Annotated in this window: 54 protein-coding genes, 4 tRNA genes and 1 riboswitch (1 of these 59 running past the window's edge); of the genes, 27 read left to right on the top strand and 31 right to left on the bottom strand. The window is 60.1% G+C overall.

Features of this window, described 5'->3' with window-relative positions; translation table 11 throughout:
• Positions 1-829, bottom strand: the 5' portion of a protein-coding gene (leuC, locus tag QRN41_RS22845; protein WP_034099176.1) for a 3-isopropylmalate dehydratase large subunit. It extends 590 nt beyond the left edge of the window; only the first 829 of its 1419 coding nucleotides appear in the window; it begins with the start codon at positions 827-829; its stop codon lies beyond the left edge, outside the window.
• Positions 830-977: 148 nt separating this feature from the next.
• Here leuC and QRN41_RS22840 point away from each other — a divergent pair, with 148 nt between their 5' ends.
• A complete protein-coding gene (locus tag QRN41_RS22840) occupies positions 978-1868 on the top strand; it encodes a LysR family transcriptional regulator (RefSeq protein WP_034114436.1) in 891 nt (296 codons plus the stop codon).
• Between the two features lie 70 nt (positions 1869-1938).
• Positions 1939-5217, top strand: coding sequence for a sensor domain-containing protein (locus QRN41_RS22835; RefSeq protein ID WP_167418239.1), 3279 nt, complete (start codon positions 1939-1941; stop codon positions 5215-5217).
• A 34-nt stretch (positions 5218-5251) separates the two neighbouring features.
• On the opposite strand, the gene QRN41_RS22830 is transcribed toward QRN41_RS22835, so the two are convergent.
• The 12 genes from QRN41_RS22830 to uvrB all read right to left on the bottom strand — a co-directional run bounded on the left by QRN41_RS22830 (position 5252) and on the right by uvrB (position 15383).
• Positions 5252-6196, bottom strand: coding sequence for a hypothetical protein (locus tag QRN41_RS22830; RefSeq protein WP_167418240.1), 945 nt, complete (start codon positions 6194-6196; stop codon positions 5252-5254).
• An 87-nt stretch (positions 6197-6283) separates the two neighbouring features.
• Positions 6284-7438, bottom strand: coding sequence for a hypothetical protein (locus QRN41_RS22825; RefSeq protein ID WP_285422158.1), 1155 nt, complete (start codon positions 7436-7438; stop codon positions 6284-6286).
• A 536-nt stretch (positions 7439-7974) separates the two neighbouring features.
• Positions 7975-8940, bottom strand: coding sequence for a tRNA dihydrouridine synthase (locus QRN41_RS22820; protein ID WP_123478976.1), 966 nt, complete (start codon positions 8938-8940; stop codon positions 7975-7977).
• 55 nt (positions 8941-8995) lie between these two features.
• Positions 8996-9430: an acyl-CoA thioesterase gene (locus QRN41_RS22815; protein ID WP_034099188.1), complete on the bottom strand. Its 435-nt coding sequence runs from the start codon at positions 9428-9430 to the stop codon at positions 8996-8998.
• A 41-nt stretch (positions 9431-9471) separates the two neighbouring features.
• Positions 9472-10305 carry an alpha/beta hydrolase gene (locus QRN41_RS22810; protein ID WP_285422157.1) on the bottom strand — a complete coding sequence of 278 codons (834 nt, stop codon included), beginning with the start codon at positions 10303-10305 and terminating at the stop codon, positions 9472-9474.
• Between the two features lie 13 nt (positions 10306-10318).
• Positions 10319-10858, bottom strand: a complete 540-nt coding sequence (locus tag QRN41_RS22805) for a TetR/AcrR family transcriptional regulator (RefSeq protein ID WP_034099190.1) — start codon at positions 10856-10858, stop codon at positions 10319-10321.
• A 182-nt stretch (positions 10859-11040) separates the two neighbouring features.
• A tRNA-Glu gene (locus tag QRN41_RS22800) sits at positions 11041-11116 on the bottom strand.
• Positions 11117-11194: 78 nt separating this feature from the next.
• A tRNA-Ala gene (locus QRN41_RS22795) sits at positions 11195-11270 on the bottom strand.
• 50 nt (positions 11271-11320) lie between these two features.
• A tRNA-Glu gene (locus QRN41_RS22790) sits at positions 11321-11396 on the bottom strand.
• A 78-nt stretch (positions 11397-11474) separates the two neighbouring features.
• A tRNA-Ala gene (locus QRN41_RS22785) sits at positions 11475-11550 on the bottom strand.
• 147 nt (positions 11551-11697) lie between these two features.
• Positions 11698-13179, bottom strand: a complete 1482-nt coding sequence (gene gltX / locus QRN41_RS22780; RefSeq protein WP_034114447.1) for a glutamate--tRNA ligase — start codon at positions 13177-13179, stop codon at positions 11698-11700.
• A 188-nt stretch (positions 13180-13367) separates the two neighbouring features.
• Positions 13368-15383: an excinuclease ABC subunit UvrB gene (gene uvrB / locus QRN41_RS22775; protein ID WP_034099192.1), complete on the bottom strand. Its 2016-nt coding sequence runs from the start codon at positions 15381-15383 to the stop codon at positions 13368-13370.
• Between the two features lie 343 nt (positions 15384-15726).
• Here uvrB and QRN41_RS22770 point away from each other — a divergent pair, with 343 nt between their 5' ends.
• Both QRN41_RS22770 and QRN41_RS22765 read left to right on the top strand, forming a co-directional pair.
• Positions 15727-16923 carry an amino acid aminotransferase gene (locus tag QRN41_RS22770; protein WP_285422156.1) on the top strand — a complete coding sequence of 399 codons (1197 nt, stop codon included), beginning with the start codon at positions 15727-15729 and terminating at the stop codon, positions 16921-16923.
• Between the two features lie 97 nt (positions 16924-17020).
• Positions 17021-17233 (top strand): hypothetical protein, encoded by a 213-nt coding sequence (locus QRN41_RS22765; protein WP_285422155.1) that lies wholly within the window; start codon positions 17021-17023, stop codon positions 17231-17233.
• Positions 17234-17281: 48 nt separating this feature from the next.
• Here the strand turns inward: QRN41_RS22765 and ptrR are convergent, their stop codons facing one another.
• Positions 17282-18154: a putrescine utilization regulator PtrR gene (gene ptrR / locus QRN41_RS22760; RefSeq protein ID WP_123478972.1), complete on the bottom strand. Its 873-nt coding sequence runs from the start codon at positions 18152-18154 to the stop codon at positions 17282-17284.
• A gap of 103 nt (positions 18155-18257) precedes the next feature.
• On the opposite strand from ptrR, the gene QRN41_RS22755 reads away from it, so the two are divergent.
• The 8 genes from QRN41_RS22755 (at position 18258) to QRN41_RS22720 (ending at position 26327) form a co-directional block, all read left to right on the top strand.
• Positions 18258-19649 carry an aldehyde dehydrogenase family protein gene (locus QRN41_RS22755; RefSeq protein WP_285422154.1) on the top strand — a complete coding sequence of 464 codons (1392 nt, stop codon included), beginning with the start codon at positions 18258-18260 and terminating at the stop codon, positions 19647-19649.
• A gap of 73 nt (positions 19650-19722) precedes the next feature.
• A complete protein-coding gene (locus QRN41_RS22750; protein WP_034099199.1) occupies positions 19723-21165 on the top strand; it encodes an ATPase domain-containing protein in 1443 nt (480 codons plus the stop codon).
• A 23-nt stretch (positions 21166-21188) separates the two neighbouring features.
• Positions 21189-21551, top strand: coding sequence for a response regulator (locus QRN41_RS22745; RefSeq protein ID WP_034099201.1), 363 nt, complete (start codon positions 21189-21191; stop codon positions 21549-21551).
• Positions 21552-21647: 96 nt separating this feature from the next.
• Positions 21648-22577, top strand: a complete 930-nt coding sequence (locus tag QRN41_RS22740; RefSeq protein WP_034136856.1) for a DNA/RNA non-specific endonuclease — start codon at positions 21648-21650, stop codon at positions 22575-22577.
• A 36-nt stretch (positions 22578-22613) separates the two neighbouring features.
• Positions 22614-22806: riboswitch (cobalamin riboswitch) on the top strand.
• 118 nt (positions 22807-22924) lie between these two features.
• Complete coding sequence (locus QRN41_RS22735) at positions 22925-23935, top strand: ABC transporter substrate-binding protein (RefSeq protein ID WP_034114455.1); 1011 nt, start codon at positions 22925-22927, stop codon at positions 23933-23935.
• Positions 23932-24948, top strand: a complete 1017-nt coding sequence (locus QRN41_RS22730; protein WP_034099209.1) for a FecCD family ABC transporter permease — start codon at positions 23932-23934, stop codon at positions 24946-24948. Before QRN41_RS22735 ends, QRN41_RS22730 begins: the two co-directional genes overlap by 4 nt.
• Positions 24945-25709, top strand: a complete 765-nt coding sequence (locus tag QRN41_RS22725; protein WP_034136852.1) for an ABC transporter ATP-binding protein — start codon at positions 24945-24947, stop codon at positions 25707-25709. Before QRN41_RS22730 ends, QRN41_RS22725 begins: the two co-directional genes overlap by 4 nt.
• A gap of 114 nt (positions 25710-25823) precedes the next feature.
• A complete protein-coding gene (locus QRN41_RS22720) occupies positions 25824-26327 on the top strand; it encodes a GNAT family N-acetyltransferase (RefSeq protein ID WP_285422165.1) in 504 nt (167 codons plus the stop codon).
• A 447-nt stretch (positions 26328-26774) separates the two neighbouring features.
• Here QRN41_RS22720 and QRN41_RS22715 read toward each other — a convergent pair whose 3' ends face one another.
• Entirely contained in the window at positions 26775-27719 is a 945-nt protein-coding gene (locus QRN41_RS22715) for an alpha/beta hydrolase (protein WP_285422153.1), read from the bottom strand.
• Positions 27719-28159 (bottom strand): tryptophan-rich sensory protein TspO, encoded by a 441-nt coding sequence (tspO, locus tag QRN41_RS22710; RefSeq protein ID WP_034099216.1) that lies wholly within the window; start codon positions 28157-28159, stop codon positions 27719-27721. The genes QRN41_RS22715 and tspO overlap by 1 nt, the downstream gene beginning before the upstream one ends.
• Positions 28160-28345: 186 nt before the next feature.
• Here tspO and chrA point away from each other — a divergent pair, with 186 nt between their 5' ends.
• Positions 28346-29545, top strand: coding sequence for a chromate efflux transporter (gene chrA, locus QRN41_RS22705; RefSeq protein WP_285422152.1), 1200 nt, complete (start codon positions 28346-28348; stop codon positions 29543-29545).
• Here chrA and QRN41_RS22700 read toward each other — a convergent pair.
• Positions 29534-30106: a nucleotidyltransferase family protein gene (locus QRN41_RS22700; RefSeq protein WP_285422151.1), complete on the bottom strand. Its 573-nt coding sequence runs from the start codon at positions 30104-30106 to the stop codon at positions 29534-29536. The two genes, chrA and QRN41_RS22700, sit on opposite strands and share 12 nt — an antisense overlap.
• A 133-nt stretch (positions 30107-30239) precedes the next feature.
• Between QRN41_RS22700 and QRN41_RS22695 the strand changes: the two genes are divergently transcribed.
• The gene (locus tag QRN41_RS22695) at positions 30240-30845 is read left to right on the top strand and encodes an SEN1982 family lipoprotein (RefSeq protein WP_047882081.1); all 606 of its coding nucleotides are present in this window, start codon (positions 30240-30242) and stop codon (positions 30843-30845) included.
• 358 nt (positions 30846-31203) lie between these two features.
• Complete coding sequence (locus QRN41_RS22690) at positions 31204-31443, top strand: DUF6124 family protein (RefSeq protein ID WP_034099222.1); 240 nt, start codon at positions 31204-31206, stop codon at positions 31441-31443.
• On the opposite strand, the gene QRN41_RS22685 is transcribed toward QRN41_RS22690, so the two are convergent.
• Positions 31440-31673 (bottom strand): hypothetical protein, encoded by a 234-nt coding sequence (locus tag QRN41_RS22685; protein WP_285422149.1) that lies wholly within the window; start codon positions 31671-31673, stop codon positions 31440-31442. The two genes, QRN41_RS22690 and QRN41_RS22685, sit on opposite strands and share 4 nt — an antisense overlap.
• A gap of 319 nt (positions 31674-31992) precedes the next feature.
• Between QRN41_RS22685 and QRN41_RS22680 the strand changes: the two genes are divergently transcribed.
• Positions 31993-32715 (top strand): hypothetical protein, encoded by a 723-nt coding sequence (locus QRN41_RS22680; RefSeq protein ID WP_167418251.1) that lies wholly within the window; start codon positions 31993-31995, stop codon positions 32713-32715.
• Between the two features lie 101 nt (positions 32716-32816).
• Here QRN41_RS22680 and QRN41_RS22675 read toward each other — a convergent pair whose 3' ends face one another.
• The 4 genes from QRN41_RS22675 to QRN41_RS22660 form a co-directional block, all read right to left on the bottom strand.
• The gene (locus tag QRN41_RS22675) at positions 32817-33116 is read right to left on the bottom strand and encodes a hypothetical protein (RefSeq protein ID WP_167418252.1); all 300 of its coding nucleotides are present in this window, start codon (positions 33114-33116) and stop codon (positions 32817-32819) included.
• 575 nt (positions 33117-33691) lie between these two features.
• Positions 33692-35125, bottom strand: a complete 1434-nt coding sequence (locus QRN41_RS22670; protein ID WP_285422148.1) for a hypothetical protein — start codon at positions 35123-35125, stop codon at positions 33692-33694.
• Positions 35113-36729, bottom strand: a complete 1617-nt coding sequence (locus tag QRN41_RS22665; protein WP_167418254.1) for a VPA1262 family N-terminal domain-containing protein — start codon at positions 36727-36729, stop codon at positions 35113-35115. The genes QRN41_RS22670 and QRN41_RS22665 overlap by 13 nt, the downstream gene beginning before the upstream one ends.
• A gap of 279 nt (positions 36730-37008) precedes the next feature.
• A complete protein-coding gene (locus tag QRN41_RS22660) occupies positions 37009-37338 on the bottom strand; it encodes a hypothetical protein (protein ID WP_167418255.1) in 330 nt (109 codons plus the stop codon).
• Between the two features lie 361 nt (positions 37339-37699).
• On the opposite strand from QRN41_RS22660, the gene QRN41_RS22655 reads away from it, so the two are divergent.
• Both QRN41_RS22655 and QRN41_RS22650 read left to right on the top strand, forming a co-directional pair.
• A complete protein-coding gene (locus tag QRN41_RS22655; protein WP_167418256.1) occupies positions 37700-38242 on the top strand; it encodes a P-loop NTPase family protein in 543 nt (180 codons plus the stop codon).
• A gap of 103 nt (positions 38243-38345) precedes the next feature.
• A complete protein-coding gene (locus QRN41_RS22650; protein ID WP_167418257.1) occupies positions 38346-39215 on the top strand; it encodes an AraC family transcriptional regulator in 870 nt (289 codons plus the stop codon).
• Positions 39216-39223: 8 nt separating this feature from the next.
• On the opposite strand, the gene QRN41_RS22645 is transcribed toward QRN41_RS22650, so the two are convergent.
• Genes QRN41_RS22645 through QRN41_RS22635 form a run of 3 tightly spaced genes read right to left on the bottom strand, consistent with a single transcriptional unit; the run spans position 39224 to position 41685 of the window.
• Complete coding sequence (locus QRN41_RS22645; protein WP_052448396.1) at positions 39224-39889, bottom strand: hypothetical protein; 666 nt, start codon at positions 39887-39889, stop codon at positions 39224-39226.
• A gap of 2 nt (positions 39890-39891) precedes the next feature.
• Positions 39892-41253: a M48 family metallopeptidase gene (locus QRN41_RS22640; RefSeq protein WP_243269846.1), complete on the bottom strand. Its 1362-nt coding sequence runs from the start codon at positions 41251-41253 to the stop codon at positions 39892-39894.
• Positions 41254-41256: 3 nt separating this feature from the next.
• Positions 41257-41685, bottom strand: coding sequence for a hypothetical protein (locus QRN41_RS22635; protein ID WP_285422147.1), 429 nt, complete (start codon positions 41683-41685; stop codon positions 41257-41259).
• A 173-nt stretch (positions 41686-41858) separates the two neighbouring features.
• Here QRN41_RS22635 and QRN41_RS22630 point away from each other — a divergent pair, with 173 nt between their 5' ends.
• Positions 41859-42806: a helix-turn-helix transcriptional regulator gene (locus tag QRN41_RS22630; RefSeq protein WP_040268908.1), complete on the top strand. Its 948-nt coding sequence runs from the start codon at positions 41859-41861 to the stop codon at positions 42804-42806.
• Positions 42807-42881: 75 nt separating this feature from the next.
• A complete protein-coding gene (locus tag QRN41_RS22625) occupies positions 42882-43337 on the top strand; it encodes a VOC family protein (RefSeq protein ID WP_167418258.1) in 456 nt (151 codons plus the stop codon).
• A gap of 3 nt (positions 43338-43340) precedes the next feature.
• Here the strand turns inward: QRN41_RS22625 and QRN41_RS22620 are convergent, their stop codons facing one another.
• Both QRN41_RS22620 and QRN41_RS22615 read right to left on the bottom strand, forming a co-directional pair.
• Complete coding sequence (locus QRN41_RS22620) at positions 43341-44120, bottom strand: SDR family NAD(P)-dependent oxidoreductase (protein ID WP_167418259.1); 780 nt, start codon at positions 44118-44120, stop codon at positions 43341-43343.
• 54 nt (positions 44121-44174) lie between these two features.
• Positions 44175-44540, bottom strand: coding sequence for a hypothetical protein (locus QRN41_RS22615; protein WP_167418260.1), 366 nt, complete (start codon positions 44538-44540; stop codon positions 44175-44177).
• 466 nt (positions 44541-45006) lie between these two features.
• On the opposite strand from QRN41_RS22615, the gene QRN41_RS22610 reads away from it, so the two are divergent.
• From QRN41_RS22610 to QRN41_RS22600, 3 genes are all read left to right on the top strand, one after another.
• The gene (locus tag QRN41_RS22610) at positions 45007-46233 is read left to right on the top strand and encodes an MFS transporter (protein ID WP_034099249.1); all 1227 of its coding nucleotides are present in this window, start codon (positions 45007-45009) and stop codon (positions 46231-46233) included.
• Between the two features lie 162 nt (positions 46234-46395).
• Positions 46396-46827: a YeeE/YedE family protein gene (locus QRN41_RS22605; RefSeq protein WP_034136832.1), complete on the top strand. Its 432-nt coding sequence runs from the start codon at positions 46396-46398 to the stop codon at positions 46825-46827.
• A 2-nt stretch (positions 46828-46829) separates the two neighbouring features.
• Complete coding sequence (locus tag QRN41_RS22600; protein WP_123478960.1) at positions 46830-47249, top strand: YeeE/YedE family protein; 420 nt, start codon at positions 46830-46832, stop codon at positions 47247-47249.
• 15 nt (positions 47250-47264) lie between these two features.
• On the opposite strand, the gene QRN41_RS22595 is transcribed toward QRN41_RS22600, so the two are convergent.
• Entirely contained in the window at positions 47265-48725 is a 1461-nt protein-coding gene (locus QRN41_RS22595) for an MFS transporter (RefSeq protein WP_034136831.1), read from the bottom strand.
• Positions 48726-48850: 125 nt separating this feature from the next.
• On the opposite strand from QRN41_RS22595, the gene QRN41_RS22590 reads away from it, so the two are divergent.
• Together QRN41_RS22590 and QRN41_RS22585 are read left to right on the top strand one after the other, a co-directional pair.
• Complete coding sequence (locus tag QRN41_RS22590) at positions 48851-50614, top strand: S8/S53 family peptidase (RefSeq protein WP_285422146.1); 1764 nt, start codon at positions 48851-48853, stop codon at positions 50612-50614.
• Between the two features lie 76 nt (positions 50615-50690).
• The gene (locus QRN41_RS22585) at positions 50691-51071 is read left to right on the top strand and encodes a cupin domain-containing protein (protein ID WP_123478957.1); all 381 of its coding nucleotides are present in this window, start codon (positions 50691-50693) and stop codon (positions 51069-51071) included.
• Between the two features lie 36 nt (positions 51072-51107).
• Here QRN41_RS22585 and QRN41_RS22580 read toward each other — a convergent pair whose 3' ends face one another.
• Together QRN41_RS22580 and QRN41_RS22575 are read right to left on the bottom strand one after the other, a co-directional pair.
• On the bottom strand, positions 51108-51734 hold the full coding sequence (locus QRN41_RS22580) for a glutathione S-transferase family protein (protein ID WP_103387690.1): 627 nt from the start codon (positions 51732-51734) through the stop codon (positions 51108-51110).
• Between the two features lie 66 nt (positions 51735-51800).
• On the bottom strand, positions 51801-52433 hold the full coding sequence (locus tag QRN41_RS22575) for a TetR/AcrR family transcriptional regulator (RefSeq protein WP_123478956.1): 633 nt from the start codon (positions 52431-52433) through the stop codon (positions 51801-51803).
• A gap of 136 nt (positions 52434-52569) precedes the next feature.
• Here QRN41_RS22575 and QRN41_RS22570 point away from each other — a divergent pair, with 136 nt between their 5' ends.
• A complete protein-coding gene (locus QRN41_RS22570) occupies positions 52570-53010 on the top strand; it encodes a hotdog fold domain-containing protein (protein WP_034136826.1) in 441 nt (146 codons plus the stop codon).
• Positions 53011-53051: 41 nt separating this feature from the next.
• Here QRN41_RS22570 and QRN41_RS22565 read toward each other — a convergent pair whose 3' ends face one another.
• Positions 53052-54791: an OPT family oligopeptide transporter gene (locus tag QRN41_RS22565; RefSeq protein WP_167418263.1), complete on the bottom strand. Its 1740-nt coding sequence runs from the start codon at positions 54789-54791 to the stop codon at positions 53052-53054.
• Positions 54792-55357: 566 nt separating this feature from the next.
• On the opposite strand from QRN41_RS22565, the gene QRN41_RS22560 reads away from it, so the two are divergent.
• On the top strand, positions 55358-55816 hold the full coding sequence (locus QRN41_RS22560) for an REP-associated tyrosine transposase (RefSeq protein WP_167418695.1): 459 nt from the start codon (positions 55358-55360) through the stop codon (positions 55814-55816).
• Positions 55817-55895 lie beyond the last annotated feature (79 nt).

Here is a 55895-nt window from a genome sequence, read left to right as displayed (position 1 = left end):
CCGCATCGGCGTCGGACACCAGGTCTTTCCAGGCTTCGACCGCCGCGGCCCAGTCGGCGCCTTGCGGGGCGAACGGCCGGCCTTTGACGTACTCGATGGTTTTTTCGTCCGCCGCCACCATGCCCACGCGGGCACCGGCTTCGATGGACATGTTGCAAATGGTCATGCGGCCTTCGATGGACAGATCACGAATGGCGCTGCCGGCGAACTCGATGGCATGGCCGTTCCCGCCGGCGGTGCCGATCTTGCCGATCACAGCCAACACGATGTCCTTGGCGGTCACGCCAAAAGGCAATTGGCCTTCGACGCGCACCAGCATGTTCTTCATTTTCTTGGCGACCAGGCACTGGGTGGCGAACACATGCTCCACCTCGGAAGTGCCGATGCCATGGGCCAGCGCGCCGAACGCACCGTGAGTAGAGGTGTGGGAGTCGCCGCACACCACGGTCATGCCCGGCAGCGTGGCGCCCTGCTCCGGGCCGATGACGTGCACGATGCCTTGACGCACGTCATTCATCTTGAATTCGGTGATGCCATATTCGTCGCAATAGTCGTCGAGGGTTTGCACCTGCAGGCGCGACACCTGGTCGGCGATGGCGTCGATGCCGCCCTTGCGCTCGGGAGTGGTCGGTACGTTGTGGTCCGGGGTGGCGATGATGGAATCGACGCGCCAAGGCTTGCGCCCGGCCAGCCGCAGGCCTTCGAACGCTTGGGGCGAGGTCACTTCATGGATGATGTGACGGTCGATATAGATCAGCGACGAACCGTCGTCGCGCCGTTTCACTTCATGGGAATCCCAAAGCTTGTCGTAAAGCGTTTTGCCGGCCATCAGTCGGTCCTCATCAGCGGTCTTTCTATGCCCCGGGTTTTGAGACGTATCAATAACCCTTTGGCTTGTGAGGCTGATGGTATGGCGCTACATTAAATAACTCAAATTCATATTTTTTATGCTTTGGATTACCAACTGGAATACAACAATGGACCTGGCCAACCTCAATGCCTTTATTGCCATCGCCGAGACTGGCAGCTTTTCCGGGGCCGGCGAGCGCCTGCACCTGACCCAGCCCGCCATCAGCAAGCGCATTGCTGGCCTGGAGCAACAGCTCAACGTGCGACTGTTCGACCGCCTGGGCCGCGAGGTCGGCCTGACCGAAGCCGGGCGTGCCCTGCTGCCGCGCGCGTATCAGATTCTGAATGTGCTGGACGACACCCGCCGCGCCCTCACCAATCTCACCGGCGAAGTCAGCGGGCGCCTGACCCTTGCCACCAGCCACCATATCGGCCTGCATCGCCTGCCGCCGGTACTGCGCACATTTACCCGGCAGTACCCTAACGTGGCCTTGGATATTCAGTTTCTGGATTCGGAAGTGGCCTACGAAGAAATCCTCCATGGCCGTGCCGAAGTGGCGGTGATCACCCTGGCGCCCGACCCTCATCATCTAGTGCGCGCCACCCCCGTTTGGGACGACCCGCTGGATTTCGTGGTAGCGCCGGAACACAGCCTGGCCGGCGATAGCCCTGTGAGTCTGGCCGACATTGCCGGCCACCCAGCCGTATTCCCTGGCGGTAACACCTTTACCCACCATATTGTCAGCCGTTTGTTCGAGGCTCAGGGGCTCACGCCGAATATTGCGATGAGCACCAATTACCTGGAAACCATCAAAATGATGGTGTCCATCGGCCTGGCCTGGAGCGTGCTGCCGCGCACCATGCTGGACGATCAGGTGGCCAGTGTTGCTTTGCCAGGCATACAGCTCAGTCGCCAGCTAGGCTATATCGTGCACACCGAAAGGACGCTGTCGAACGCTGCGCGAGCCTTTATGAGCTTGCTGGATGCACAGGTCGATCTCCCGGGGATATCGGCATGATCTACTGCGTCCCGGTTTATTGAGCAGGACCGCGTTGTTTGCCCATTGAGTGAGCCAAGGCCCTTTGATAATGCGCACCCCCGTCGATTCCATGCCACCGCTGCCCCGCATCTACGCCCTCGACCCGCGCGAGGCGGAGCAAAGCTGGGAGAGCGCCCCGCAGTTGCTGGCGGCGCTCAATGCCGCGCGCCTGGGCGCATGGTGCTGGGAAATCGACAGCGGGCGCATCAGTTGGTCACGGGGCACCCAGGCGCTGTTCGGCTTCGACCCGCGCCAGCCACTGCCCAAGGACCTGGAATACCTGGAGCTGCTGGATCCCGCCGATCGCTCCCGGGTGGTGCGCGCCTTCCACGCCGTTTTGGCCGGCGAGCCGTTCGAGCAAGCCATGCACCACCGCATCCAGTGGCCCGACGGCAGCTTTCATTGGCTGGAGATCAACGGCAGTGTGGTGCCGGACAGCACCGGACGGGGCCGCATGATCGGGGTGATCCGCGAGATCACCGAGCAGCGCGAACGGGAGCACGCCCTCAGCCACTCCGAAAAGCGCTTCGCCACGCTGTTCCACCTGTGCCCGAACATGGTGCTGCTGACCCGCCAGGCCGACGGTTTGATCAGCGAGGCCAACCAGTATTTCGAAATGCTGTTCGGCTGGCCCCTGGCCGATGCGATTGGCCGCACCACCCTGGACCTGGGCCTGTGGCGCCATCCCGAACAGCGCGCGCAACTGGTCAAAGCCACCCAGCGTAAGGGCGAACCGATCACCATGGAAGTGCAGTTCTGCGCCAGTAACGGCCAGATCCACGACGGCACGCTCAGCGCCCAGAAGGTCGAACTGGACGGTGAGGCCTACCTGATCAGCACGTTCCTCGACACCACCGAACGCAAAATGGCCGAGGACGCCCTCAAGGACAGCCAGGAGCGTCTCGACCTGGCCCTTGATTCCGCGCAATTGGGCACCTGGGATTGGCACATCCCCAGCGGCATGCTCTACGGCTCGGCCCGCGCCGCCCAACTGCATGGCCTGCCGCCGGAGCCGTTCCACGAGTCCTTCGATGCGTTTTTCGAAGGCATGCCCGATGAAGAGCGCGAAAATATGCGCCATGCCTACCGCACCCTGCGCGAAGGCCCGGCCGGCAACTATCAGCTGACCTACCGCGTGCCGATGGAAGACGGCTCCTCACGCTACTTGGAAAGCCGCGCCCGCCTGTACCGCGACGCCCAGGGCGCGCCGTTGCGCATGGCGGGCACCTTGCTGGACATCACTGACCAGGTCGAACGGGAACAGCGCCTGAGCGCCTCCGAAGAGAAATTCGCCAGTCTGTTCCAGGCCAGCCCCGACCCAATCTGCGTCACCGGCCTGGATAGCGGCGCGTTCATCGAGATCAACCCGGCGTTTACCCAGACCTTCGGCTGGAGCGTCGCCGAGGTGATCGGCAGAAGCGCCGATGAAATCGGCCTATGGAACGATTCGAGCCAGCGCCTTGAGCGCATCGAGCGAGTAATCCGCGAGCAAGCGCTGAACAATGTGGCGGTGGTGGCCCATCACAAAGACGGCCGCAGCCTCACCTGTGTAATTTCCAGCCGCCTGATCAAAGTGGGGGAGCAACCATGCATTGTCACAACCTTGCGCGATATCACCCAGCAACAACGCTCGGAGGCGGCGTTGAAGGCCAGCGAAGAAAAGTTCGCCAAGGCGTTCCATTCCAGCCCGGACGCTATCTCGATCACCGAACGCGACACCGGCCGGTATGTAGAAGTCAACGATGGTTTCTGCCGCTTGACCGGCTACCGTGCTGAAGAGGCCATCGGTCTGACCCTCTACCAGATCGGCATCTGGGCCGACGACAAACAACGCTCGGCGCTGCTGGCCGAGCTGCAGATCAAGGGTCGCATCCATCATCTGGAGATGCTCTGGCACAACAAACGCGGCGAATTGCTGGCAGTGGAAGTCTCGGTGGAGCCCATTACGCTGAATGAAACCCCGTGCCTGCTGCTGACGGCGCGGGATGTGAGCCTGCTGAAAAACGCCCAGGCGCAGATCCGCCACCTGGCCTATCACGACCCACTGACCAACCTGCCCAACCGCGCGTTGCTGATGGATCGTCTGAGCCAGCAGATTGCATTGCTCAAGCGCCACAATCTGCGCGGGGCGCTGTTGTTTCTGGACCTGGACCATTTCAAGCACATCAACGATTCCCTCGGCCACCCGGTGGGCGACACCGTGTTGAAAATCGTCACCGCGCGGCTTGAAGCCAGCGTGCGCATGGAAGACACCGTGGCGCGCCTGGGCGGCGATGAGTTCGTGGTGTTGCTTAGCGGTCTGGAAGGCTCACGCAACGAAGTCAGCCATCAGGTTCAGAACCTGGCCAATACCCTGCGTGAGTTGCTCTCGGAGCCAATGTTTTTGGACGGTCAACGCCTGCAAGTCACTCCCAGCATCGGCGTGGCGCTGATCCCCGACCACGGTTCGACCCCGGCCGACCTGCTCAAGCGCGCCGACATCGCGCTGTACCGCGCCAAGGACTCGGGGCGCAATACCACGCAAATGTTCCACAACAGCATGCAGAAGACCGCCAGCGAACGTCTGCGCATGGAAACCGACCTGCGCCTGGCCCTGTCGCGCGGCGAGTTCAGCGTGCATTACCAGCCGCAAGTGGACGCGCGCGGCAACCGTATCGTCGGCGCCGAAGCCTTGGTGCGCTGGCAGCACCCGCAATTGGGCGCGCAGTCGCCGGCGGAATTTATCAAGGTATTGGAAGACAGTGGCTTGATCCTTGAAGTCGGCACCTGGATTCTCGACGAGGCCTGCGCGGCGTTCGGGCAATTGCTTCAGGAGGGCAAGATCGACCCGTTGGACTTCAGCCTGTGTGTGAACATCAGCCCGAGGCAGTTCCGCCAGAGCGATTTTGTCGAGCGGGTGGAGCGCAGTCTGCAGCAGCACTCCTTGCCCTGCAGCCTGCTGAAACTGGAAATCACCGAAGGCATCGTGATCCAGAACCTCGACGACACCATCAGCAAGATGCGCCGCCTGAAAAAACTCGGCGTGAGCTTTGCGATGGATGACTTCGGCACCGGCTATTCATCCCTCACTTACCTCAAGCGCTTGCCGGTGGACGCGCTGAAAATCGACCAATCGTTTGTCCGCGATGCCACCCACGATCCCAACGATGCCGAAATCATCCGCGCCATTGTGGCAATGGCGCGCAGCTTGAACCTGGAGGTGATTGCCGAGGGCGTGGAAACCCCTGAACAACTGGCGTTCCTGCAAAAGCTGGGCTGCCATTTATACCAAGGGTATTTACACAGTCGTCCGCTGCCGATTGAAGGCTTCAGGCGGCTGCTGGTATAGCCGACACCCGCCCTTCAGCGCTGGTAAGCGACCCCTAGATCAAGGCTACTGCAACGCCCCGCCTCGGTGTCGAACCCTGCCGCCCCCACAACTCTTCACGTCCGTTGATAACCGCCACCGAATGCCCGGCTCGATTACACATGCCTATTTGTCCACGGGCGAGCTCACGCACGGAGACTCTTTTCATGTGCTTTTTCAATCCAAGCCGTTCAAACCCCTCACCCGCTATGGATTCATCCTCACCGTTGTTCAAGCTGTGGATCGCAGCACGGTAACTCCTGCCCGCCGTGCCGTCGTTATTGTCCAGTTGAGCACGCTTGGCGCTCACCGCAAACAGAAACTGCGCATCCTTGAGCATTCCTTTGTCTGGGCCAATAAACTTCGCGCCTTGTGCGCCCTCTCTCAACTCTTGGTCGCTCAAGGTCAGTTCATAGCCGTCGCGCATGACCACGTGATAACCCGTACTGGTTTTTTTCACCTCTTTATAAATATCCGTTGGGCTTTGACCGAAGCGATGCATCGCCGCCTTGATCGCCGAGACAGTGACACAATTGCCATCGGGGCCCTGACGAAAACCACTCCAAATATTCTCCGGCTTGGCACCACTACGCTTGCTTGAAAGACCTGGGATATCAGTGGCGGGTCCGGGAGCGGGCGGTGTCGGATCAGGTACGACCTTGGGCAGGACGTCAGGGGGACGTGGAACGTCAGGTACGGTTGTTTCTTTTTTATTGGATATCAAGCCAATTAATTGGTTAAAAAATGAAGTAAATAATGCCACCAATGAATTGACCGCATCCGCATTTTGGACAGCACTATTTTTTACATTCGCGACGGCGCTGGGCGACGCATCAAACTTTATGTTATTTCTGGAAGAACCGTGCGAGACGTCTTCATTCACTGCATTGAAAGTATCAACACCCAGGACCTGGCGCACATCTATCACACGCGCAACATTATTAATTAAAGGACATGGCATAACTGACTCCTTGAACAATGACCTCACCGAACCGAGCCGACACCGGAGAAGTCATTGTTTTACGTGAACGAACCTAGCCTGTTGTTTTCAACGCCTGAATGCAGGCCGCCTATTAAAACGCCAGTCCCTGTTATCGAATATATTTTCGGCTGGGCCAGGGCTGGTCAAATCAGGTTCCGTTTTGTCAGGTTTAACTTCGACGAGTGTCTCCGGATTGACGGGTGGCGTCACGTTGGGTTTCGTATCCGGCTTCACATCCAACTTCACGGCCGGCTTCGTTTCCGGTTTCACATCCAACTTCACCGCCGGATTCATATCCGGTTTCACATCCAACTTCACCGCCGGATTCGTGTCCGGTTTCACATCCAACTTCACCGCCGGGTTCGTGTCCGGTTTCACATCCAACTTCACCGCCGGATTCGTGTCCGGTTTCACATCCAACTTCACGTCTGGCTTCGTGTCCGGTTTTACCTCAGGCTTGACTCTCGGCACGGGTTTTGGCGTTACGCCAGGCGTTATATCGGGATTGGGCCCAACGCGCACGTCTGGGATAACCCTTGGCCTGATCCCACTATCAGGCAATACGCCGTGGTCGGGGCAGTGACAATGGCTGACGTTGACATTCACCTGTACGTTCGCCTTTGCATCGTTGGTCACTGCGACCTCAGGCCGGGGCACTTGCGGCATCACCGGTTTTGGGGTGTTGCGGGCGTCCGCTAAAACCTTCGACTTCTCTGCGTCAGCCTTACCGGAGAGGTCCGTTGCCTGAGGGGTTACCCGACGCTTATCCAAGCCTGGTGTCACGGATGGGTCGGCAGCATCCGGCTTCACCGATTGCTTTTCCATATCCGGCTTTACCATTCGCTTATCTGCGCCTGGCGTCGCCGGTTGGTCAGCGGCATCCGGCTTCACAGGCGCTTTGGTGACGTCCGGCGTAAGACCCGGCGAATGCTTCAAACCAGACATAAGATCAGGCGCATTATTTCGCCCAACAAACACTTCCCGCATAGACCTAAAGAACTGTTCGATCATGTCAAACATCTTGGAGAGTGCACCCGCGCTGAACATCAATTCGTTATTTTTAACGCTAGAATTTTCAAAGCGCGCCGTCGAAACATCGGAACGGGAAGTGCTACTAGGCGGGGTGGATTTAGCATCAGCGCTCGTCGGCTTGGACGACGGTTGATCGAGAATCGATGTATCGGGTTTTACAAAAGTAGGATTATTGATCGTTAGAGACATTCATAACTTCCTCAATTAACGCAACCTGACTCCGCTATAGGAACAGGAAAGCAATTAGTCTTATTGACCAGTAAGCAACAAAGCTGCTTCACAGTCCCTACTTTCGTGGAAAATAACGTTGTCGGGTTCCTCGAATCGCATTTCATATAAGGAAACCAAACCGAATTTTCAGATAATACCCCATGGCTTTTATCGGAAGTCCGCGAATCAAGCCGCCAAGCGAAAGCATTAACGGAAATACAAATTAATAAATCGACGCGCGCGCAACTCAGCGAAATAATTCCGGATACCGCCCAGTAATTGATTCTGCTAACAGCCTCGCAAGAAACAAATCAAGACAAACTGACACATGTGTATGAACTTAAATAAAAAGACACCCGGCGATACATCAGCTTGGTTAAATATAAAAAATACATCTCACTTGACGCCGCATCACTAATGCTGCCCATAAACAAAAAATGCCCCGCATCTTTCGATACGGAGCATTTCCTTAAAACATGCAGCCATGCACGCCATGCCGCCGCCCCACTCCCCCGTCAGGGTTGATAAACCGGAGGGTGGGGCACGCCGAGCAAACGACTGACTTGCTCCAGCGATGTCTCACGCCGCAAGGCGGCAAACAACGCCACCGCTTCAGGGTAGTTACGCGTCAACATCGCCAGCCACTGCTTCAGGCGACCCGGCGCCTGGCGCTCGGTCAACTGCGCCACGCATTGCACCCAGAAATCCTGCAGCAGCGGTTGCAGTTGGGCCCAGGACATTTCCACCACGTCTTCACCTGCACGAGCAGCCGCGATTTGCCGCGCGAGATCAGGACGCGCCACCAAGCCACGGCCGAGCATGATGTCTTCGGCGCCGCTGACTTCGCGACAACGCCGCCAGTCTTCAACACTCCAGATATCGCCGTTGGCAAACACCGGAACCTTGACCACCTCCTGCACACGAGGAATCCACTCCCAATGCGCGGGCGGCTTGTAGCCATCGGCTTTGGTACGGGCATGCACCACGATATGGGCGGCGCCGCCCTCGGCCAAGGCCGTGGCGCACACCAATGCACCGTCGGGGCTGTCGAAGCCCAGGCGCATCTTGGCAGTCACCGGGATATGCGCCGGCACCGCGCGGCGCACATGCTCGACAATCTGGTTAAGCAGCTCTGGTTCCTTGAGCAGCACGGCACCGCCGCGCGATTTATTGACGGTCTTGGCTGGACAGCCGAAGTTCAAGTCGATCACTTCAGAGCCCAGCTCACAGGCCAGCGCGGCGTTTTCCGCCAGGCAAACCGGATCGGAGCCGAGCAATTGCACACGCAATGGCACACCCGCAGCGGTGTGGGCACCGTGCAGCAGTTCAGGCGCGAGCTTATGGAAATAGGCTGGGGTGAGCAGGCGGTCGTTGACGCGGATGAATTCGGTCACGCACCAGTCAATCCCACCGACGCGGGTCAGCACGTCACGCAGGATGTTATCGACCAGCCCCTCCATGGGCGCCAAAGCAATTTGCATGGAAAACACTCAAGAAAAATCGTGGCGCAGTTTACTGGGTTTCCCGCTGCAACCGTTAACCCCCTGTCAGGGCGGGGCCATAGCCATCGAGAAACTCCGCCGGCATGCGCTTGGGCTTGCCGCTGGACAGCTCAATGCAGACGAATGTGGTGTGCGCCCGCAGCAAGGTGGCGCCATCCCGGGGGCGGACCAGTTGGAAACGGCGGGTCATCTTCAGACGCTGATCCCAATCGACGATCCAGGTGGCCAACTGCAACTCATCGCCTTCGTACCCGGCCGCCAGGTAGTCGATTTCATGACGCACCACCGCCATGGCACGATCCAATCGACGGTACTCGGCAAGGTCCAACCCCAAGCGCTGCGAATGGCGCCAGGCGCAGCGTTCGAGCCAGGCGACATACACTGCGTTGTTGGCGTGCCCCAGACCGTCAATGTCTTCAGGGGCGACCTGCAGGTCGATGATAAACGGCGTTGCCAAATCCCAGCCCATGCGCTGCTCCCGGTCGATTAATGTCAGGGGGCAGCAGTGTATCAGGCGCTTTGTCGCTCCTGTAACCGAGCGCCGGCCAACAACGTCAGCACACCGTCGAGCACCCGTGGATCGGCCAGTACTTTCTGATGCCCACCCTGCTCCAGTTGCAGCAAGCGGCTGTCGAACCAGGCCTCGTGAATGGCCTTGGCGGCCTTGACGGGCACAAACGTATCGTCCTCGGCGTGCACGATCAGCCCGGGAATAGCCATATCGTAGTGAGCGACATCCAGATGTTTGAGCGGCATGCCAAACGTCAGCTCGACCTCTTGGATAAATGCCAGCCGCGCCCGCGTCGGCAGGCCCACCATACGGGTAAAGCCGCGCAGCACATCCAGAAAGCGCGACGGCGCAGCAATGCTCACCAACGCGTTGGTGCGCAATCCCAATTGCACGGCGAGCATGGCACTCGCCCCGCCCATGGAATGGCCGATAACCGCGTGCAGCGGCGGCAACTCGGCGGCCGCCTCCAACATGGCTCGGGCAAACAGCAGCACATGGGCTTCACGCCCCGGCGAATGGCCATGGGCCGGGCCGTCCAGGGCGATCACGGAGTAGCCGTTGTCGATCAGTGCATTGATGAGGCTGGCGAATTGGGTTGGCCGGCCTTCCCAGCCGTGCATCAGCAGCACGGCGGGCCCTTCGCCCCAGCGCAGCGCCGACAAACCGAAACGCAACGTGACACGCTGCGCCTGCGCCAGCAGCGGCAACTCCCAATCACGGGGCGGCAACTCGCGCGGGGTCATGAACACACGCCGCATTCTGTTGGCCACCGTTCGCGGCGCCACGTACCCCAATGTACCGTTGACACCTCGCACCCAGATTAACGCACCCATGACCCGCTCCTTTTCAGCGCACCGCCGACTTGGCCGCGCGCATCACCCGATCCGACAATTCACCCGGCCCGAGCGCACGCGCCAGGGTCAGTCCACCCACCATCAACGCCATGTCCGCCAGGGCTTTGTCGATGTCTTCCGGGCACGTCGCCAACTGTGCCGCCATCAATTCAACATGCTCGCTGAGGACCTGGCGGAACGCCTCTGGCAAGCGCCCCATCTCCCCGACCGTGGCGGGTAGCGGGCAGGCCTGAGAGGTTGAGTCGCGGTGTTTGCGCGACAGATAAAACGCCGCCGCCAGGGCTCGGCGCTCTTCGCCGGTGATCTGCTCGTCCAGGTCATTGATGGACGCGCGGCGCTGAGCCAGCAACTGACTGAATGCCTCCAGCATCAGCGCGTCCTTGCTTTCAAAGTGTGCGTAGAAGCCACCCACGGTCAGCCCCGCCGCGCCCATGACTTCACCGACGCTAGGCTCAGCCGGGCCACGCTGAATCAACGCAGCGCTGGCAGCCTGCAGAATGCGTTCGCGGGTTTGCGCTTTTTTGTCGCTCATCGTTGCCTCCGTGGTTCATGGGTTGAATATTATTACCATAATAATATTCCGCAAGCGACGGGTATGACCACTGGTCAGAACGACAAGAAGAAAGGCAAGGGGGAATGGGCCAAACGCCAGACAAACAAAAGGGCCATTCAATAATTGAATGACCCTTAAAAATCCCGCAGAGCGGGTAATCGTGGCGTCCCCTAGGGGACTCGAACCCCTGTTACCGCCGTGAAAGGGCGGTGTCCTAGGCCACTAGACGAAGGGGACACAAACCTTCTATACAACTGATCAGGCTGAGACTGATCGATCCAAGGACGGTGTGGCCGGAACCTTGAACCTGTAAATTGGTGGAGCTAAACGGGATCGAACCGTTGACCTCTTGCATGCCATGCAAGCGCTCTCCCAGCTGAGCTATAGCCCCAGATTTTTCGCCTCGCGGCGCAGCAGACCTTGCGAGCTGCTTGTTGAAACTGGCGTCCCCTAGGGGACTCGAACCCCTGTTACCGCCGTGAAAGGGCGGTGTCCTAGGCCACTAGACGAAGGGGACAAAACCTTCTGTACAACGGATCAGAGCTGAGTTCTGATCGATTCAAGGACGGTGTGGCCAGACCTTGAACCTGCAAATTGGTGGAGCTAAACGGGATCGAACCGTTGACCTCTTGCATGCCATGCAAGCGCTCTCCCAGCTGAGCTATAGCCCCTCATCGGTGAGGACGGGGCGAATCTTAATGGCGGTTTGGAAACGTGTCAAATTTATTTTCAACAATTTCCAAAATTTTTTGCCGGGATAACAATCACTTACCGACGAAACCCCGGAAAACCGGGGTTTCGTCGTTACAACCGAGTGCTTAAGCGATAGTGCCCAGCAGCTTTTCCCACTCTTTGTTTTCTTTCTTGGATACACCACCCAGCAAATCAAGCGCTTGGCGCAGGCGGAAACGCGTCAGGTCAGGGCCGAGAATTTCCATCGCATCAAGCACCGACACCGAACTGGCCTGCCCGGTGATCGCCGCGAACATCAGCGGCATGGCATCGCGCAGTTTCAACTCCAGGGACTCGACCACCGCCTGAATCGTCGCGGTGATGGCGTCCTTCTCCCACTGACGCAGGCTTTCCAGTTTCCACAGGATCAACTGCATCAACTGGCGAACCTGATCACCCGAGAGCTTCTTGGATTCAAACAGCTTCGGATCCGGGTTCACGCCCCCCGCAAAGAAGAAACTGGCCAATGGCGCGACCTGGCTGAAGGTCTCCACCCTGCCCTGCACCAGCGGCGCGATCTTCATCATGTATTCAGGGTTCAACGCCCACTGCTGCACACGGCTGGCGAATTCTTCCACAGGCAAGTCGCGCAGCCATTGACCGTTGAGCCACGACAGCTTCTCGATATCGAAGATCGGCCCACCCAGCGACACACGGGACAAGTCGAAGTTGTCGACCATCTCCTGCAGCGAGAACTTCTCGCGCTCGTCCGGCATCGACCAGCCCATGCGGCCCAGGTAATTGAGCATCGCTTCGGGCATAAAGCCCATGCGCTCGTAGAAGGTCACTGAGGTCGGGTTCTTGCGCTTGGACAGCTTGCTCTTGTCCGGGTTACGCAACAGCGGCATGTAGCACAGTTGCGGCTGCTCCCAGCCGAAGTACTCGTAGAGCAGGATCAGCTTCGGCGCCGACGGCAGCCATTCTTCGCCGCGCAATACATGGGTGATGCCCATCAGGTGGTCGTCGACCACGTTGGCCAGGAAGTACGTGGGCAGGCCGTCGGTCTTCATCAGCACCTGCATGTCCATGCGGTCCCACGGGATCTCGACGTCACCGCGCAGCATGTCCGGCACCACACACACGCCTTCGCTCGGCACCTTCATGCGGATCACATGGGGTTCGCCGGCAGCCAGGCGGCGTGCCACTTCTTCTTTGGATAGCAACAGCGCGCGACCGTCGTAGCGCGGGGTTTCGCCCCGGGCCTGTTGTTCGGCGCGCATCTGGTCGAGTTCTTCGGCGGTGCAGAAGCATGGGAACGCATGCCCCATGTCGACCAGTTGCTGGGTGTACTGCTTGTAGATGTCGCTGCGCTCGCTCTGGCGATACGGGCCGTGGGGGCCGCCCACGTCCGGGCCTTCGGCCCAGGTAATGCCCAACCAGCGCAGCGCATCGAAAATCTGCTGCTCCGACTCGCGGGTGGAGCGCAGTTGATCGGTGTCTTCGATCCGCAGAATGAATTCACCGCCGTGCTGCTTGGCGAAGCAGTAGTTGAACAAGGCGATGTAAGCGGTGCCGACGTGGGGATCCCCAGTGGGCGATGGCGCGATGCGCGTGCGGACGGTGGTCATGGCAGGTCTCGAATGGGCGATATAACTGAAAATTGAAACAAGGGGCGAATGGTAACAGCCCAGGGGGTTTTCTGGAAAACCGCGGCGCGGCTATCGGGGGCAAGCCCCCTCCCACACTTGGATCTGTGAACACATTTCAACTGTGGGAGGGGGCTTGCCCCCGATAAGGCCAGTCAATTCAGCGCAGATCAAACCGCCAGCAATCGCTCACGCAACTTGCCAATCTCGTCACGCGTCTGCGCCGCCGCTTCAAACTCCAGGTCGCGCGCCAACTGGTACATCTTCTCTTCCAACTGCCGAATCCGCTTGGTGATTTCACTCGGCGAGCGCAGTTCGTTTTCGTACTTGGCACTCTCCTCCGCGGCCTTGGCCATGCCCTTGCGCTTCTTGCTGCGCGAGCCGGGCACGGTGGCGCCTTCCATGATGTCGGCAACGTCCTTGAACACACCTTTGGGCGTGATGCCATGTTCCAGGTTGAAGGCAATTTGCTTGTCGCGACGACGCTCGGTCTCGCCGATCGCCCGCTCCATGGAACCGGTGATGCGGTCCGCGTACAAAATCGCACGACCATTGAGGTTACGCGCCGCGCGGCCGATGGTCTGGATCAGCGAACGCTCGGAGCGCAGGAAGCCTTCTTTATCTGCATCCAGGATCGCCACCAACGACACTTCCGGCATGTCCAGGCCTTCGCGCAGCAGGTTGATGCCCACCAGCACATCAAAGGTGCCCAGGCGCAGATCGCGGATGATCTCCACGCGCTCCACGGTGTCGATGTCCGAGTGCAGGTAGCGCACGCGCACGCCGTGGTCGGCCAGGTAATCGGTCAAGTCTTCAGACATGCGCTTGGTCAGGGTGGTAACCAGCACCCGCTCTTCCAGGGCCACGCGCTTGTTGATTTCCGACAGCAGGTCGTCGACCTGGGTCAGCGCCGGGCGGATTTCGATTTCCGGGTCCACCAGGCCGGTGGGACGCACCAACTGCTCGATCACCCGCCCGGCATGCTCGGCTTCGTAGTTGCCAGGCGTTGCCGAGACAAAAATCGTCTGCGGGCTGATGGCCTCCCACTCGTCAAAGCGCATCGGCCGGTTATCCAGCGCCGATGGCAGGCGGAAACCGTATTCCACCAGGGTTTCCTTGCGCGAACGGTCGCCCTTATACATCGCGCCCACCTGCGGCACGCTGACGTGGGATTCATCGATCACCAGCAGCGCATCCGGCGGCAGGTAGTCATAGAGCGTCGGCGGCGGCGCGCCGGACTCGCGGCCCGAGAGGTAACGCGAGTAGTTTTCGATGCCGTTGCAGTAACCCAGCTCCAGAATCATCTCCAGGTCGAAGCGGGTGCGCTGCTCCAGGCGCTGGGCTTCCACCAGCTTATTGTTAGCGCGCAGGTATTCCAGGCGTTCGGCCAATTCGACTTTGATGCCCTCAATCGCGCCCATCAGGGTTTCGCGGGGCGTCACGTAGTGGCTTTTCGGATAGAAGGTGAAGCGCGGCAGTTTGCGGATTACCTCGCCGGTCAACGGATCGAACGCCGAGAGGCTCTCGACTTCATCGTCGAACAGCTCGATGCGAATCGCTTCCAGGTCCGATTCGGCCGGGTAAATATCAATCACATCGCCGCGCACGCGGAAGGTGGCCCGGGCGAAGTCCATGTCGTTGCGGGTGTATTGCAGGCTCGCCAAACGACGCAGCAACTCGCGCTGGTCGAGTTTGTCGCCGCGATCAACGTGCAGCACCATCTTCAGATAGGTTTCCGGGCTGCCCAAGCCGTAGATGCACGACACCGTGGTAACGATGATTGCGTCCTTGCGCTCCAGCAGCGCCTTGGTCGCGGACAGGCGCATCTGCTCGATATGGTCGTTGATCGAGGCGTCCTTCTCGATAAAGGTATCGGAGGACGGCACGTAGGCTTCGGGCTGGTAGTAGTCGTAGTAGGAAACGAAGTACTCCACCGCGTTGTTCGGAAAAAACGCCTTGAACTCGCCATACAACTGCGCGGCCAGGGTTTTATTCGGCGCCAGCACCAGGGTCGGGCGGTTCACCTGGGCGATGACGTTGGCGATGCTGAAAGTCTTGCCTGAACCGGTCACCCCGAGCAGCGTCTGGTGGGCCAGGCCGGCTTCAATGCCTTCGACCATCTGGCGAATGGCCTCGGGCTGATCGCCGGCGGGTTCGAAGCGGGTGACTAGTTGGAAATCCGACATAACGTACCTCTTGAAGTCACCCCAGACTGTAAAGCGGTCGGGGAAGAAATAGACCACCACCCGCGAAAATACAGAGCGGGCCGTAGGAAATAATCATGATAGCCATACAAGTGGAGGCGAATGTGACGGCTTTCAAGGCAATCGTCTGACCTTGGGTTTTCGATCAAGGTTGCAATATGACTAACGGTCGGTAAATAAACCGAAAAACTTGGCCGAAAAGCCGTTTCGGTGGTCGCCCTCGGCGATGATGGCCTCTATACTAGCTCCCCGTTTGTGCACCGCTCTAGTGCATTCGGCTGGAGCGCGACACGTCCCTCCTACCCCCCATAGAGCTGCCGCAAAAATGAGCCTGTTCTCCGCTGTCGAAATGGCACCACGCGATCCAATCCTGGGCCTCAACGAAGCATTCAACGCCGACACCCGAACCACCAAGGTCAACCTTGGCGTAGGCGTTTACTGCAACGAGGAGGGGAAGATTCCACTCTTGCGTGCCGTTGCCGAAGCGGAAGCCATTCGCGTGGCGCAACATGCCGCTCGCGGGTACTTGCCGATCGATGGTATCGCCGCCTACGACAAGGCCGTGCAGACCCTGCTGTTCGGTCAAGCATCGCCATTGCTCAGCGCTGAGCGGGTGGTCACCGTGCAAGCCGTTGGCGGCACCGGCGCGCTGAAGATCGGCGCAGACTTCCTCAAGCAGCTGCTGCCTAACGCCGTGGTGGCGATCAGCGACCCGAGCTGGGAAAACCACCGCGCGCTGTTCGAAACCGCCGGTTTCCCGGTGCAGAACTATCGCTACTACGATGCCGCCACCCACGACGTAAACCGTGCCGGCCTGTTCGAAGACCTCAACGCCCTGCCGCCGCAGTCCATCGTGGTGCTGCACGCCTGCTGTCACAACCCGACCGGCGTCGACCTGAACCCGGCCGACTGGCAAAAAGTCCTGGACGTGGTCAAGGCCAAAAACCTGGTGCCGTTCCTCGACATGGCCTACCAAGGCTTTGGCGATGGCATCGACGAAGACGCCGCCGCCGTGCGCCTGTTCGCCGAGTCGGGCCTGACCTTCTTTGTGTCCAGCTCGTTCTCCAAGTCGTTCTCGCTGTATGGCGAGCGCGTAGGCGCGCTGTCGATCGTCAGCGAATCCAAGGAAGAAAGCGCGCGCATCCTGTCCCAGGTCAAGCGTGTGATCCGCACCAACTACTCCAACCCACCGACCCACGGCGCGGCCATCGTCGCGGCGGTACTCAACAACCCGGAGCTGCGTGCTCAGTGGGAAGCCGAACTGGCCGAAATGCGCCTGCGCATCCGTGGCATGCGTGAGCAGATGGTCGCCGAACTGGCCAAGGCTGCACCGGGCCACGACTTCAGCTTCGTCGGCCGCCAGCGCGGGATGTTCTCCTACTCCGGTCTGACCGTTGAGCAAGTCACCCGCCTGCGCACCGAGTTCGGTATTTATGCGTTGGATACCGGGCGGATCTGCGTGGCAGCGTTGAACCAGGCCAACATCGATGCGGTCACAAAGGCAATCGTTCAGGTCCTGTAAACCTGCTGGTTGCATAAGGAGGGGAAGCCGATGGCTTCCCCTTTTTCGTATCCAGCCCCTAGACTGAACCCCACCGCCCCTTTGCTGTGAGAGCCCTATGCGAAACGATGACTTGGACCTGCGCGCCGACCCCGACGACATGGACCCCTTCCCCCCGCGTGCCATCCACCACCCCAAGCGAGAAAAAAGCCTGGTGCTGCAAGTGGCGCTCGGTGTGTTCCTCGGTGGTTTGGCACTGTGGCTGGTGCAACTGGGGGCAACGGCGATCATGGCGAAATTGGCCATGGGCACCTTCCAGTTCGGCGGCTGATGAAGACCAACATGTGGGAGAGGGCAAATCCACTCCCCTATCGATAACTCAGGCGGCAACCAGGCCGCCCTCCTCCAGCAGCTTCACAAAGCTGTTCAAACTCTGCGACACCGTGCCACGCCGCCAGATCAGCCAGGTATTCAATAAGCGGAAGGTATCGGCCAGTGGCCAAACACTCACCGCCGCCGACCCCGGCATGCTTTCCAGCATGCTGCGCGGCATCAACGCCAGCCCGGCACCGGCGCTGACGCACGCCAACATACCGTGGTACGACTCGATTTCGAAGATTTTGCCCGGCACCGCGCCATCCTGGGAAAACCAGCGCTCAAAGTGATGCCGGTAAGAGCAATTGGAGCGGAACGTATAGATGTTCTCGCCAGTCACGTCTTGCCCTCGGGTGATCGGCGCGTGGTGCAGCGGCGCGATCACCACCATCTCTTCCTCGAACACCGCCACACCTTCCAGGGTCGAGTGCAGCACCGGCCCGTCGACAAACGCGGCCGTCAGGCGCCCCGACAGCACACCTTCGATCATGGTGCCCGATGGCCCGGTGCTCAGGTCCAACTCGACCTTGGCGTGCTTCTGGTTATAGGCCGCCAGCAAGGCCGGGATGCGCACCGCCGCCGTGCTTTCCAGCGAGCCCAGGGCGAACGCGCCCTGGGGCTCCTCTCCCGCCACCGTGGCGCGGGCCTCTTGCACCAGATCGAGAATGCGCCGCGCATAGCCGAGGAAATTCCACCCAGCTGGCGACAAGCGCAAACGGCTCTTCTCGCGAATAAACAACTCGACGCCCAGGTCCTGCTCCAACTGCTTGATGCGCGTGGTCAGGTTCGACGGCACCCGATGGATCAGCTGTGCCGCGGCACTGATGCTGCCCTGCTCGGCCACGGCCTTGAATATTTCCAACTGCACCAGATCCAAGTCATTCTCCATTCGTGAACGTATCGCTCAATATTATTCAGTTCTCAGAAAAGAGCCAGCCCCGTACGCTGAACCCATTCCTCCCATTCAGCAGGACGGCGCCATGAACGCAATCACTTCCCAGACCCACGCCCTCTCAATCAACCCGGCCAGCGGCGAAACCGTCGGCAGCTACCCTTACGAAACCGCACCGCAACTGGACGCGGCGCTTGATCGCGCTACCCAGGCGTTCCGCACCTGGCGTCGCCAGCCGGTCGGCCAGCGTGCCGAGCTGCTGCTGGCCCTGGCCGCCGCTCTACGCGAGCAGGCCGAAGCCATGGCGCAGATGATCACCCTGGAAATGGGCAAACCCATTGCCCAGGCCCGTGCCGAAATCGAAAAATGCGCCCAACTCAGCGAGTGGTACGCCGCCCACGGCCCGGCCATGCTCGCCCCGGAACCGACCTTGGTGGACAACGGCACGGCCCACATCGAGTACCGCCCGCTGGGGCCGATCCTCGCCGTGATGCCGTGGAACTTCCCGGTCTGGCAGGTGCTGCGCGGTGCCGTGCCGACTTTGCTCGCTGGCAATACCTACGTGCTCAAGCACGCGCCGAATGTGATGGGCTGCGCGTACCTGATCAAAGTAGCGTTCCAGCAAGCCGGTTTCCCTGATGGCCTGTTCGAAGTGCTCAACGTGACCCAGGATGGCGTGTCCAACGCCATCGCTGACCCACGCATCGCCGCCGTCACCCTCACCGGCAGTGTGCGGGCCGGCATCGCCATCGGCTCACAGGCCGGCGCCGCGCTGAAAAAATGTGTGCTGGAACTGGGCGGCTCCGACCCGTTTATCGTGCTCAACGACGCCGACCTCGACGCCGCCGTGCAGGCCGCCGTCATCGGCCGCTTCCAGAACAGCGGCCAGGTCTGCGCCGCCGCCAAGCGCCTGATCATTGAGGAAGGGGTGGCACAAGCCTTCACCGCGAAGTTCGTCGAAGCCACTCGCGCCCTGATCATGGGCGACCCGACCGCCGACAGCACTTACGTCGGCCCGATGGCGCGCTTCGACCTGCGCGACGAACTGCATGGGCAAGTCCAGGCGACCCTGAATGAAGGCGCCACCCTGCTGCTGGGCGGCGACAAGGTCGAGGGGGCCGGCAACTATTATCAGCCGACGGTCCTGGCGGATGTCACCGATCAGATGACCTCCTTCAAACAAGAACTGTTTGGCCCGGTAGCCTCGATCATCACTGCCCGCGATGCCGACCACGCCGTGGCCCTGGCCAATGACAGCGAGTTCGGCCTCACCGCCAGCATTTTCACCGAGGATCCGGCCAAGGCGCGCCAGATCGCCGACCAACTGGAGACTGGCGGTATCTTCGTCAATGCGTTCAGCGTTTCCGATCCGCGCGTCGCTTTTGGCGGTGTGAAAAAGAGCGGGTTCGGCCGCGAGTTGTCGCACTTTGGCGTACGAGAGTTCTGCAATGCGCAGACGGTGTGGCTGGATCGCAAGTAGCCCCATTGAACAAATGGCGTTAGCATCCTGTCCACTCGGCTTAACAGCATGTTTTTAGGGTCAGGATCGCACTGTGGAAAAGCTAAATCGCCTTCAAAGCGGAATCGAAGGGCTGGATGCTCTGCTCAAGGGAGGGCTGGTGTCTGGGGCGTCCTATATCATCCAGGGGCGCCCCGGCTCCGGTAAAACCATCCTCGCCAACCAGTTGGGGTTTCATCATGCGCGCAACGGCGGCCGTGTCTTGGTTGCTACGTTGCTGGCGGAATCCCACGACCGCCTTTTCCAGTTTCTGTCCACCCTGAGCTTTTTCGATGCCTCCCGCGTCGGCGCCGAAATCCAATTCGTCAGCGCCTTCGACACCCTGGAAAACGAAGGTCTCGACGAGGTAGTGAAGTTGCTTCGGCGCGAAATCAGTCGGCAGAAGGCTACCGTCATGGTGGTGGACGGCCTGCTCAATGCGCGCTCCAAAGCTGACTCACCCATCGACACGAAAAAATTCATCTCCGAACTGCAAGGCCATGCCGCCTTCGCCGGTTGCACCGTGCTGTTTCTAACCAGCTCGCGGTTGGACGACGGCAGCCCCGAACACACCATGGTCGACGGCGTGATCGAAATGGGCGAAGAACTGTTCGGCACCCGCTCGGTCCGCCGTATCCAATTGCGCAAGACCCGCGGCAGCGGCGCGCTCACCGGCCTGCACGAATGCGAAATCACCAACGACGGCCTGGTGGTGTACCCGCGCCTGGAAAGCCTCTATGGCCGCCCTTCCGCACCGGACAGCGCCGACCTGACCCGCATCCCCAGCGGCATCACTTCATTGGACGCGATTCTCGGCGGCGGCCTGCACAGCTCCAGCGTGACCCTGGTGATGGGCCCGTCGGGCATCGGCAAAACCACCCTGGGCCTCAAGTTTTTGTCCGAGTCCACGGTGGACGCGCCGGGTCTGCACTTCGGCTTTTACGAAAGCCCGCAGCGCCTGCAACTCAAGGGCCTGTCCCTCGGCATCGACTTGCAACAGATGCAGGACAGCGGCGCCCTGAGCATCGCCTGGCAGCCCACCACCGAAGGTTTGCTCGACGGTCTGGGCGCGCGTCTGCTGGGCCTGGTGGAAGAAAAAGGCATCAAGCGTCTGTTTATCGACAGCCTCAGCGGCATGACCCGCGTGTCCACCAACCCGGCGCGCATCACCGATTTCTACAGCGCGCTGATGAACGAACTGCGCGCCCGTGGCGTCACGGTATTCGCGACCTGGGAAATGCACGATCTGTTCGGTTCCGAGGTCAGTTCACCGGCATCCGAGCTGTCGAGCATTGCCGACAACTTGATGTTGATGCGTTTCTTCGAGATTCAGTCTGAACTTAGAAGGACGCTTTCCATTCTTAAGGTCAGAGACAGCTTCTATGACCCCTCGCTTCTGGAAGTGGTCATCCGCGACCAAGCCGTTGATCTAAGAAAGGTTTCAAGAAATGCCCCCTCAGTGGTGTCCAATTCAGCGCTGCCTGGTTCAGCTTTTTAAGTCTTTGTGTGGGTTGGACTGACATGACCACCATCCTGGTCGTCGATGACGAATATCTGATCGCCGACATCCTTGGCTTCGCGCTGGAGGATGAGGGGTTCATGGTCGTCACAGCGAGCAACGGACGCAAGGCACTGGACGTGCTGGAGCGCGAACGCCCGTCGCTGATCATCACCGACTTCATGATGCCGGTGATGGACGGTCAACAGCTCGCCGAAGCGGTGCGCGCCCTGCCGAGCGTCAATCACCTGCCGATCATCCTGATGAGCGGCGCGCAGGCGCACATCGGTATGGAGCGCTCGGACTTGTTTGACGCCGTGCTGGCCAAACCCTTCAAGATCGATCTGATCGTCGCCGAAGTGAGAAGGCTGCTGGCGGCGACGTGACAAGCGCCGCCTGGACAAGGGCGATAGCGAGCAGGCTGAAATTGTCATGAGCCTATGCTGCACTGGTGTGTATTCAAGGACCGAGAGGAACACCCCATGCCAGCCCGCAATCCCCCTATCGATTTGTCCCATCGCCCGCGCCTGGCCGATCTGCGCCCACTGATCGCGCCAAGCGCGAGTCTGCTGGAAGCCCGGGCAGCAACCCCACGGGTGACCGCCGCCAAGGATCTGCAGGACCGCCAAGGTTACGCCACGGATTTTCTCAGCCGCTTCGTCGTGCCTTGGCCCACTACAGACGAGGCGTTGCAGGATGATGTGGAACCACTGCGCCTGGACTACACGCACTTTTCGATAACGATGTCGCGCTCGCGGCGACTGGCGCTCTACGTGGGCGTCAATATCGACGGCGCCAAGCACGTAGACATTACCCGCAGCAACGACACCTGGGCCTACGACGGTCGCCTGCCGATCAGCGCGCAGGTGGGCGAAGCGCTCTACACCAACAATGGCCTGGACCGCGGCCACCTGGTACGGCGCCAAGACCCCAACTGGGGCGAGCAGGCCGCCACCGCCAATGTCGATACCTTCCATTTCACCAACTGTTCGCCGCAAATGAGCGGGTTCAACCAGAAGACCTGGCTGGAGCTGGAAGACTACATCCTGGACAACACCCAACGCTGGCAAGCCCGCGCCACCGTGTTCAGCGGCCCGGTGTTCGCCGATGATGACCGCGTGTACCGTGGCGTGAAAATCCCCAAGGCATTCTGGAAAGTGGTGGCTTACCTGGGCGATGACGGCAAGCCCTCGGCCAGTGCCTACATGATCGACCAAAGCCGCGAGCTGGGGCAGCTCGACCTGATCTTCGGCCCACTCAGGACCTACCGGCGCAGCGTGCTTCAAATTGAACAACTGACCGGCATCCGCTTCGCCAACCTGGCTGACTACGACGGCTTCAGCAACGAAGAGCGCGCTACGGGCACGCGGATTGAGGCACTCATCCGGGGCCCGCAAGACATTCGTCTATGACCGGGCGTTCTTCGGGCTATATCGCCTCGCCCTGATCGACTACCATACCGCGCCGGTTCCCGAACGGGACTAATAGGGAATCCGAAGCGCGGTACGCCGCGCCAATCGGAACTGCCCCCGCAACTGTAGGTGCCGAGCCTGCTCCCCACTGCCACTGGACGCGTCCGGGAAGGCTGGAGCGAGGCGACGACGCATCAGTCAGGAGACCTGCCGGCCCAGCAACATCACTAACCGGCGGGGTGTCCGGGAAGGACTTCCTTGCCCGGCCCTTGGCGGCGGTGTTCAAGGGCGTGTTTCCATGACCGTAGCTCCCCAGTCGCACGTACGGTCCACACGGAGAACGCCCCATGCTGCCACGCGCTACCGCCCTGCTCGCCAGTTTCGGCCTGGCCACCCTGGCTCACGCCGCGCCCACTCACTACCCGCTGACGGTGCAGAACTGCGGCAGCACGCTGACCTTTGCCCAGGCCCCAGCGCGCAGCGTGACCATCGGCCAGACCGCCACCGAAATGCTTTACACCCTCGGTGTAGGCGACAAAGTGGTCGGCACCTCGCTGTGGTTCAACCCGGTGTTGCCGCAGTTCAAGGCGCAGAACGACACCATCGAGCGCCTGGCCAATAACGAGCCGAGCTTCGAAGCGGTGATCGCCAAGCGCCCGCAACTGGTGGCCGCCGAGCTGGAATGGGTGGTCGGCCCCCAAGGCGTGGTGGGCACACGCGAGCAGTTTCATGAGCTGAACATCCCCACTTACCTGCTGCCCTCCGATTGCGAAGGCAAGGACAACCTGGTGGGCGCCGACGGCACGCGGCTGGAGCCGTTTCGCATCGACACCATCTACAAAAGCATCAGCCAACTGGCAGCCATTTTCGACGTCCAGGATCGCGGCCAACAACTGAACGACAGCCTCAAGGCGCGCCTGGCCAAGGCCGTCGCCACGGCCCAGGGCAAGGGTCTCAAGCAGGCCAGTGCGCTGGTGTGGTTCTCCAGTTCCGAGATGGCCAGCGACCCGTACGTGGCCGGCCATAAAGGCGTGCCCGAGTTCATGCTGGAGACCCTCGGCCTGCGCAACGTGGTGCAGTCCGACGAAGAGTGGCCGGCCGTCGGCTGGGAAACCATCGCCAAGGCCAACCCGACCTTTCTGGTAATCGCCCGCATGGACCGCCGCCGCTACCCCGCCGACGACCACGAAAAGAAACTCGCTTTCCTGCGCAGCGACCCAGTCACGCGCAACATGGACGCGGTCAAACATAACCGCATCATCATCCTCGACGCCCTGGCCTTGCAGGCCAGCGTGCGCACCTTCGATGGCCTGGAACAACTGGCCAGCGCCATCGACGGCTACGACCTGCCGCAATGACCGCCAGTCTGCTACGCACCCTCCTCGCCCTGGCGCTGCTGCTCGCTGCCGTACTCGCCGGGGTGGCCATCGGCGAAACCGCCATCGAACCCCAGGTGGTGTTGCAGGTGCTCGCCAACAAACTGTGGCACGCCGGTTATGTGCTCGACCCCATCGACGAGGGCGTGGTGTGGAACTACCGCCTGACTCGCGCCCTGGTCGCCGCCGCCTGCGGTGCCGGGCTGGCCACTTGTGGGGTGATCCTGCAATCGCTGCTGCGCAATCCGCTGGCCGATCCGTATTTGCTGGGCATCAGCGCCGGCGCGTCGACCGGCGCGGTGCTGGTGGCGCTGATGGGCGTGGGTGGCGGGCTGGTGTCGCTGTCGGCCGGCGCATTCGTCGGCGCGATGGCGGCGTTTGCCCTGGTGATCCTGCTCGCGCGGGCCAGCGGTTCGTCCAGCGGCACCGGCCAGATCATCCTGGCGGGCATTGCCGGTTCGCAGTTGTTCAACGCCCTCACCGCCTACCTGATCACCAAGTCGGCCAGCTCCGAACAGGCGCGCGGCATTCTGTTCTGGCTGCTGGGCAACCTCAGCGGCGTGCGCTGGCCATCGGTGTGGCTGGCGGTGCCGGTGGCGCTGTTGGGGTTGGCGGTATGCCTGTGGCACCGTCGCGCGCTGGATGCGTTTACCTTCGGCAGCGACTCGGCGGCATCCCTGGGCATCCCGGTGCGGCGAGTGCAGATCGTGCTGGTGGGCTGCGCGGCGCTGGTCACGGCGGTGATGGTGTCGATTGTGGGCTCCATCGGTTTTGTCGGCCTGGTGATCCCCCACGCCGTGCGCCTGTTGCTGGGCACCGGGCACTCGCGCCTGCTGCCGGCCAGTGCGTTGGGCGGCGCGCTGTTTCTGATCGCCGCCGATGTGCTGTCGCGCACCTTGATCAAGGGCCAGGTGATTCCGGTCGGCGTGGTCACGGCGCTGGTGGGCGCGCCGGTGTTTGCGCTGATCCTGATCGGCCGGAGAAACGCGCGATGACGGTGTTGAGCTGCACCAACCTGGGCTTCAAAGTGCGCGACGCCGAGCTACTGCGCGGGATCGATCTGCAGGTGGCCCAGGGGGAAACCCTGGGCATCGTCGGCCCGAACGGCTCGGGCAAATCCACCTTGCTCAAGCTGCTCGCCGGCCTGCGCCCGCCGGCCAGCGGCGAAGTGCGCTTGGGCGAGCAGCGCTTGCACGACCTGTCGCGCCGCGCCATCGCCCAGCAACTGGCGGTGGTGGAACAACAGGCCGACACCGACGACGCCATCCGCGTGTTCGACGCCGTGGCCCTGGGGCGCACGCCCTGGCTGTCGGCGCTGAGTCCATGGTGCGCCGAGGACGACGCCATCGTGCGCCAGGCCCTCGTCGACGTGGACGCTACGCACCTGAGCCAGCGCGCCTGGCGCAGCCTTTCCGGCGGTGAACGCCAACGCGTACACATCGCCCGCGCCCTGGCGCAACGGCCCCGGATCCTGCTGCTGGACGAACCGACCAATCACCTGGACATCCAGCACCAACTGGCGATCCTTAAAGGCGTGCAAGCGCTACCGGTGACCACCCTGATCGCCCTGCATGACCTCAACCAGGCCCTGACCTGCGACCGCCTCGCCGTGCTGGATCGCGGGCGCCTGGTAGCACTGGGCAAACCGCTGGAGGTGCTCACCCCGCAACGCCTGCAAGACACCTTTGGCGTGCAGGCGCATTACCTGACCGACCCGTTCGATGGGGCGCAGATACTGCGGTTGCGGCCCAACTGATCAAACAGCCAGGGCGTGGGGCGAATTCAGCCTGCGTAGACGAGTAATTTTCCAGTTCTCTATTTCAGCTCAACCAGTCAAGGGCACCCTGTGAAACTTGATAAAAGCACCACGATGCTGCCGGCACTCACACTTACACCAACAACGATAACCGCCGCCGACATCCCCGACGTACTGACCTTCGTCCTGCAGGCCCGCGCCGAGTTGTTCCCGTCCCTCAGCGCCGCCGGTCTACCCGCCGATCTAGCGAGTTTCGAAGCAACGTACCTTCAGGGTGGAGGTCAATTCATGATCGTGCGTAACGCCGGTGCGATCGTTGCCGCTATCGGCTATCTCCCCTACGACGGGCGTTTTCCCCAGTTGAACTACCAAGGCCTGAACACCGTGGAAGTGGTGCGCCTGTACGTGCTGCCGGCGTTCCGTGGCTTTGGCCTGGCAAGCAGGCTGTATCGGGCGCTAGAGGCACAGGCCCGAGCCGATGAAGTGCAGATGATGTACCTGCACACTCACCCGTTTCTACCGGGGGCGATTGATTTCTGGAGACGCCAGGGCTTTGAAGTGGTGGATATCGAGTCAGACCCGGTTTGGCAGACCACTCATCTGCAACGGCAGTTGTAATTCCACTCAGGTGAGCGGGCTTGCCCTAATGCCAGTCAGTTAAGGCGAGATGGGCAATAACTAAAAAATCAGAGCCAGTATGCGAATCTAAACGGCCTACCCAGTATTAACTGGAACAACCGGTTCAAAAGGTGGGAGGGGCGGTGCGACGATTCGACTTGCCCCCGATAGCAGTGGGTCAGTGACAGATGGGCTGACTCACCAGCGCTATCGGGGGCAAGCCCCCTCCCACCTTTGATAGTCATCGCTGCCTGGATCAAACGGCGTACTACCGCGCAGTTTGCGGCATGCGAATCCGTCCTCAGCCTGGCGCAGAAAATCACTCACTGAGTCCTTAACTGCCCGGCGTTAGGGCAAGCCCGCTCACCACAAAAAAAACGCTCATCACAGCGCATCGACTCACCACGAAAAGAGTCGTCAGGCCCACTGTCGATGTGATGCACTGTGTTAGCGCGAAGACTGTTCGCCAGTGAGGCAACCGCTGATCCACTGTCGGCTATACGCCAATACCGCAACCGCCATGGCCACCGGAAAGTGGATAAACCCGTGGGCCGATTCCGGCAGCAAGTGCGCCTCTGCCAGTGGCCAGCGCTCGGCGAGCAACCGCGTATCGTCCAGCAGCGGGTCCAGCTCGCCGACAAACATCAAGGCCGGCGGCATCCCCTCCACCTCACCAAACAGCGGCGATAACGGTGGCTGCCGACGCTGCTCGTCACTCAGCCCCGGGGTCAGCAAGCGTAGCGCGTCGACCATGCCCGGCCCGTCCAGCAGCAACGTATCGGGGCCTGCCGCCCGCACGCTGGGGCTGCCGGTGAGGTCGTAGACGCCGTAATACAACACCGCGCCGCTGATCCGTTGGAGCAGCGCCGGCCATTGTTTCAGCGCGAGCAATGTCGCGGTCGCCAGGTGCCCACCGGCCGATTCGCCGACGACGATCACCGGCAACCCGGCAAACTCCGGTTCACCGAGCAGCCAGCGCGCGGCGGCCAGGCAGTCCTGCATCAGGCCCTGGACCGGCGTGTCGACCGCCAAACGATAGTCCACCGACACCACTATCACGTCGCAGGCGCGCACCATGCCCAAGTTGAGGTCGTCGTCCATTTGCGCGTTGCCGATCACCCAGCCGCCGCCGTGGATATCCAGCACCACGCCCTTGGGTGGGCCATTGGGACGCAGGATGCGCACCGGCACCTGAATGCCGTCCTGGCGAATCAAGCGGGTTTCAGCGGCTGGGCCTTTCTTGATTTTCTGGCTGATGCGCAACAACGTCTGCAACACGCGCGGCGTGACGCGATTGCGGATCTTGAAGCGCGGCATCCACCCAAGCTTTTGGTTGAAGCGGCGCATCTGGGCCAGTTCGGTCGCACTGGCGGGCCATGGCTGCAGGGCCATCAGCGGTTATTACGCAAGATCGAAAAATTCAACGCCGCCGCCACACACAGCCACGCCAGGTACGGGAACAGCATCAAACCGGTGAGCAGGTCCAGGCGCACGGCCAGCACCACCATCGCGGCGACGGTAAGCCACAGCAGCACGATAATCACCATGCCCGCCAACAGCCGGTGGGCGCCGAAAAACACCGGGGTCCACAAGGTATTCAAGGCAATCTGCGCCGCCCACAGCGCCAATACCATCTGGCTGCCGGGGATCAAGCTCAAGCGGTAACCAGCCCAGGCCAGCAGCAGATAGATGATCGTCCACGCCACCGGGAACAACCAATTGGGCGGTGTAAAGCTCGGTTTGACCAGGGAGTCGTACCACGCGCCAGGCTTGAAAATGATGCCGGTACTGGCGGCGGCGGCGCAGGCGAGCAGGAAGATAAAGAAGGTCATCGTCGGTCCTTGGCTGAAGTCAGCGGGGCGAGTGGAAAGAAAACCAAGCGGTCTGCATGTTTCAAATGACTCAAGCAAGCGCGCATAAATTCAATGCAGGTCTGAAATTCGCGTCGGATCCCTCGCTTTCAGCCGTCATTAAAATTGGTTACCGTGCCTTCACTCCACCCGCCCGAGAGCCCAATCTTGACCGACCCCATCAGCGATCGACACAGCAGCCCCTTGGCGGTGTTCCTGATTTTCCTGCGCCTGGGGCTCACCTCGTTTGGCGGCCCGATTGCGCACCTGGGGTATTTTCGCCATGAGTTTGTGACCCGGCGGCGCTGGCTGAGCGAGCGCAGCTACGCGGAATTGGTCGCCCTGTGTCAGTTTTTGCCCGGCCCGGCCAGCAGCCAGGTCGGTATCGCCCTGGGCCTGACCCGCGCCGGTTACGGCGGCGCGGCGGCGGCGTGGGCCGGGTTTACATTGCCGTCGGCGTTGCTGCTGATCCTGTTTGCCCTAGGCTTGGCCCACTACGGTACGGCCGTGCCCGCCGGTGTGCTGCATGGCCTCAAGGTGGTCGCGGTGGCAGTGGTCGCCCAAGCCGTGTGGGGCATGGCGCGCAACCTGTGCCGGGGCGTAGCGCGGGTGCTGCTGATGCTGCTCGCGGCCGCGGCGGTGCTGTGGCAACCCTCGGCCTGGGCGCAGGTGGGGGTGATCGCCGCCGCTGGATTGGCCGGTCTGGTGCTATTCAAACCTGCACTGGCCGCTGCGCCCGACGCACTGCCCATCCCCCTCAGCCGACGCGCCGGGGCCCTGTGGTTGCTGCTGTTTGCCGTGCTGCTGGTGGGCCTGCCGGCGCTGGCGCAGGGGCTGCCCCATCACAGTCTGGCGCTGGTGGACGCCTTCTACCGCAGCGGCGCCTTGGTGTTCGGCGGCGGCCATGTGGTGCTGCCGTTGTTGCAAGCTGAAGTGGTGGCGCCGCAATGGCTGAGCAACGACGTATTCCTCGCCGGCTACGGTGCCGCACAAGCCGTGCCCGGCCCACTCTTCACCTTTGCCGCCTTCCTCGGCGCCTCGATGCATGCGCCCCCCAACGGCTGGATCGGCGGCGTGGTATGCCTGCTGGCGATCTTCGCGCCGTCGTTTTTACTGATCTTCGGCGCGCTGCCCTTCTGGCAGAGCCTGCGCCACAGCCCCCGCACCCAGGCCGCATTGGCAGGGGTCAACGCGGCGGTGGTTGGCCTGTTGCTGGCGGCGCTGTACCACCCGGTGTGGACCAGCGCGATCTTCAACCTGTACGACTTCGCCCTGGCGTTACTCGCACTCGTCGCCCTGATGGCCTGGAAGCTGCCGCCGTGGCTGGTGGTGGCAGGTTGCGCCGTGCTGGGTGGCCTACTCGGCTGAACCGGGCGCGACGATCCTGAGCCAGGGCCAGCGCGTCTGATAACTAAGGGCCTTTTGCGCAAACAACGCGGGTTCTGTGTGCAACGGGTTGATGCGCAGCACGCCCTCGGCCACATCCTGCAACCCGTAAGGCGCATACAACTCGCCCGTCGCCACCTCCAAAGCGATGCAGGTGCCGGCCACTAAGTAACGATCCACGCCGTCGCGGGCCGAGTGCAACTGGGGGTAAGGCCGACCGAAACGCTGGCCATACCACAAGTGAACCCGCGCCTGATTCCTGACCTCGACATTCACCTCCAAGTCCTTGAACAACCCCTGCGCCGCCCGAATCACCCTGTCCTCAGCCTCGTAGGACAGGTCCGGGTCGAAGTAAAAAACGTCGTAGTCCTTCACCCCCTGATCGGCCGGTCGATTCGCTTGATGGTTCCACACCGCCTGGAACAGGCAGCCCGCCGTAAGCATGCACTGCGCCACACCCAGGTCGGGTAGGCGTGCAGTGATTTCGGCATTGAGGGGGTTGGCCATGGCCAGGGAGATAAACGTGTCGACGGTCAATGTCATGGGCGCTCCTGCGGACGGCACTGGTTATTCGGGCGAAGGCGGCCACAATAATGCACCGTCGTAAATGGCGGAAACATTTACTCAATGTGACAGTCTCAGTGCCGACACGCCCTCAATCGTCAAGGATAAAACGATGCGACTCAACGCCATGGCCCTCGCCACTGCCAGCGCCCTGCTGCTCACCGCCTGCAGCGACAGCCCGTCCGACACGGACATCCAAACGGCGCTGCAACCCCGGCTGCAAGGCCCTGCCTGCATCAGCGCGCCAATGTTCAAGAGCTTCCCGGTGACCTTGAGCGAGAGTTTCAGCGCCGGCGTTTCCAGCGGCAACGCACCGGCGTTCGACGCCCTGGTCGACGCCGGCCTCCTGGCCAAAAGCGACAAAACCTACAGCCTCACCGAATCCGGTCGCACGGCCTACACCGAACAAGCGCCGGGCTTCTGTTATTCCCAAGGCTACGAAATTGCCAAGATCAAGGATGTCAGCCCCAACCCTGACCCGATGGGTGCCGCTGTGGACAAATCCTGGGTGGTCACCCTAGACATCCGCCAGATGCCCGTGGCTGCCTGGGCCAAAACCCCGGCCCTGGCAAAACTCACGCGCCATCCGGAAAACCTTTCCGAAGCGCCCAAGACCTACCACGTGACGGTCGGCCGCGTGAAAGGTGAGCAGGGCCTACAGCTGATCGACCCACGGTTTTTTATCATGCGTGGGGTCAGTGTCAGCCAGGGGTTCTGACCGTAAAGCTTGGAGGTGTTGGCGAAAATCGTCTGAAGGCTAAATCCGAATAGCCAGCGACGCCTTGCTCCCTTGCCTACGCCTGCGTCAGAATCCGCCGGCTTGTGCGCTGGGGTGGCCGTCTCTAAGGTTGCCCGGTCGCTGAATTTCTCAGGGACCGGGTTTAGTAGCCTGAGTTGGGTATCGAAAAGTGCATGAGTTACATCATTCAGACATTGCGTCTGAACTTGATGGTGGCTGTGCGTAGGGCGCCTCCGGGCGCGCCGGCTTTAGATATCCACCGGTCTACTAACCTGCGTACAGCTGCCACCCATCGTTTAGTAGCGACAAGGTGACGGCATCATTCGGGATATCTTGTATGTACAAAGTCACGCCAGATTCACCCCCTCTTTTTAGCGTCACCCCCGACGCCAGCACCGAAAGCCTCATCACCAACAGCTACGAAACCTTCACCAGCGTCAGCACGCTGCTGCTCGACCTGTCCGAAGACCTCAGCGGCAAACACCGCGACATCGCCCTGGCCATCCACCAACTGAGCGAACTCGGCGTACTGCTCACCGCCCGCCTCCTCGACCGCGAAGCGCCCTGCTCGGCTTAACCTTTCAACTCATCCGTCCGATGGCTCGCCGCGTCGTCGTAAGCCACATACAACGACTCGGCGACCTGGCTCTTGATCGCTTTGCTGGCTTCCAGCCCAAGCACAAACCCTTCGGCTTTACCCCCGGCGCGGTTGAGTTCTTCATGGGTGGCGGCGCCGGTAATGGCGTCAAGAAGCTTGGCGGCCTGTGGGCCGACGCCTTTGGGGAGGGAAATGTGCTCGATGGACATTGCGGTACCTATTAAGGAAAAGATCGGTAGCGCGTGGAACCACTGCCGGCGGCGCATGGTAAACGGGTTGGCCGAGTGATGGGTTGTTTTCGGCCGATTCTATGGAAAAAGCTACCCTTTCAACTCTGCCCGATGATTGATCGCTGCGACTGCATCCAACACACCGCTAAGCGAAATCTCAGAGCGATAGCAGGGCCAGAGGGCCATCTATGGAAATAATGAGATGGCCCCATTTGGCGCCCCCTTAGCATCGATGCGCTAAAGCTTGGCACATAGCCGTCGATACTCTGGAAGAGGACGACACATCATGGAGCGATAAATGAACCTTTCCGTTAGCGCAGCCTACTTGGCGCCAGCCAGCACCCAGCTCGCACCTTCCGACCAAAAGCTCGTGGCTCAGCCCCTGACTGATCACGCGAAACAGACGTTGGCAAACACCGCCCCGGCAGCGATCTATCATCCCAGTGAATCAGCAAGCACAACGGTTGAACCGGTGGACATTGTCGATACCTGGGTCGGTCGCCAGCAATCGTCGGAATATCCTCGACTCGCTGAAATTTCCAACGGGGCGTTTCACACGTTGAAGGCCTCTTTCAAGGCATTCGTGTCCACGTTGTCGGGTATCGCGCCGGACCTGGCGAGCAAAGAGTATGGTTTCACCGTCGAGGCTGACGGCCGCCTGACAGTGCAGGATACGGCCAGCCAGCTCAGCGGCGAAGAGAGCAAGCGTCTCACAGAGTTGCTCAATCAATCCCTTTCTATGAAAACCGCAGCGGTGGCTTACCGCAACGCCATTATCGATACGGTGGACGCCGACTCGGTTTGGTCGGGCATGGGTTATTACAGCCTGACCAACGAAAACTTCGCCAAAACCATTGATCTGGCGCCTCTTCTGAGGGATTACGACCCGTCGGATTTAACGGCGATGAAGGACCGTTCTTTTGTCCTGCAACTGTCCTACAAAGGCGAGCGGGCCACACAGGAGACGGAAAACGCCATGTTTGAGCGACGCGCAACACAGCGTTTCAGCGCGCAAGCTTGATCCGCTTTGCGTGATGAGAGATGAAGGCTACCCGCTGGCTCTTGGACAAACCCAAAGTTTCGGCCATGACCGGCCCGCCCAATTGCTCAGCGGCAGCGCGATTACTGATAAGTGTCCGCCTCTTGCGCCGGATAAAACTCGCCCTCCTTGCCCATTTTTACCAGCCGTTCGCGCACCATCACCTCAACACGGGCCACCGCAGCCTGATCGTCAGGATCGACCAGTTGCAAGCACAGGCGCCGAACATTCTGATCGTGGGTGCCCTCACTGAGCATCTCGTGGGTGAACACTTGCTCACCACGCCATAGACACAGCTGCGTATGCGTGTCGCCAAGCCATATCTCGTTGACCGATCTGAGGTCAGTGGTCGCCAGTTGGTCCACGGTGATTGTCTTATCCATTGCGCCATACCTTACCGATGAATAGGTACAGGTAGACTGAAAGGCACAGCGGGTCGTTCCACGCGTCCACAGGTCGACCGGACCTATGGTGTTGAACTGCGGCCTGGTTCAGGGTTGAACAGGCAGCAATTGCAGGGGGCGAGGAAGAAGAGTCCAAGGTGAACCACCACTGTCTTGATATGTTTACTCACAAAGGACCGTATGCAGATATAGCTCTTTGTGACGGGCAGAAATCGGCCAAAAGCAGTCGGATGTCGCAAGCGATTTAGCTCTGCTGTGAGGATCAAGACACATTAGGGCGTCCGAACTCCTCTTAAGTGGCTTCCCACCACCGGCCTACACAAAGAACTCCTTTCGGCAGGCCATTGTTTAAAAAGCGCTTACAATAAGAAGATGGCAGTATTCACCTAGCAGAGCTGCCCCCTCTGCTAGGTGAGTCTATGGCATTTCCCTTGTAATAATATTTTGGCTGGGATTGCCTTCTACTTTGATATCCGCACAAAAGACGCAATAGGAGGAGCGATGCCAGCTGAGATACTGACTTTTTGTGAGACGGTCGTGTTTGTTTTTTCAAACTATCCCCATTTGAGTTTTATATATGGAAAATTTGGTGTGTCATAGTCCCAAGCGCTATCATTAAAAACCCAGTCATCGTCTAGGCTAACTTTGCTAGCATGCTTGTAAATTTTAAGTTGCGATAGCAATACGAACCACTCGCTCTTGCAGGGCACTACAGAGCGGAACCATTGATGGTGCAAAGTTGAGAGGTTTTGTTCGATTTTTTCAATTTTAAGTTTTAGCTCGGCCTCGGTTATACATTCGACTGCATATCCGACGCAGGCATAATCAATTGAGGACCGATTTAATTCATGTAGAGATGTATGTTCGTTGCTCGTGCCAAACCGCCAATTGATCCACTTCTCATGTAGTCCTTGCCAGAGAAAAAGACGAACGTTCTCGGGAGCAATTTTATGAAATTCTTTAAGGAGGGCTGACACCGCTTGCCTCTCTACGCAAGTACGCAAACCTCCATCAGAAATGATATTTAGATGTTTAATAAACGCTGGCTGTATTGATGTGCTGCCATTCGCGAGAACCCTTGCTATAGTTGAATGAAGGTGTGCAGATCTTCGTGGGGAACTAACCAGCATAGCTAATGCTGAGGACCACTCACGTGGAGTTTGACTTAACTTCTGAAGGAAGGCGGTAGCGTCATATTGCTCAGATGATAATTCTTGCGCTTCTGGTGAGAGAACCTTTAGTAAAGTTGTGAATTGAATTAAAGGGTTTTTTGTGTCGGTTCCGATTTTCAAGCTTTGGTTCAGAGTTAGAAGTTCCTGCTGCTGTAAAGCTATGATAACTTGGTGTTGACTTGATATGGCTTCCTCTAGTGTGCCTGGGGAATATGTGCTCAAAATATCAGTAACTTGCATCTGGAAGATAGTAGGTTGTGGAAATCTCAAGCTCCTAAGCGCGGCATCCATAGCGACCCAGTCCTTGGAACGCTCCGCATCTCTTAATTGAGGCCATTCGAGCGAAGCTGTTTCATAATTCGGGATCGCCAGCCCAGCTAGTAGCTTTGAAAGAGATCGCAGTAGCGCATCGCTAATTATTATTTCGCTCGGTAAGCCCTTCCAAAATGACTCTTCTTTTTGACAAAACTGCGCAATCAATAATAAAGATGTCAAAGTTGACTCGTTAGGATCTTCTTTATGAGTCCACTCTTTCAGTGTTCGTTTAAACCACGCGAACATGGCTGTCCATTTTTGAAATTGCTCGGGTGTAGGTTCTATTTGATCTAGGATATAGTTAAAGATCGAGTTAAAGTCCTCGGCAAACTCGTGTGTTAGTTCTTCTAGAGTATCGTGATCATAGAAAAGAGCATTAAGAGATTTTTTTCCTAGTAGATTGATGGCATTTAATAGTGTTACTGGAGGTGCCTCGTTGCAGGTCATCGGGCAAACGGTTATGGCGTTCAAAATTTTGTTATCGCTCCTTAAATTTTGCATATGAGTTGCTCCTCCTTGTTTAAGGTATGCCAAAGCTCAAGAAACGCATCCATGATGAGCTGCCCATCATCTACACGCTGTAATATATGATGCTGTTTTCCCAAACTATTAACAGATGTTCCTAAAGACCAGGCAAGCGCGCCATGATTTTTATTTGGAAAAATAAGGAACCTGTCATGAAATCGCCATCCACTGGAATTAACGCGTGCTCTGAACTCAAATCGAAGCCCTCTTTTGTTGCAATTTGCGCTTTGTAATATCAGTTTTTGGCTTTGAACAAAAGTTTCGGGACTTGGTGTGGTGCAAGAGCATACTGGTGGTTCTTTTCCCGCTGAAATAGCGCGGAGATCTACGTATGAAAACGTTGAATGAAACAAAGTATCTAACACATCATTCATGTCTAAGAACGGATCCCAGAGCCATGCTGCTTCTTTTCCATGAGTATTAATGAGCCAGCGAACATCCGATAAAGCTCGATCTCTCTCTGCGGTTTCTTGTCCAGGTAACGGCTTATATTGAACGAAACGACGCTGGTCTTTTAGTCTGCGGATTTCTTCGGTATACATCCGCTTTGATGCCCACTCCTCATTAGGGTTCGGCTTATTCCCAATACGGCTGGTCTGAAGTGTTATTAACGAAACTTCTTTTGTAATGATATCATCGCCCGTGCGGCGTATAAATGTTCTTGGTTCACTCTCTATTAGGTGGATACCTAAGTCGATGTTATTTATGAAATTCATCGCTCCAGTGCTACTAATCAAAACTTCGTTCTCATCATCCCATAAGTATGCTGAGTAATCACCAGGGCCATCTGGTGTTGATATGGTTGTTGAAGTGGATTTTATTTCTAAGGAGCGGAAAACCGCGTCGATCTTATCGTATTTTCGATATAAAACAAGGCGTAAAGGGCGAGGCGTTATCCCTTCTAGCCACTCTACATCTACGTTAAACTCAGATCGGTCGGCGGGTCCGCTAAATGAAGAGGCAACGGCTGTTACAGGTAGTTGAATAATAATGTTTCCTAAGCGGTCCGAGATTTTCGCAAGGTTGATTGGTAGCGCCGCTTTTAGCTCCTCAGACAGCTCTTGAAGGCTTTGAGGTGCTTCAAAAAATTCGAATAGCGAATTTTTTTCTGAGTCGGCCCATTCAAAAAAGTAAGAGCCGTTCCAATAGTTGTTTTTAAGTATGTTGTTTATTATTATTTCTTGAGCTGAATCCGATGGTGCGAACTCAGGTGGCTTTGCCGTTAAATTTCCAGTTCTCAACTCTTTGCTAGAGCCTTTCCAAACTCCACTTGCATCTAATGTTACAAGTGCCTCAATCAGGGTCTCTGCACTTTTTGTATAACGTTTTACGCCAAATGACCAGTGCTTCAAAGTTTTAATTTTTAGAAGGCTATTTGTAAGATAAGATTCGCCATCATCTGCCAAAGATAATTTTTGTTCCGCCACGATTATTGTGATCAGATTGACTGGTGTTTCGCCTTTGATGAATCCGAATATTTCTGTTACTTCGAAACTGTTATGTAGGCCAAGAACTCCAGGCGCTATGAGTTTTTGTAATGATTTTAACGAATCATTGAAGTTCCACTTGTCTTTAGACATTTTTTAGTCCCTTAATGCGAGGAAAAAGATAGCCATCTTAGAAAGATAAACATTTAATTGATGATGTCAATATGGCATTGGTCGACGTTTCACATCGAGGGCTTCGAGCTGCAAGGGTTCGAAGCGGACGATTACCTTCCCACCCACCGTACATGGGGTGACTTCAATTGAGGTGAATTCAGGCAATCAGTAATCAACAAGGCAGTCTCGACGATGGGGTCTTTGAAATAATTCGTGGGCATTACCGGAATCACTTTGCGTGACCAGCTGAAACCGACCCTAAGCAGACGGTACCCACTTAGTGTCAGCTAAGATGAAAATTTGCCGCTCAGAAGAACTGCCAAGCTCTCCGAAGATAAGCTCCACTTTAGTTGTTGGCTGTTGTAGAAAATCCAGGTTTTGGATATGCGGAAGGATGACGGCCAATAGCTGTTTTGCATCCAAACCTCGAAATATAGCCTCACAGTCGCCGCCATCGATTGCCATGTCATCGCTATCGAATTGACCTACGCCACTCCGAGCAAGCTGTGGCTTGAGTTCTTCAATAACGTTGCACCACGGGACAATGTCCTCGATGGAATGAGTGAAATGAAGGATCAGATGTTGCATCGGTTATTCCTGAAGTTCTGATGGTGATAGGAGCGCTGGCTATTTTCTTTCCTTTAACGTTTCGCCGGCGGAAACTCCTATTTCGAGGATTTTCATCCTTCATAGCGAGGCTTGCTTAAGCCTAGCTTGATTCCTCAATCACGGGCTGCTGCTTTCGAACTGAAGACGCCCATGCGACTCACATCATGCAGCTAAGCAACGGCTGACTCCGGCAGCTAATGGCCGAACGCTGCCTTTCCCAACCGCCATATATTGGTCAAACGCCCCCCACAACACCAACCTCCCTTTTGTTGACACACACCCCCATTAACGCAAAATCCCCCACCCACCACTCAACGTGCTCAACCCAAAAGGAGCCTCAATGCAGCGCGTGATGATCGTCGGTCAACCCGGTTCCGGCAAAAGTACGTTAGCGCGCAAGCTTGGCCAGCGTACGGGCTTGCCGGTGATTCATATCGATACCATCCACTGGCAACCCGGTTGGGTAGAACGCAGCGGGGACGAGAAGACGCGCTTGTGTCATGAAGTCGAGGCGCGTGAGTGCTGGATATTCGAAGGGGGTCATTCAGCGACTTGGGACAATCGGGTCGCGCGCGCAGATCTATTGATATGGATTGATCGTTCGGCGGCGCTTCGATTCTGGCGCGTCGTGCTCAGGACGTTCTTGGGACGCGGACATTCTCGCCCTGATCTGCCGGAGAACTGCCCCGAGCAGTGGGGGAATTTGCCGGCTTTCTTTGGGTTTATGTGGCGCACGCGAAAATCAGCAAGGGCCAAGATGCAACAACTGGCCGCGAATGCGCCCTCTGCTTGCCGGGTGGTTTGTTTGCGGTCTAATCGCGAGACCCAGGTTTTTCTTGCCAGCATTGAACAATCGGCTGGCCTGGCTCAGCGAGATTGCTAGGCACGACGATTACCCCAATCGCACCTTGAGCAAACCCGGCTAGGCACGCGCGCCCCGCTATAGTCGACTCTATCGCCGACCGCCCTTCCAGGAGTTTCTCCCAGTGTCCGAGACGCCGACTCAACTCGCCTATACCAAGCGCTTCAACGCCGTTCTCGCCTACATCCAGGCCAACCTCGAAGGCGACCTGTCGGTGAATACGTTGAGCCGGGTGGCGAATTTTTCGGCGTTTCACTTCCATCGACAGTTCACCGCGTTCGTCGGCGTGCCGGTGTCGCGTTATGTGCACCTGATGCGCCTGCGTCGTGCGGCCCATAGCCTGGCAAACGCTGCCGATTATTCGGTGCTGGAGGCCGCGCTCAGTGCCGGTTTCGATAGCCCGGAGGCATTTAGCCGGGCGTTCCGGCGGGCGTTCGGTATGGCGCCGAGTGCGTTCAGGAAGGCGCCGAACTGGCAGACCTGGAATGCGGTGTTCGCTATCCCTCACTTTTCCAGGACGATCATCATGCAATTACGCATCGTAGAATTTCCCCAAACCCAGGTGGCCGCGCTTGAGCATTGCGGGCCCGCCGGGCTGGTCAATCAGACGACCAGTCGATTTATCGAATGGCGCAAGCAGAGCGGCCAGTCGCCGGTGGCGTCGAGCCGCACGTTTGGCATTCCCTATAACAACCCCGATACCACTGCGCCCGAGGCGTTTCGCTTTGCTATCTGTGGCGAGATTGACGAGGCGGTGGCACCGAATGGGTTTGGCGTGCATGCGCGCATCATTCCTGCCGGGCGCTGCGTGGTGGTGCGGCATGTGGGCTCGCCGGATCATATCGGCGAAACCATCTATCCGATTTACCGCGATTGGCTGCCTGCCAGCGGCGAGGAGCTTCGCGACCACCCGCTGTTCTTCCATTACCTGAGCGTCTACCCCGAGACGCCGCAGGATCAATGGCAGACCGATGTGTATGTGCCGCTGCGCTAGCGGACCGATCAAGCCCGCTGGGTTTCCTGGCGCAACGCATCGAGGTGACGTTGCGCATGGGCGGCCTGGCAATAGGCGTTGAGGATCTCTGCGATCTGGTCGCAGTCCAGGGTGCGGCCGTCCTGCATCAGGCCGGCGGACTGGATGCGGATCTGCGGCTGGGGCTTTTTAAGGGCCAGGGCCTGGTTGCCGAACAGCTGTCGCGCGGAGCGATGGACAGGCAGGGGCGCATCGGCACGCAAAATCAGTTTCTGCACCGTCAGCCAGCCTTCCTCACTGATGGAAACATCGACAATGTCCACCAGATCCACCGGCGCGCTCAGGGTGTCCACAAACAACTGGCGGCGGGTCAGGCGCATAAAGGCGTGTTGCCCGGCGTTGCGGTGCTGCCAGGTGAGCAGCACGAACACCACGGCCATCACTGCGGCACACACGCCAAGGCCGGTGGAGCCCCGGTGCAGCGCGAACCCCAGCAGCGCCAGGGAAATCAGTAAAAACAGCGGGCCGCGCACCTTGTACCGGCGCGAGTTGGTGAACTCGGTCTGCTCGGGTACGCGCTGGATAACCTGCTCAAGTTCGGCAACCGCACGCTCGCGTTGAGCGTCGCGGGAGTCGGCATATTCCTGGCTGAGTGCGCCGGCGAGATCCGCCAGCGGATCGGTGGGTTGGGTCATGGTCATTCTCCTTGGACGGTTGATATCGGCGGTGATACAGGCTGTGGGGCAGCCGACGACGCCGTACGGGTGAGCTGGCTGAACCAGTGTCGGTCGTGTTCGGTGGGCACACGGGTGGCCTCGGCCAGCAGGGCTTCATCCAGCGTGACGCCCAGTTGCTGAAGGCGTAATGCCGTCGGCGGGTGCGTATCGAAAGGGTGGGCAATGGCGTGATCCAGTGCTGCCTCGTTCAGGCGCAGCGGCGTATGACGCAGATGGTCGGCCAGGGCCTGGATCAGATTGGGGTGACGCTCGCTGAGCAGCGTATTGATTTCAGCGTCCAGCGCGATCACCCGTAACAACGCCTGGCAGAACAACCGCTCGCCACCGATGTTGCCGCCCACCCGATCCGCGACTAGTTCTTGAGCGCGGCCCCAGTGATGCACCGCCAGTTGAAAGTGGTGCAGGAAACGCTGCGTCATCCAGATCGCCGGACGCTCGATCCAGGCCGGGTCGGCATCTTCAGCGCGGATAAACGCACAGTGCAGGCACATCAGGCTGAAATGCGCGCCGATTTCGCTGCCGCGCTCGGTGTCGCGACTGCTGAAATGGCCCAGCTCATGACCGATGATGGATGCCGTCTCGGCCTGGCTCAGGGTCGAGAGGTAGGTCAGCGGCAGGTAAAGGGTGCGCCCGCTGAGCGAGTCGCCGGCCGGTTGCAAGAGCACATCGACGCTGGTGACGAAAAACGATTGGTCGATGCCCACCACGATATGGTCGGGCACCGGCGCGCCGGTGGCGGTGGCCAGTTGTTCAATCCACGCCCACAAGGCCGGAGCCTTGTCGCGCCCGATGCTTTGCCCCAGAAACGCCGAGGACGGGCTATCCAGGGCATGCCATTGCTGGCGCAGACGCCCGATCAGCAAGCATCCGGCCCACAGCACGGCAACCACCGGCACCGCTACCAGCAGCATGAACCAGCCACCGGCCTTGAAGTGGCTCCAGCCCCAGCTCAGTTCATACAACAGGCTCAGGGCCAATGCGCCCACCAATAGCCCCGTGTACGCCGCCAGCCAATGCCCCAAGGCACGCCAGCAGAGAAACAGGCGGTGGTAGAGAAAATCCCTGGACTTCAGCGCGCGCCAGGCATCCAGCCGCAGCTTGAGCCACGTCGCAGGCCCGGCCACGAATGCGGCGAGGGCCAGCCAGTAGGCCAACCCAGCCAGCACCTGACGCACGCGCAGCCAGGCATAGTCACTGCCGACACTCTGTGCTTCGCGCAGCACGTCATCGACACGCCCGCTTTGCACACTGGCCCAGCCCATCAATACCAGCGGCAGCAGCAACATCGTCAGCGGCCATGACCACCGCGCGAATCGACCCATGGCTCAGTTGGCCTGCAAATAATCGGTCAAAAAGGCCTGTGCATTGCCTTGGCTGGACAGGAACTCGTCATAGCCGACGTTCAGCGTCTGCGACTCGCCGGGCAAGTACAGTTCGCCCCAACCTTGTTGCAGCACCAGCACCACGAACTTCTGACCGTCCACGGTGGTGGAATAGCGGGTGTCCTTGCTGGTCTTTTCCACGGCCATCTTCTGGATCTTCATGCTCCAGTCATGGTCCACGCTCTCTAGCTGCACCAGCGCCTGATTGTCACTGCGCGCACCGATACGCAGGGTCCAGACTTTCACGCCGCCTTCACCGGCATAGGCCAGCACTTTTTCCGCGACTTCCGGGCGATTGTCAGCATGGGCGAGCCCCGCGATCACGGCCAGAACCAAGCCCATCAGCGCTGCCCACTTGCGATACATCAACATTTGCGGCTTCCTCGACAGTTCAAAGCCGACCATTGAAATCAACGCTTGGCCGCCTGCCAAGCGGGCCGGCCGTGGCGCACAACAATAAGGCCGTGACTCACAACAACTGATCGGCCTGCCAGATGTCGATATCATGCAACGCTGCCCACCAGCTCTAACGGACGCTTTTGCCAATGGACCGCCGCAACCCCTACTTGGACACCCACTTCTGCTTCGATCACCCGGAGGCCCTGGACCAGGCGGGTGTATTCGATGACAGCGCACGGCAGGTCATGGGCAGCGCGATCGGCCATTACCGCGCGCAGACGGTGCGGCCACATGTGCAATATTTCGACTGCGATTTGCAGTTTCCCGAGCCGTTGCGCATCCACAAAGTGCTACCCGACAGCGTGTGCATCGTGCAGGTGCTGGGTGGGCAATGGCAGCATCGGGTGGACGGTCGGCTCAATCAATACACCCCCGGCGCGCCCCATGTGCTGGGCTTGAGCGAAAGCATGGAAGCCATGGACCAGATGCCTGCCGGCAGCCGTGCGCGCATGGCGGGGCTGCGCATCGGCGGCGACTATCTACGCGAACTGGCCGAAGAAGACCCGTCACTTCAACCGCTGGCCAGGCTGCTCGACGATGGCATGCACTTTTCGGAGTTGCATGGCTGTCGCGCCGTCGGGCGTTTGTTCGAGCGCCTTTATCACTCGCCCTACCAAGGGGCGTTGGAGCGGCTGAATCAGGAAAGCCTGAGCCTGGCCGTGCTGGTCGAGTTGGCGACGCATCTGGCGCCGCAGCCAGCCAAGCCCATGGCCCCGCTGCGCAGCCATTCGGACCTGGCACACGAGGCACGCTTCAAGCTCGACGCCAACCTGATGAACCCACCCGGTACGCTGGCGCTGGCACGGGAACTGGGCGTGGGCGAAACCACCCTGAGACGCGCCTTCAGCCGCGTGTACGGCCAGTCGATGCTCGATTACGTGCGCCAACAACGCCTGGAACTGGCGCGCACCCTACTGCGCCAGCGCAAATGGCACGTCGCGCAGATTGCCCACCGCCTGGGCTACGCCAACCCTGCCAACTTCAACCATGCCTATAAGGCGTATTTCGGTCATCCGCCGGGGGCTGAATCCTAGAGTGGGCACAAGGTGTTGTGGGACACGCAAATCGGCTACTGTCGTGGGCTTCCCTCTTTCGCCGGATGGCCAGCAATGGATCTGAAATTCAGTCACGTCGATATCTTGGTCGAGGACCTCGACGAGGCGTGCGCTTATTACGCCAACATTCTTAATGCGCGCATCTCCACGACCCAGGTCTGGGAACGCGGCGGCCTGCAGGTGCGCTATGCGGTAGCGCTGATGGGCCAAGAGCGTTTTATGCTGGTACAGCCGTTGGCCGGCAACCTGCGGGTGCTGTTGGACACTCACGGTGAGGGCATGATTTACCGGCATTGCTACACCACGCCGGACATCGAGGTGGCTTACACCGAACTGGTCGCCAAGGGTGTGCAGCCCGAGGACGAAAACGGCCAACCGTTGGCCCTGGAGGACCTGCAATCGCCGTCGGGTACGCGCATCATCTGGCTGCCCAAGCGTTTCGGGCACTTCTCCATCGAGATCCTTGAGGAGCAAGGGCTTGAGGCGTTTATGGTGGCGGCATTTGCCTGAACCTCAACGCGGGCCTTTGTTCTCCGACAGGCAGTTGCCGCCGTCGATCACCAGCAGTTCGCCGGTGATGTAGCTGGCCTCTGGCGACGCCAGAAACGCCACCGCTGCCGCGACCTCATCCGGCCTGCCGGCACGCCCCACGGGCACATACTGAGCGGCGGCGATTTCTTCGGCGGTGCTGGACTGCGTCGCGATCCACCCCGGCGCCACCGAATTCACGGTGATGCCAAAGGGCGCAACTTCCAGCGCCAGGCTCATGTTCATCCCTACCATGCCGGCTTTGGCCGCCGCATATGCCGCCTCGCCAGGGTTGCTGACTCGGGTGCCGGTGGTGGAGCTGACCTGTACGATGCGCCCGTAACGACGCTGCTGCATCCCCGGCAGGACCGCGCGGGTCAGCAAAAACGCCGTGGTCAGGTTGCGCGCGATTGACGCATTCCAAGCATCGAGGCTCATGCTGGCCACCTCAGCGAAAGCTTCGGCGTCGCCCTGCATCGCCATGCCCGCGTTGTTCACCAGCACATCGATTCGCCCCCAGCACGACTCAGCCCACGCCACCAATTGCGCGACCTGATCGGCTTGGGTGAGGTCCGCCGCACGCCCTTGTACCTCGTAACCCTCCTCGCTCAATTGCGCGACGCGCTCGTGGATGCGGGCACTGCTGCCGGTGATGATCAGCTTCGCCCCCGCCGCTCCCAGCCTCCGCGCAATCGCCAGGCCAATCCCCTGCTCACTGCCAGCGCCACTCACCAGCGCGACCTGACCCTTCCAGTCCTTCACCATTGCACAGCTCCTCGCGTTATCTGGACAGACTGCTCGCGCCCTCCATAGCGCCGGTCACTCCACCTCGTCCGACGGCGCGCCGTACGCCTCCCCAATCTCAACCCGGTCTGCCTTGAGCCAACCGGTGTAGTCCTCGCCATCCTTGGCAACGAAGTTCACTTGCACCCAAGTCTGGTCTTCCAGCATGGCGTAGACCGTCAGGCCGTCACCGGGGATAACGAACAGCTTCTTGTTGGCACAAGCCTCATCCGGCGCGGTATGAAAATGCGCGCGCCCGGTGCCGATAACCTTGCCCTGCACCGCAGGATGAAATTCAGGCGCCGTGCCGGAGATTGTTTCCGCCAGGGCGGAGCAGTCGACAGCGGCCTGAGACAGACCGCTGAACAAGCACAGGCATAACAGGCTGGAACGCAGAAGCATGGGGCGAATTCCGAAGGAGTTGATGGCGCAGGACAATAAAGCCAGAACCTATTGGATAATTCAGGGCCATGCCAGCGTTATCTCAGAAAACCCATCCCCCGGCGAAGTTAAATCACCGTCTGGGCTCGCCGGGCTTCTGCGCGCTCGGGATACATCAGGTCCTGAATTTATTGATACGTACGCTGAATGCCAGACATCGGCGCGTCGATTACCTCTTGTGGGGGTGCTTGAAGCAAACGGCTTCAGTGGCCTGGCAACTGCGTACGTTCCGCCTTGATGTTTGCGAAACATTTGCGCGTTATCGCTTTAGAGCGCTTCCCCGAGCAGCGCGCATTAATTGCAGTGATGATCACTATCGAACCACCGACCTGTTTAATCGCCAGACCGGCTTCCTATAATCGCCCCCACTTTCCTCCCCGCGTCCCCGTCGACTGACTTCAGTCGGCCCTCTCCCGGAACCCAACCTATGCCAAGCGCCAGCCAGGCCCCTCGTGGCCTTCCCGAACATAATCAGCAAAGCGTCAAACAACAGTGGTTGGCGATTCTGTCGGTCGCCGTGGGTGCCTTCGCCCTGGTTACCAGCGAATTTCTGCCGGTGGGGGTGCTCAATGACGTCGCCAGCGACTTAGGCATCAGCGCCGGCCACGCCGGGCTGATGGTGACGCTGCCCGGCATCATGGCCGCGCTGGCCGCGCCGTTGCTGTCGGTGAGTATCGGCGCGATGGACCGGCGTTATCTGCTGATCGGCCTGACGCTGATCATGATCATCGCCAACGCCGTCGTGGCCTATGCCAGCGACTTCAGCTTGTTGCTGTTCGGTCGTGTGTTACTGGGCATCAGCATCGGCGGCTTCTGGGCCACGGCCATCGCGCTGAGCGGACGCCTGGCGCCCAAAGGGGTCGGCGTGGCACAGGCGACTTCGATCATCATGGTCGGCGTGACCCTGGCCACCGTGCTCGGCGTGCCCGTCGGGACCTGGCTGAGCGGCCTGATGGGCTGGCGCATGACGTTTCTGGTCACCGCGTTGGTGGGCGTGCCGGTGCTGCTGGCGCAGATCTTCCTGCTGCCGCGACTCACCCCGGAGAAAGCCATTCGCATCAGTGATCTGCCTGCGTTGTTCATCAACCCACAGGCCCGGGTCGGCTTGATCGCTGTGCTGCTGATCGGCCTGGCGCACTTTGCCGCGTACACCTATGTGGCGCCGTTCTTCAAGCACAGTTCCGGCTTCGACGGGCCGACCATTGGCTCGCTGTTATTGCTGTATGGCGTGGCAGGCGTGATGGGCAATATCTTCGCCGGCTTCGCCGCCAACCGCAGCGTGCGCCACACCTTGTTGCTGGTGGCGCTGATGATCGGCACCAGCACCGCGCTATTCCCGTACTTCGCCACCGGCCTGACCGGCGCCGCCATGCTGATCGCCCTGTGGGGCTTCGCCTTCGGCGCCTTTCCGGCCTGCGCGAGTATCTGGATGTTCGTCGTCGCCCCCAAGGACGTGGAGCGCGGCATGCCGCTGTTCGTCGCCTTGTTCCAGGTGATCATCGCCCTGGGCTCGTTCTTTGGTGGACGCATCGTTGATCAGATGGGCAGCTCGGTGCTGCTCAGCATGGCTACGGGGCTGGTGGTGTTGGGCTTCGCCACGGTGCTGGTGTTGGGGCGCAGGGTCAGTAATGGGTTGGTGGCGCAGGCTTGCTGAACCTACGGCGCTGCGCTTGAGGCCGGGGGCTGATGCGCCGTCATCGCGAGGGTCCCATTTGCTGGCGACGTCTCAAGGATGCGACCGAAAGCCAGCTTTCACAGGCTCAAGCATCCAAACTATGCTAGCGGTACATCACCCTCCCCCCACTGGTCCTACCCCATGACCCTCTCCCCAGATTTCACCCCTTGGTCCTCCCTGCTCGGCGGTGCCCTTATTGGGTTATCGGCCGGGCTGTTCATTCTGTTTAACGGCCGCATCGCCGGTATCAGCGGGTTGTTGGGCAGCCTGCTGTCACGCCATGGCGAGGGCCGTGGCGAGAAAGCGCTGTTCTTGACCGGCCTGCTGGTCTCTCCATGGCTGTGGTCGCTGTTCAGTGAACTGCCGGCTTCGTCGTTTCCGGTCGGCGATTTTGGGTTGGTGGCGGCAGGGTTGATGGTAGGGATCGGCACGCGCTATGGCGCCGGTTGTACCAGCGGGCACGGGATCTGCGGGCTGTCGCGGTTGTCGCCACGGTCGATGGTGGCAGTGGGGTGTTTTATGGGCAGCGGCTTTGTCGGGGTCTATGTGATCCGCCATTGGCTGGGGGTTTGAACATGCGTCGACTAACGGCGTTAGTGGCTGGCCTGATCTTCGGCATGGGGCTGTACCTGAGCGGCATGACCAATCCCGCCAAAGTCATGGGGTTTCTGGATCTCGCAGGCGAATGGGACCCTTCGCTGGCATGGGTGATGGGCGGTGCGCTGATGGTCAGCGGCGTGCTGTTCTACTTCGCCCGACGGCGCAACGTATCGTTGCTGGGCGCGCCTATGCAGATGCCCACGCAGAGCCGCATCGACAAACGCCTGGTGCTGGGCAGCCTACTGTTCGGCATGGGCTGGGCGATTGCCGGCTTGTGCCCCGGGCCGGCGATAGCGCTGGTGCTGACGGGGCAGTGGCAGGTGCTAGTGTTCGTACTCGCCATGCTGGTGGGCATGGGAATATTCGAAGGGCTTGAATCGCGCCGGCGGCGTTGACTCGCCCGCCGCGCTTCAATCCTTGGCCTGTGACAACGGCCTGGCCACGCTTTCCAATGCTTGCCGTTCCGCCGCCACACCCCAGATCGCCTGCACCAGCGCCGCGCCGCACATCAATGCGGCGCCGATCAGATAGCCGATCAACAGGCTGCCACGCTGCTGTGTCTGGATCAGTTGCCCGAACAGGGTCGGCCCGATAATCCCGCCCAGCCCGGTACCGAAGGCATAAAACACCGCGATGGCCAACGCGCGGATTTCCAGGGGAAAGGTTTCGGCAACGGTCAGGTAGGCCGAGCTGGCCGCAGCCGAGGCGAAGAAGAAGATCACCATCCACGCTATGGCTTGCTGGGTCACATCGAACCAGCCTTGCGCAAAGGCGTAACCGCTCAGGGCCAGCAACACGCCAGACACCGCATAGGTGAGGCTGATCATCACGCGCCGGCCAATCACGTCGAATAGCCGCCCCAACAGCAGCGGCCCACAGAAATTGCCCAGGGCCAACGGCAGCACATACCAGCCAACCTGTTCGGCGGGCACTTGGTAGAAGTCAGTCAAGACCAGCGCGTAGGTGAAGAAGATCGCATTGTAGAAAAACGCCTGGGCGGTCAGCAGGGTCATGCCCACCAGCGCCCGGCGGCGAAAGCTGACGAACAGGGTGTAAAAGATTTCACCCAAGGGCGTGTGATCGCGGGGGTGTAACCGCAAAGCCGGGCTGTTGACCGCCGGCAGTGTGTGGCCCTGGTCGCGCAGGCGGGCTTCGATACCTTCGACGATGCGCCGGGCTTCGTCGTGCCGGCCGTGAATCAGCAACCAGCGCGGGCTTTCCGGCAGCCACAGGCGCATCACCAGAATGATCAGACCCAGGGCTGCACCGATGCCGAAACACAGGCGCCAGCCGAGATCGCCGCCGACCACGTTGGGGTCGAGCAACACAATGGCCCCGCCCGCACCGAGCGCCGCCCCCAGCCAGAAGGTGCCATTGATGGTGAGGTCGACCCAGCCGCGATAACGCGCCGGGGTGAACTCCTGAATGGTCGAATTGATCGCGGTGTACTCGCCGCCGATGCCCATGCCGGTGAGAAAGCGAAACAGCAAAAAGCTCTCCAAGCTGAATGAAAACGCCGTGGCCGCCGTGGCGCCGATGTACAGCCACAAGGTGATGAAGAACAGTTTGCGCCGCCCCAGACGGTCGGTAAGCCAGCCGAACAACAGCGCCCCGAGCACGGCGCCAGCGATGTACACGCCGCCGGCCAGGCCAATATCGAAATTGCTCATGCGCAGTTCGGGGCTGGCCTTCAGGGCGCCGGACACTGAGCCGGCCAAAGTCACCTCCAGGCCGTCGAGCAACCAGGTGATCCCCAGCGCGAACACCAGCAAGGTGTGAAAGCGGCCCCAGGGCAAGCGGTCGAGCCGCGCCGGCAGGTCGGTTTCAAAGACGGTGCCGGGCTTACCGGCGGGCAGGTGTAGATCGGTCATCGCGACATCCCTGGTGCAGAACCTTACGAAATAGGAGCCAAGCGGCGCCGCAGGAGTTCAAAGTCTTGGAACGCGGCACACCTTGCGGTAGTCGGAACAAAACCTCCCGGCAAAGAACCTGGCCCATGCCCTTCAAATCCTCCGCCCTCGCAACCCTCTTCACATTGGCCGCCAGCGCAGCCGCCTGTGCCCAGGAGCCCCTGCGCCTGGAAAACCTCAAGCGCTGCGGCGATCTGCTGGAAAACCGCGAGCAGGACTGGTGCCTCAGCGTCCGCGGGCTGGGCGCTGCCACGCCGCAGTTGAAACTGGCGGGTAAGGCCCTGCCCGCGCCAGCCGTTGTGCGTGACGGCAACACCCTGCGCCTGCGCCTCGACAGCAGCCACTACCAGAGCGGCCCGTTATGGCTGGAGGACGGCCCGCGCACCAGTAACGCGGCATGGCTCACTCTGCGCCACAGCCATGTGGTGGCCGCCCGACCGGATGAAGTGGCAAAGAACATGGACGGCCTGACCACCTATGTGGACCTGGTCAGCGTGCTGATCGAGGAAGACCAGAACGGCCGCCAGGAAGCCGAGCGCCTGGCCCGTAAATACGGGGCGACGGTGGTCGGTGCCATTGCGCCGCTGAATGTCTACCAGCTACGTTTGCCCGCCAAAGACCTGATGCAGCGTGACGCGCTGGTGCTGCGCCTGGGCAGCGAGACCGGGGTAGATGCGGTGGTGATCGAAGAGTCGGGCGCTGAAGAACAGGAGCAGGCCGTGCCACAGGCCACGCCGAACAAACCTGCGCCGGACTCCGACGAGTGGGCCGCCAACCGTTTTCTCGACGCGGTGGCCTACTATCAGCGGCGCATCCCTGGGCACCACACACCGATCACGCCACAACCGATTCGCATCGGCGTCATCGAACGCGGCGTGGATTTCGACACCGCGGACTTCGCCGACGACCTCGGCGCATGCACGGGCAAGCGCACCTGCGTGTTCGCTCGCGACACCTCCAAGCCCGACAGCCATGGCACTACCGTCACCGGCATCCTCGCGGCGCGCTGGGACAAGGGCGGCAACCGGGGCTTGCTGAGCGGTCTGGATAAAGCCAGCGGCGGCTTCGAGGTCATCGTTGACCGCAACTCCGACGCCGGCATCACCGCCAACATCGCCGCCTCGGTCAACCTGGTGGAGGACGGCGTGCGGGTGCTGAACTGGAGCTGGGGTATCCATCGCGTCGGCACTCAAGACGTCAACGGCAAGGAGGTCGATTCCCTGGTGCGCTCGGGCATCGCCATGAGCGGCTACGAGGAACTGCTGGAGGAATTTTTCCTGTGGCTGCGCAAGGAGCATCCCGACGTGATCGTGGTGAATTCCGCGGGGAATGGCTCGGCATTCTCCGGCACCGATGACTATCGCCTGCCCTCCTCGTTTATCACCGAGCAACTGTTGGTGGTGGGCGGGCACCAGCGCAGCGAACGCACTGACGTGGGGGTGGATGATCCAGGCTATGCGGTCACCCGCAGCTCATCGAACGTGGACATGCGCGTGGACATCACCGCCGCAGCCTGCACCCACGCCTCGACGCCGGGGGCCGACGAACAAGGCGCCGTGCATTGCGGCACCTCGTACGCGACGCCAATGGTGGCCGGCCTCGCGGCGGCGATGCTATCGATCAACCCGCAGTTGCAGCCCGAACAACTGCGCATGCTGCTGCGCCGTAGCGCCATGACTATCGGTGATCAGCATGATTTCGAACGCAGCGACGCCCAAGACCTCACCGCGCCAATCCTGCCCTCGGAGCGCAACTACCGGCTTGACGACAAAGACGTAGGACGCTCGGCCCGCCTGGACATGCAAAAGGCCTTGGACCTGGCGGTGCAGAGCCGCACGCGGGTGCGCTGACGCGCACAATCGTGCAAGCCCGCGTGGCCATCGCGTCGATAGTCTGGTCATCCTATAAATGATCAGAGACTTCGTGATGGCTCAGGCAAACCCCACCGCACAACCGATCAACCTCGCCCACAAAGCTTCGCTTATCCCTGAACAGTGGAGCCCCAGGGTCGTTGCGCAAATGAACGACTACCAGTTCAAAGTGGTGCGCATTGAAGGTGAGTTCATCTGGCATGCCCACCCGGAAACCGACGAAGCGTTCCTGGTGCTCGAAGGCACCTTGCGCATCGATCTGCCGGACGGGCCGGTGTATGTGGCGCCAGGTGAGCTGTATGTGGTGCCGCGTGGCATGCAGCACCGCACGGCTGCGGAGGGCGAAGCCCGGTTGCTGATGATCGAGCCGCGTGGCGTGTTGAACACCGGGCATGAAGGCGGCGATCGCACGGCGACGAATGATGTGTGGATCTGAACATTCTTCGCCGACAATGCCGCCTGCATCACACGGTCATTTGGCGAACGCGTACTCGCCACCCTGCTCCACCGCTTTGCGGTAGGCCGGGCGCGCTTGCAGGCGTTGCAGCCACGCCGCCAGATGCGGGTAAGCCTGTAATTTGCCTTGGGCCTGGGCGATTTCGCCGATAAAACTCATCTGGATATCCGCGCCGCTGATGGCTTCACCCACCAGGTACGGGGTGCGCGCCAGCACGTCGTTGAGGTAACCCAGGTAGTTGGCCAGTTCCGATTCGATACGCGGATGCAACGGCGCGCCGGCCTCGCCCAGGCGGCCGACATAAAGGTTAAGCATCAACGGCAACATCGCCGAGCCTTCGGCGAAATGCAGCCATTGCACGTATTCGTCATAGGTGGCGCTGGCCGGATCGGGCTGCAAGCGGCCCTGGCCGTGGCGGCGGATCAGGTAGTCGACGATGGCGCCGGACTCGATCACCACATGGGGGCCGTCCTCGATCACCGGGGACTTGCCCAGTGGGTGGACCGCCTTGAGTTCAGGCGGCGCGAGGTTGGTCTTGGGGTCGCGCTGGTAACGCTTGATCTCGTAGGGCAGGCCCAGTTCTTCCAGTAGCCACAGGATGCGCTGGGAGCGCGAGTTGTTCAGATGGTGGACAGTGATCATGCAAACTCCGCGGGCGACAGTAGGTGTGTAGCAACAGACTACGCCAACGCGGCCGAGTGCCGTTCATCAACCGTCTGAATGAGACGTGTGCATGATCGATGCCCAGGCCGCCTGCGCCAGCAGGTCGGCATAGGCCGTGGGGCTGTGCTTGACGCGCCCGGACAACCAGGCCCGCGCATAGCTTTCCGCCGCGCCGATGATCAGCGATGGCAGCAGCTCAGCAGGAATATGGCTGAACGCTTCGCGGCGACCTTCGCCGGTCATCCATTCGCTCAGTTGTCGGTTGCGTTGCTGATTGCGGCTGAGCAATTCCTCCTTGAACGGGCCGTTGGCCACGGCAAAGCGACCTTGGAACACAAAGCGCGCCCAGTCCGGTTCGGCATCCACCCATTCAACGTAACTGCGCACCAACGCCGCCACGCCCTGCTCGGCCGTGTGGGCGTTGCTCAAGTGCTGGTCGCGCAGTGCGCCCTGGTCGTCCAGCGCAGCAAAAAACAGCGCGGCGACGATGCCTTCTTTGTTGCCGAAATGGTGATAGATCGCGCCCACGCTGGTGTCACAGCGGGCGCGGATGGTTTCGATAGTGGTCGCTTCGATCCCCGCCTCGTTAAAGCAGGTCAGGGCCTGGCGCAAGATGCCGCGCTTAAGCTCACTGCGCCGGCCGGGAACGGCGCGCTCGATCAGATCGGGTGCTTGCATGAAGAGGCTCGCCAAATGTGCGGAGTCTAAAGGTACAGCGGCCGCGAGAGAAGGCACGGCTTGACATCCCTGAATTAAACGGAATATTGTTCTGTTACAGAATATTATTCTGTTAACCCATCAGGAGGATCGTTCCATGAGTCAGGCTCTCAGCATGTTCAACAGCGTCGGCCCGTCGGCATTCAGCAACCTGGCGTGTCAGATGGCGCCGTACTTCAGCACCATCACCCCAGAAATCAGCGAGCTGCGTCCCGGCCACGCGGTGGTCAACGTGCCGTTTCGTAAGGAAATCACCAACCATCTGGCCTCGGTCCACGCGATCGCGCTGTGCAACGCCGCCGAATTGGCCGGCGGCATGATGACCGACGTATCCATCCCCGCCGGCGCCAAGTGGATTCCCAAGGGCATGACTGTGGAATACCTGGCCAAGGCCAAGTCGAACATCCGCGCCGTCGCTCAAGGTGAGGGGATCGATTGGCAAACTGCTGGCGACAAGGTCGTGCCGGTGGATATTTTCGATGAGGCCGGTGTGAAGGTATTCACCGCGAACATCACCATGAACGTGAAGATCGCCTGAGGCGCATAGAACGGCTCGGTGCAGGCCGAGCCGTATCGACCTCAGCCGTTGACCATTGCCCACAGCGAAGCGCCGACCCCGGTGATGCTCTCCCCGGCGATCAACCCCGCCGCAGCGGTGATTGCAAAGCGCTCGGTGAGGCTCGCCCAACGGCAACTCACCAGCCAGGTCAGCACGGCGCCGAGGGCCATCATCAGCGAGACCGACGCCGGCAGTACGAATGCCAGGCCCAACGCAGCGGCACTGGGCAGGTAACGCGCACGGTGCGCGGGCAAGGTGCTGTCCAGAATGCCGAGCAGCACACCGATCACGCCGCCCAACCCAATCGCCCAGCGGATACTGATCGACAACGAGTCAAGCCCATGGGTCAGGGTTTGCGCCACGGCTTTCCAGGTGGCGACGGCCGGAGCAGGCCACTGCTCGGTCAACAACATGGCTTGTGGGTCGGGGATCAGCGCCAGGTAAGCGAATACGCCGACGATGCTGCCGATAAAAATCCCCAGGATTTGCGCGATCACCTGTTTATGCGGTGTGGCGCCAATCGCCTTGCCCACCTTGAAATCATTCATCAGGTCGGTGCACTGCCCGGCTGAACCGCCTGCGGTGTTAGCGCTCATCAGGTTGATCGGCACCTGGCCCGGCGCGACGATGCCAAAACTCAGCTGAGACAACTGCCCAATGGCGCCAATCGGCGGAATACCCGTGGCGCCCACCACGCGCGCGGCCACCGCGGCCAGGCAGATCGCCAACGGAATGGTCAGCAGCGCCATCCACAGGTTGATGCCGAACAACAGCGCCTGCAGGCTGACCACCAAGGCAATCGCCAGCACGAATCCAGCGGCCGGACCGGGCTTGGGCACACGCCAAGCCTGCGCCCCGGTAGAGCGGCTGGACGCATATAGCGCCCACAACCGAATGGCCAGAGACGCCAAGGTCGAACACACCATCAGGCTCACGCCCGGCCACAACAGCCATTCCACCAGCGCGGCAAACTGCGGGCCGGTGCTACCGGCGGGCACGATCACCAAGCCTTCGGCAAGCAGCCATGGCGCAAGCCCACCCCAGGCGAGCACGGCACCGAGCAACAGGGTCAGGCCGACGCGGATGCCGATGATGCCGCCAAACCCCACCAGCAACAGCGATGGGTCGGCGCTGAAGGTCAGGCGCTCCAAGTGGGCGCTCGGCGACCAGCGCGGCAGCGTCCATAGAAACGTGTCCACCCATTTGACCAGCCCGGACAGCAACGCAGCGCCCAGCAGCACTTTCAAGCGCGTCGCGGCTTCGCGGCCATGGTTGTAGATGTGCAACAGGGTTTCCAGGGTGGCCATGCCTTCGGGAAATTTCAGCGCGTCGTCATTGAGCAACGAGGGCCGCAGGTACCAGGCGATCCAGATCCCCAGAAAACTCACCGAGAACACCCAGGCGATCATCGGCAACGCGTCCAACTGGTTGCCGGTCAGCAAGGTATAGGCCGGAATCGGCGCCACCAGCCCGCCGGAGATGATCGACGCGGCGGCCGAGGCGACGGTCTGGTTGATATTGCTTTCATGCAACGTCCACGGCAGCGCCTGGGACGAACGCCGGGCCAGGCCTTGCCAGATCGCGTAGCCGACCAGCAGGGCAATGATTGACATATTGAACGACCAGCCGATCTTCAGCCCGGCGTAGACATTGGAAGGCGTGAGCAGGATACCGAGCAGCGTACCGGTGACGACCGCGCGCAGGCTCAGCTCGCGTTTGATAGGGCCGTGCTCAGGGAGCGCTAGCGGAGTGGAAGGCATGCGGAGTCCTTTCAGCAAAAAAAGAGCGACCCAACTAGTGAGCCCCCTCAGCTTCGAAGGTTCCTGAAACGACACCCGAACCTCTGTTTGTGCTGAGCGGGCTTGCTGCTATGAACAGCCTTGTTGGATTGAGAGAGCTTGATGGGGTGAGCGGGCTTTAGGCTTTCTGTGGTGAGCGGGCTTGCCCCGCGCTGGGCTGCGAAGCGGCCCCTCATACACACGCCGCGTTGATTCAGGTACACCGCGTTGCCGGTTTTGGGGCCGCTTCGCAGCCCAGCGCGGGGCAAGCCCGCTCACCACAAAAGCTCCGCTCAGCACAAAAGCTCCTGCACCACAAAATCCCCGGTCAGCACAAAAGCTCCTTCACCACAAAATCCCCGGTCAGCACAAAAAGTTCCGTTCACCACAACGAGCCTGCTCAACAGAAAGGGCATCGCTGCTTACGGCCAGCTTGCCGGGCTGTAGGCGAGCAAGTCTGGATACATCCGGTCATCAACTGACATGCGCTCGTCACTCATCTCGGGCTAGCGTTAAAGCTCTTCAGAACAGTCACATAGAGCAACGCAATGCGCTTCATCCCTCAATCCCATCGCCTGCGTCACGGTCGCTATTCGGAACATGGACGTAGCTACCTAGTGACCTTCGTTGTGAACCACCGTCGCCCTCTGTTTACTGACCTCTACCTGGGTCGGCTGCTGGTTGCCGAGCTGCGGCAGGCGCATGAACTGGGACTGGTCGATTCCATGGCCTGGGTGATCATGCCAGACCATGTGCATTGGCTATTTGAGTTGAAGCAGCGGAATTTGCCCGATGTGATAAGGCGCGTGAAGTCACGAAGCACGCTGACCATCAACCGACGCCGCCAAAGCAAGGAGCGCGTCTGGCAGCCCGGTTATCACGACAGGGCGGTGCGTGCGCAGGACGATGTGCGCAAGATGGCTCGCTACATCATTGCCAATCCGCTGCGGGCCGGCCTGGTAGAGCGGGTTGGGGATTTTTCGTTATGGGACGCCGCCTGGCTCTGAAGCTTCGACGGGTTTAGAGGCATGTCATAGGACGAGCGCCCGTGTGATGAAAAGGCTCTTTGTGGTGAGCGGGCTTGCC

This window comes from Pseudomonas sp. efr-133-TYG-23, from assembly GCF_030209215.1.
Taxonomy (GTDB): domain Bacteria; phylum Pseudomonadota; class Gammaproteobacteria; order Pseudomonadales; family Pseudomonadaceae; genus Aquipseudomonas; species Aquipseudomonas rhodesiae.
This window is presented reverse-complemented; position numbering and strand designations above follow the sequence as displayed.

Excerpts from the sequence above, each read along its gene's own strand:
- QRN41_RS22840 (WP_034114436.1), top strand. The coding sequence starts at position 978 with ATGGACCTGGCCAACCTCAATGCCTTTATTGCCATCGCCGAGACTGGC.
- QRN41_RS22835 (WP_167418239.1), top strand. The coding sequence starts at position 1,939 with ATGCGCACCCCCGTCGATTCCATGCCACCGCTGCCCCGCATCTACGCC.
- QRN41_RS22830 (WP_167418240.1), bottom strand. The coding sequence starts at position 6,196 with ATGCCATGTCCTTTAATTAATAATGTTGCGCGTGTGATAGATGTGCGC.
- QRN41_RS22825 (WP_285422158.1), bottom strand. The coding sequence starts at position 7,438 with ATGTCTCTAACGATCAATAATCCTACTTTTGTAAAACCCGATACATCG.
- QRN41_RS22820 (WP_123478976.1), bottom strand. The coding sequence starts at position 8,940 with ATGCAAATTGCTTTGGCGCCCATGGAGGGGCTGGTCGATAACATCCTG.
- QRN41_RS22815 (WP_034099188.1), bottom strand. The coding sequence starts at position 9,430 with ATGGGCTGGGATTTGGCAACGCCGTTTATCATCGACCTGCAGGTCGCC.
- QRN41_RS22810 (WP_285422157.1), bottom strand. The coding sequence starts at position 10,305 with ATGGGTGCGTTAATCTGGGTGCGAGGTGTCAACGGTACATTGGGGTAC.
- QRN41_RS22805 (WP_034099190.1), bottom strand. The coding sequence starts at position 10,858 with ATGAGCGACAAAAAAGCGCAAACCCGCGAACGCATTCTGCAGGCTGCC.
- gltX (WP_034114447.1), bottom strand. The coding sequence starts at position 13,179 with ATGACCACCGTCCGCACGCGCATCGCGCCATCGCCCACTGGGGATCCC.
- uvrB (WP_034099192.1), bottom strand. The coding sequence starts at position 15,383 with ATGTCGGATTTCCAACTAGTCACCCGCTTCGAACCCGCCGGCGATCAG.
- QRN41_RS22770 (WP_285422156.1), top strand. The coding sequence starts at position 15,727 with ATGAGCCTGTTCTCCGCTGTCGAAATGGCACCACGCGATCCAATCCTG.
- QRN41_RS22765 (WP_285422155.1), top strand. The coding sequence starts at position 17,021 with ATGCGAAACGATGACTTGGACCTGCGCGCCGACCCCGACGACATGGAC.
- QRN41_RS22755 (WP_285422154.1), top strand. The coding sequence starts at position 18,258 with ATGAACGCAATCACTTCCCAGACCCACGCCCTCTCAATCAACCCGGCC.
- QRN41_RS22745 (WP_034099201.1), top strand. The coding sequence starts at position 21,189 with ATGACCACCATCCTGGTCGTCGATGACGAATATCTGATCGCCGACATC.
- QRN41_RS22740 (WP_034136856.1), top strand. The coding sequence starts at position 21,648 with ATGCCAGCCCGCAATCCCCCTATCGATTTGTCCCATCGCCCGCGCCTG.
- QRN41_RS22735 (WP_034114455.1), top strand. The coding sequence starts at position 22,925 with ATGCTGCCACGCGCTACCGCCCTGCTCGCCAGTTTCGGCCTGGCCACC.
- QRN41_RS22730 (WP_034099209.1), top strand. The coding sequence starts at position 23,932 with ATGACCGCCAGTCTGCTACGCACCCTCCTCGCCCTGGCGCTGCTGCTC.
- QRN41_RS22725 (WP_034136852.1), top strand. The coding sequence starts at position 24,945 with ATGACGGTGTTGAGCTGCACCAACCTGGGCTTCAAAGTGCGCGACGCC.
- QRN41_RS22720 (WP_285422165.1), top strand. The coding sequence starts at position 25,824 with ATGCTGCCGGCACTCACACTTACACCAACAACGATAACCGCCGCCGAC.
- QRN41_RS22715 (WP_285422153.1), bottom strand. The coding sequence starts at position 27,719 with ATGGCCCTGCAGCCATGGCCCGCCAGTGCGACCGAACTGGCCCAGATG.
- tspO (WP_034099216.1), bottom strand. The coding sequence starts at position 28,159 with ATGACCTTCTTTATCTTCCTGCTCGCCTGCGCCGCCGCCGCCAGTACC.
- QRN41_RS22700 (WP_285422151.1), bottom strand. The coding sequence starts at position 30,106 with ATGACATTGACCGTCGACACGTTTATCTCCCTGGCCATGGCCAACCCC.
- QRN41_RS22695 (WP_047882081.1), top strand. The coding sequence starts at position 30,240 with ATGCGACTCAACGCCATGGCCCTCGCCACTGCCAGCGCCCTGCTGCTC.
- QRN41_RS22690 (WP_034099222.1), top strand. The coding sequence starts at position 31,204 with ATGTACAAAGTCACGCCAGATTCACCCCCTCTTTTTAGCGTCACCCCC.
- QRN41_RS22685 (WP_285422149.1), bottom strand. The coding sequence starts at position 31,673 with ATGTCCATCGAGCACATTTCCCTCCCCAAAGGCGTCGGCCCACAGGCC.
- QRN41_RS22680 (WP_167418251.1), top strand. The coding sequence starts at position 31,993 with ATGAACCTTTCCGTTAGCGCAGCCTACTTGGCGCCAGCCAGCACCCAG.
- QRN41_RS22675 (WP_167418252.1), bottom strand. The coding sequence starts at position 33,116 with ATGGATAAGACAATCACCGTGGACCAACTGGCGACCACTGACCTCAGA.
- QRN41_RS22670 (WP_285422148.1), bottom strand. The coding sequence starts at position 35,125 with ATGCAAAATTTAAGGAGCGATAACAAAATTTTGAACGCCATAACCGTT.
- QRN41_RS22665 (WP_167418254.1), bottom strand. The coding sequence starts at position 36,729 with ATGTCTAAAGACAAGTGGAACTTCAATGATTCGTTAAAATCATTACAA.
- QRN41_RS22660 (WP_167418255.1), bottom strand. The coding sequence starts at position 37,338 with ATGCAACATCTGATCCTTCATTTCACTCATTCCATCGAGGACATTGTC.
- QRN41_RS22655 (WP_167418256.1), top strand. The coding sequence starts at position 37,700 with ATGCAGCGCGTGATGATCGTCGGTCAACCCGGTTCCGGCAAAAGTACG.
- QRN41_RS22645 (WP_052448396.1), bottom strand. The coding sequence starts at position 39,889 with ATGACCCAACCCACCGATCCGCTGGCGGATCTCGCCGGCGCACTCAGC.
- QRN41_RS22640 (WP_243269846.1), bottom strand. The coding sequence starts at position 41,253 with ATGGGTCGATTCGCGCGGTGGTCATGGCCGCTGACGATGTTGCTGCTG.
- QRN41_RS22635 (WP_285422147.1), bottom strand. The coding sequence starts at position 41,685 with ATGTTGATGTATCGCAAGTGGGCAGCGCTGATGGGCTTGGTTCTGGCC.
- QRN41_RS22630 (WP_040268908.1), top strand. The coding sequence starts at position 41,859 with ATGGACCGCCGCAACCCCTACTTGGACACCCACTTCTGCTTCGATCAC.
- QRN41_RS22625 (WP_167418258.1), top strand. The coding sequence starts at position 42,882 with ATGGATCTGAAATTCAGTCACGTCGATATCTTGGTCGAGGACCTCGAC.
- QRN41_RS22620 (WP_167418259.1), bottom strand. The coding sequence starts at position 44,120 with ATGGTGAAGGACTGGAAGGGTCAGGTCGCGCTGGTGAGTGGCGCTGGC.
- QRN41_RS22615 (WP_167418260.1), bottom strand. The coding sequence starts at position 44,540 with ATGCTTCTGCGTTCCAGCCTGTTATGCCTGTGCTTGTTCAGCGGTCTG.
- QRN41_RS22610 (WP_034099249.1), top strand. The coding sequence starts at position 45,007 with ATGCCAAGCGCCAGCCAGGCCCCTCGTGGCCTTCCCGAACATAATCAG.
- QRN41_RS22605 (WP_034136832.1), top strand. The coding sequence starts at position 46,396 with ATGACCCTCTCCCCAGATTTCACCCCTTGGTCCTCCCTGCTCGGCGGT.
- QRN41_RS22600 (WP_123478960.1), top strand. The coding sequence starts at position 46,830 with ATGCGTCGACTAACGGCGTTAGTGGCTGGCCTGATCTTCGGCATGGGG.
- QRN41_RS22595 (WP_034136831.1), bottom strand. The coding sequence starts at position 48,725 with ATGACCGATCTACACCTGCCCGCCGGTAAGCCCGGCACCGTCTTTGAA.
- QRN41_RS22590 (WP_285422146.1), top strand. The coding sequence starts at position 48,851 with ATGCCCTTCAAATCCTCCGCCCTCGCAACCCTCTTCACATTGGCCGCC.
- QRN41_RS22585 (WP_123478957.1), top strand. The coding sequence starts at position 50,691 with ATGGCTCAGGCAAACCCCACCGCACAACCGATCAACCTCGCCCACAAA.
- QRN41_RS22580 (WP_103387690.1), bottom strand. The coding sequence starts at position 51,734 with ATGATCACTGTCCACCATCTGAACAACTCGCGCTCCCAGCGCATCCTG.
- QRN41_RS22575 (WP_123478956.1), bottom strand. The coding sequence starts at position 52,433 with ATGCAAGCACCCGATCTGATCGAGCGCGCCGTTCCCGGCCGGCGCAGT.
- QRN41_RS22570 (WP_034136826.1), top strand. The coding sequence starts at position 52,570 with ATGAGTCAGGCTCTCAGCATGTTCAACAGCGTCGGCCCGTCGGCATTC.
- QRN41_RS22565 (WP_167418263.1), bottom strand. The coding sequence starts at position 54,791 with ATGCCTTCCACTCCGCTAGCGCTCCCTGAGCACGGCCCTATCAAACGC.
- QRN41_RS22560 (WP_167418695.1), top strand. The coding sequence starts at position 55,358 with ATGCGCTTCATCCCTCAATCCCATCGCCTGCGTCACGGTCGCTATTCG.